The following is a 57,671-nucleotide window of genomic DNA, read 5'->3' on the forward strand; positions in this document are numbered from 1 at the left end:
GTATTTCCTTCCATATATCCTTTTAAATCTTTAGTCTCCGTTTCAAATAACACTGTCTTTGTATCCCCAACAAATTGTAGGTAGTACTCTTTTCGTAGCTCTTCTCCTAGGGAAATAAGCTTTTCACTTCTTGTATGCTTTGTTTTACCATCCACCTGTTCTTTAAAGGTGGCAGCAGGAGTTCCTTTTCTTGGGGAGTATTTAAAAACATGAATACTGCTAAATCCTATTTCCTTTACAAAGTCATAGGTAGCTTCAAAATCCGATGGTGTCTCCCCTGGAAATCCCACAATGATATCAGTTGTTAAGGCTATTTTGGGATAAACTCTTCGTATTCGCTGGACAATTTTTCTGTATTCTCCAGTGGTATATTTTCTATTCATCTTTTTCAGGATTTTATCACAGCCGCTTTGTAGTGATAAATGAAAATGTTCACATAGCTTATGTAGTTTTGACAGCTCTTGTAAAAAATCCTCTGTAAAAAGAGTAGGTTCTAGAGAGCTTAATCTAATGCGTTCAAGCCCCTCAATAGCATTGACTTCTTTTAATACCTCTATCAATGTGTCTTCTCCGTCTAAATCTTTACCATAGGAGGCAACATGTATACCTGTTAATACCACCTCTTTAAAACCACTACTTACAAGACTTTTAACCTCTTTCACAATGTCTGCTTTTTTACGACTTCTTATTGGTCCCCTAGCATAAGGAATAATACAATAAGCACAATATTGGTTACAGCCCTCTTGAATTTTTAAAAAAGCTCTTGTTTGCTCCTTAACATCTTTTATGGTCATCTCTTCAAATTCTTTTACCTTCATAATGTCATCAACCAAATTTACCTTTTCATTAATCTTAGAATCTTCAACAAGTTGTACAATTCGATTTCTATCGTTTGTGCCAATTACAATATTTACCCCTTCAATCTCCAGCACTTCTTCTGGAGCTGTTTGAGCATAACAGCCAACAACAGCTATAATGGCATCAGGATTATTTCTTTTTACTCTCCGGATAAATTGTCGTGACTTTTTATCCCCTATATTGGTTACAGTACATGTATTGATAACATATACATCAGCCACCTCAGTATCATCTACAAGAGTATATCCTTTATTTTCAAATAATTCCCCCATCGCCTGGGTTTCATATTGATTTACCTTGCAACCCAAAGTATGAAAAGCCACTGTTTTCACAGATTAACCCCCTAAATCTCCCAACGCATACATCAAAATACTTAATGCAGCTAAGCCAGCTGTTTCTGTTCTAAGTATCCTGGGACCTAAAGTAATAGATTTTATATTATTCTTTGTTGCTAAATGTATTTCTTCTTCTGTAAATCCACCTTCTGGACCTATCCATATGCCAATTCTCTTTATATGTTCAGTCTCTAAAGCAGCTATTATGTCTTTTAGTCCAGTAGCATCTTCTTTCTCATAAGCAATGATGTTTAAATCATTCTCTTTTGCATGTATTATGGTATTATGTAAGGGAATAGGTAGATGTATCGACGGAATTTTTCCTCTTTTACTTTGTTTCGCTGCCTCTGCAGAGATCTTTTGCCATCGATCTATCTTTTTTTCAACATCCTTCTTGTCCTTAAATTGAACAATAGTTCTCTCTGTCATCACTGGAACAACTTCTTTTATCCCCATTTCTGTAGTTTTTTGAATGATTAATTCCATTTTAGTACTTTTCGGTATGGATTGATAAAGAATTACATCTATAGGGGCCTCACGTTTTAATGACAATTGTTCTTGGATAGACAGGATTACTTGATTTTTTGATATATTTTTTATTTCTGCAATATACTCAAAGGCTTCTCCATCACAAACTTCTATCAAATCACCATTGGACAATCGAAGTACCTTGGTTATATGCTTAACATCTTCTCCAGAAATACTGATTTCTTTAGTTAATAAATCAATATCCGTAGGAGAAACAAAAAATCTATTCATGCCCTTCACCTTTTGCTGCAGAGACGATAACTGCCCATTCACCCATGGTCTCCACCTTAATGATTTCTAAACCTGCGTCAATTAAGTTTTCCTTAACAAAATCTATTTTATCTAATATAATTCCTGAGGCAATGAAAAATCCATCATCTACTAAAAAGGATTTTATGTTTTTGCTTAATAATACAATGATTTCAGCGATGATATTTGCCACAATTACATCGGCTCTTTCAGTGACAATTCCCATTAAATCCCCTTGATGTATATCTACTATATTCTCAACATTATTATGTTTTACGTTATTGGTAGTAGCACTAACTGCTACTTCATCAATATCAATGGCCATCACTTTTTTAGCTCCAAGCTTTGCAGCAGTGATTGCTAAAATACCGCTGCCACAGCCAACATCAAAAACAGCAACGTCGTTTTTTACATAATTTTCTAATTCCATGATACACATCATCGTAGTTTCATGGGTGCCTGTCCCAAAGGCCATCCCTGGATCCATTTCAATAATGATTTCATGATCCTTCTTTTGATAGTCCTCCCAGGTTGGCTTGATGACAATATTTTTTCCTATTGGTGTGGTTTTATAGTATTTTTTCCATGAGTGACTCCAGTCCTCTTCATGAACTTCAAGAGTAGTTACCTCGCCAATACCAATATTAAGGCCATATTCTGGAAGAATCTCCACTGATTGACGGATTAATTCTATTTTGTCTACTAAATCTGGAGCCTCTGGCAAATATCCTTTTACAATAGCGCCTTCATACTTGCCTTCAAAAATAGCTTCATCAATATAGTCCCAGGTATTTTCATCTTTTTCCCTTAATTTTAAGTCGTTGGGATCCTCAATCACTACGCCAGCAATCCCAGCATCATATAATATGTTTGCCACAGCTTCCACCGCTTCAGTAGTAGTTTTGATTGATACTTCAATCCATTCCATCACATCACATCCCTTAAATAATATCCCTAATTCCTAATGGTATTATACCCAGTATTCTAGTAAATACCAATATTTACTAGAATACCTTCTATCTTTTTATATATTTTTGTATTTATGATAGGAGTGAAAGGCACTTTTAAATAAAGATGACTAGCATAAAATCACTCTATAATAGAGTGATTTTATGCTAGATAACAGAGTGATTTGATTAAACTCCAAATACATCTTTTACTTTATCAAAGAATGTTTTTCTGTTTTGGTGAATCTCTTCTCCACTCTCAGAAGCAAATTGCTTCAGTATGTCTTTTTGACCTTCTGTCAAATTCTTTGGTACCTCTACCACTACCTTAACATACTGATCTCCTTTTCCATAGCCTTTAGGATTTTGTATGCCTTTGTTTTTCAATCGGAAGATAGTACCGCTTTGTGTTCCCTCTGGGATTTTATATTTAACTTTTCCTTCTATTGTAGGAACTTCTAGTTCTTCTCCTAATGCCGCCTGAACAAAGGTAATAGGTATTTCGCACAATATATCATAGCCATCTCTTTCAAAAATCTTATGTGGTTGAACCCTTAGCACTACATATAGATCACCATATGGGCCGCCTTTTGTTCCTGGTTCTCCTTCTCCTCTTAAAGGTATGATAGAACCGTGATCTACACCCGCCGGGATTTTCACTTTGACTTTTTTGCGCTTTCTTTCCTTGCCTTTTCCATTACAGGTTGAACAAGGTTTTTCTATAATTTGTCCTTCACCACCACATTGACTACAGGCCTTTACATTCACGATTTGCCCTAGTGGCGACCTTTGAACATACCTTACTTCGCCCGTTCCTTTACACTGATCACAGGTTTTCTTTGAAGTACCAGGTTTTGCACCACTGCCATTGCAAGTATGACAGTTTTCGTATTTATGGAACTCTATTGTTTTTTCTGTCCCAAAAACTGCTTCTTCAAAGGTAATACTGAGCTCATATTTTATATCAGCACCTTTTTGAGGACCACTTCTCCTTCTTGAAGAAAAACCTCCTCCGCCGCCGAACATGTCAAATATATCTCCAAAAATATCTTCAAAACCGCCGAATCCACCATAGTTTTCATAACCACCACCGCCGGCACCGTTTACACCTGCATGACCAAATTGATCATATCTTTGCTTTTTCTCAGGAGAGCTTAGTACTTCATAAGCTTCATTTAATTCCTTGAATTTTTCTTCAGCTTTTGTATCTCCCGGATTTTTGTCAGGATGATACTTCATAGCTAGCTTTCGGTAAGCTCGTTTCAAATCCTCTGCACTGGCGTTTTTATCTAAACCTAAAACTTCATAATAATCTCTTTTGCTCACCTTTTCACCGCCTTTCTCCTACATTGATTACGGTCGGTTGGGCTTTTTGCCTTTATCCATTATATTTCAGTTTCATAACTAAATCAACTTATTTCCTCCAGCTATGTAAGCATAAGGACACCCTAAGGTGTCCTTAGACTGTTGAAAAATCTCCATCTTCTTCCCTGACTTGATACTAACAGAGCTTTCCAACAGTCTAGATTTTGTTGATTTTCTCAGTAGCCTCTATTTATCTTCTTCATCCTTAACTTCTTCATACTCTGCATCTACTACATTGTCATCTTTTTGTTGTCCTGCTTCTCCTTCAGCTTGCTGCTGACCTTCCTGTGCTTGTTGATACATTTGCTGAGAAATGGCATGGAAAGCATTTGTTAAGTCTTCTATAGCTTTTTTCATTTCTTCAACATCATCAGCCTCTAGTGCTTTCTTAAGCTTTTCTACTTCAGCTTTAACTTTTTCTTCATCTTCCTTACTGACCTTGCCCTCAACCTCTTTTAATGTCTTTTCTGTTTGGTAGATTAAAGAATCTGCTTGATTCCTAACTTCTATTTTTTCCTTACGCTTTTTATCTTCTTCGGCATGCAACTCAGCTTCCTTTACCTTGGCCTCTATGTCCTCATCAGACAGCTTGGTAGAAGCAGAAATTGTTATTTTTTGATCCTTACCTGTCCCTAGATCCTTTGCAGATACGTTTACTATGCCATTGGCATCTATATCAAAGGTCACTTCTATTTGAGGCACTCCTCTTGGTGCTGGTGGAATTCCTGTCAACTCAAATCTGCCTAGGGTTGTATTGTCAGCCGCCATTTGTCTTTCTCCTTGGAGCACATGAATATCTACCGCTGGTTGATTATCAGCAGCCGTAGAAAAAGTCTGGCTTTTCTTTGTAGGTATGGTGGTATTTCTTTCAATCAATTTTGTAAATACGCCGCCTAAGGTTTCGATTCCTAAAGACAGTGGTGTTACATCTAGTAGTAGAACATCCTTTACCTCACCAGTTAATACGCCGGCTTGGATTGCTGCACCTAGGGCTACACATTCGTCTGGATTGATGCCCTTGTGAGGGTCTTTTCCTGTGATCTTTTTAACTGCTTCCTGAACAGCTGGTATACGGGTGGAACCCCCTACTAATATCACCTTATCAATATCCTGTGGAGAAAGCTTTGCATCTTCCAATGCCTTTCTCATAGGCTCTGTTGTTTTTTCTACTAAATGAGCAGAAATTTCCTCAAACTTTGCTCTGCTCAAGTCAATATTTAAATGCTTTGGTCCAGTATTGGTGGCTGTAATAAAAGGAAGATTAATATTGGTGCTCATGGTACTGGAAAGCTCTTTTTTGGCTTTTTCAGCAGCATCCTTTAATCGTTGTAAAGACATTTTATCTTGTCGTAAATCAATACCTTCTTGCTTTTTAAATTCTTCTGCAATATAGTCCATGACCACTTGATCAAAATCATCTCCACCTAAAAGGTTGTTACCATGAGTTGCCAACACTTCAAAAACGCCATCTCCTAGCTCTAGAATGGATACATCAAATGTACCACCGCCTAAGTCATAAACCAATATTTTTTGTTGTTGTTCAGTTTTGTCTAAACCATATGCTAGAGATGCTGCAGTTGGCTCATTAATAATTCTTTGTACGTTTAAGCCCGCAATTTTTCCTGCATCCTTTGTTGCTTGTTTTTGACTATCAGCAAAATATGCTGGTACTGTAATAACTACATCTGTTACTTTTTCTCCTAAGTATGCTTCTGCATCTGCTTTAAGTTTTTGTAGAATGATTGCAGAAATGTCCTGTGGTGTATAATCCTTCCCATCAATGTTTTCCTTATAATCAGTTCCCATATGTCTTTTTATAGATAGAATTGTTTTGTCTGGATTTGTTATAGCTTGTCTTTTTGCAGGCTCTCCTACAATTCTTTCCCCATCCTTACCAAAAGCAACAATAGAGGGTGTAGTTCTGTTTCCTTCAGAATTTGGTATTACAGTGGGTTCCCCTCCTTCTAATACTGCAACACATGAATTGGTTGTACCTAAGTCAATACCTATTACTTTACCCATTTCTATTTCCTCCTTCTATGTTTAAATTATTAAATAATATAGTTTTATTGTGCTACCTTCACCATCGCTGGCCTTAATACTTTCCCATAGATGGTATAGCCTTTTTGAAATACTTCTATAACCTCATTTGACTCTGCCTCTGCTTCTTCCTTCATAACAGCATGATGAAGATTCATATCAAAGGGTTTATTTAAAGCATCAATTTCCTCAATCCCATTTTTTTTCAGGATATCTTGCAACTGTTTATAGATGAGTTCAACACCTTCATAGATAGCTTTCTCTTCATTACCTTCTATAGGTACAGCTAAAGCCCTTTCCAGATTATCAATAATACTTAAAAGCTCTACAGCAAATTTTTCATTGGCATATAAATAAATATCACTTTTTTCCTTTTCTATTCTTTTTTTATAATTAGCAAAATCTGCTTGTGTTCTAGCTAATCTATTATGATAATCTAATGCCTCAGCCTCTTTTTCGATGATTTTTTTCTTCAAGGTATCTATATCCTCTTCTGTTTTTTGATTTTCCATTTCCTCCTGTACCGCCTCTTCATTACTATGTACTTCCTCTAGTTTCTCTTCCTTAAGATCTTCTTTATTTTTAGTTACTTCTTCTATTATCTCCTCTGGTGTTTCTTTGTTCTTTGCCATGCTTCTCCACCTACCCTTAATTATTGTTAATGCTAAAAAAACAAAGATAGAGTGCAAAATGCATCTGCACTTCGCACTAATATTTTTATCTATATCTTGTTCTTAACAATTCATTAATATACTGACTAATTTGGTTCATCACCCCAACTACGTTAGAATAATCCATTCGTGTAGGCCCAATAACACTTAGCTTTCCTATAACATTGTCATTGATTTTATAGGTTGCTGTAACTAGGCTGCATTCCTTTGCCTCTTGGTACAGATTTTCACTACCTATAGATATGCTGATACCCTCATCTGTTGAAGCAGAAATAAGATGACCCATTTTTTGTTTTTCTTCCAGCATCTTTAAGAAGGTTTTTGCTTTAAACACATCATTAAATTCTGGAAAATTAAAAATGTTTGTTGTGCCAGTTAAAAATAACTCCACATCCTCAATGCCTTCTAAAACATTAAATAGCTTTGGCATAACAGATCCAATTAAGCTGTTAAACTCATACAGCTCTTCTTCTAATTCTTTTAATAGCTCTCCCTCTATTTCTTTGATGGTTAAGCCTTGAAGTTTTTTGTTTAATAAATTAGAAACCTTCTCAACTTTGTCATAGGAGATACCTTCTGGGACATTTACCAAAGGATTTTTAATAATCCCTGTATCTGTAACCATTACTGTTATAATATTTTCTGTATCTATAGGCACCAATTGAATATGCTTTATTCTATTTTCTTTAATCTGAGGTGCTAGCACAGCTGATGTATAATTTGTAAGCTGTGATATGATTTTGGAGCTATATTGTAACAGCTGCTCCACTTCACCAAACTGTCTGACTAGATTGTTTTTGATATTTTTTCTTTGGAGATTTGCAATCATTTTTATCTCCATAAGATTATCCACATAAAGACGATATCCTTTATCAGAGGGAATACGTCCTGCGGAAGTGTGGGGCTGAATCAAATAACCCAAATCCTCTAAATCTGCCATTTCATTTCTAATGGTGGCGGCACTTACCCCTAGATTGTATTTCTTTGAAAGTGTCCTTGAACCTACAGGTTCTGCTGTTTCTATATAATCGCGGATGATAGTTTGTAGAATTTTTATTTTTCTGTCATCTAAATTCATATTATCACCTCTGTTATTAGCACTCTATGACATTGAGTGCTAACGATTCTGCTTTTAAAATATCATTTCATTATATTTTTGTCAAGACTTTTGCAAAAAAATATTTAGTCTAGCAGCATTTCTTGAAAAACAATGTTTGCTAAATCATTTCCTGTTTTGGTTAATCTAATCCTTTCTTTATCATAGGTTACCAATTTTCTTTCCTGTAGTTTTTGTAGTTTGTTTTCATAGATATCAAATGGTGAAAGCTTAAATCTTTTTTGAAACTCTTCTATAGAAACTCCCTCTATCATCCTTAATCCTAAGAACATTGTTTCGCTTATTTCTTCACGAAAGGAAAGGCTTATTCTATTTTCTACGGGCTTTTCTTCATTTTTAATACTTTCAATATATGTATCTAATAGTGGATAGTTATTAAACCTTTCATCTTGAAAATAAGAATGGGCAGCTGCGCCAAAGCCAATATAGGGTTTGTTTTTCCAATAGACAATATTATGCTTGCATTGATAATTTGTCTTTGCAAAGTTAGATATTTCATAATGCTGATAGCCTTTTTTCTTTAAATAGTCTATAGCATGATGATACATCTGAAGCTCTACCTCTTCCTTGGCTTTTTCAATCCTTCCCTCTGCCTCCCAGCTGTAGAAGAGGGTATCTTCTTCAATGATCAGGCTGTAGGCTGCAATATGGGGCACCTCTAAATCTACGATTTTTTCTATAGTATCCTGCCAATCCTTAAGGGTTTGTCCTGGTAATCCAAACATTAGATCTACATTTATATTTGTAAATCCAACAGCTCTTGCCTCCTGCAGATTTTTAAGAAAATCATCATACCGATGGATTCTGCCAATACAATTCAGCAGGTGATCTTGAGAGGCCTGCAGCCCTATACTTAAACGGTTGATTCCACTATTGAAATAGGCTTTTAGTTTATCATGATTCAATAATCCAGGGTTAGACTCCATAGAAATCTCTGCATCCTTTGCAATTCTATAGTTTTCATATAAAGAATTCATCATGCTGGCTACTTGTTCTTCACTCAGTATGGAAGGGGTACCTCCTCCAATAAATATGCTCTTGATTTCGCAGCTGGATAGCTCTTCTTTATAAAGAAGCATTTCTTTTTTTAAAGCATCAATATATTCTTGGATTTTATCTTCTTTATTACTGTAGGAGATAAAATCGCAATAATAGCATTTCTTTTTGCAGAAAGGAATATGGATATAAATACTCACTGGTTTCAAAGGATGACCTCCTTGATATTTCTATTGTTGTATATCTTCAACACTTAAATCTCAAGACCTCTGAGGGATTTAATAAAGCTAGTAACTCTAAAGTTACTAGCTTTATTGAATATGATTAACTATCTAACTTTAACACTGACATAAAAGCTTTTTGTGGTACCTCTACGCTACCCACCTGACGCATTCGCTTTTTACCCTCTTTTTGTTTCTCTAATAGCTTTTTCTTTCTGGTGATATCTCCACCATAGCATTTAGCAAGTACATCTTTTCTTAATGCTCTAATGGTTTCCCTTGCAATAACTTTTTGTCCGATGGTGGCTTGGATTGGTATAGCAAACTGATGTCTAGGAATTTCGTCCTTTAACCTTTCACACATACCTCTGCCTCTTGTGTAAGCTTTGCTTTCATGGACAATAAAGGATAAAGCATCTACCTGTTCTCCATTAATTAGTATATCTAGCTTTACTAGCTTTGATTCTCGATAACCAATAAATTCATAATCTAAAGATCCATAGCCTTTAGTTTTTGATTTTAATGCATCAAAGAAATCATAGATAACTTCATTTAATGGCAGCTCATAATGAAGAACCACTCTTGTCTCTTCCATATACTCCATGTTTTTCATTTCTCCACGACGTTCCTGACAAAGCTCCATCACTGTACCCACATAAGTATTGGGTACCATAATATTGGCCTTAACGATAGGCTCCTCCATCTTGATGATTTCTTGAGGCTTAGGTAAATTAGCTGGATTTTGTATCATAACAACTTCCTTATTGGTTTTTGTAATCTGATAGATAACGCTAGGAGCAGTTGTTACTAAGTCTAGGTCAAACTCTCTCTCTAGTCTTTCCTGTATAATCTCCATATGCAAAAGTCCTAGGAAGCCACATCTAAAGCCAAAGCCTAGAGCTGCAGAGGTTTCAGGCTCGTATACCAAAGCAGCATCATTTACCTGCAATTTTTCTAAGGCATCTCTTACATCCTCATATTTTTCCCCTTCTGCAGGATAGATACCACAATAAACCATAGGTGTTACTTTTCTATAGCCAGGCAATGGATTTTCTGTTGGAGTTGCAGCGTCTGTAATAGTATCCCCAACCCGACAGTTTCTGACATCCTTGATACTTGCAGCTACATATCCAACATCTCCTGCCTTTAATTCTGCCAGCTGAATAGGTCCTGGAGAATACACCCCTACTTCTGTTACTTCAAAGGTTTTATTGGTAGCCATCATCTTGATTTTCATACCTTTTTTTAAGGAACCTTCAACTACTCTGATGTATGCAATAACCCCTTTATAATTATCATAATAAGAGTCAAAGATTAATGCCTTTAGAGGAGCATCCTCCTCACCTGATGGTGCTGGTACTTTCTGTACGATAGCCTCTAAAACATCTACAATATTGATGCCGTCCTTAGCAGAGATTAAAGGTGCATCGTGAGCTTCTAAGCCAACAATATCTTCAATTTCTTTCTTAATCTCCTCTGGTCGAGCACTAGGCAAGTCAATTTTATTGATTACTGGAACAATTTCTAAGTCCTGTTCTAATGCTAAGTATACATTTGCTAATGTTTGTGCCTCGATTCCTTGAGCAGCATCAACAACTAGGATTGCCCCCTCGCAGGCTGCTAAACTTCTTGAAACCTCATAGGTAAAGTCCACATGTCCCGGTGTATCAATCAGGTTTAAATAGTATTCTTCTCCATCCTGAGCCTTATAGACTAATCTAATGGTTTGCAGCTTAATGGTGATACCTCTTTCTCTTTCTAAATCCATGTTGTCCAGAATTTGTTGCTGCATTTCCCTCACGCTTATTAGACCAGTATCCTCTATCAATCTATCAGCCAAGGTAGATTTTCCATGATCTATATGGGCAATGATGGAGAAATTTCTAATCTTCTTTTGTCTATCACTTGGCATAAAAATATTCCTCCTTCGAATATACCTATCCATAACTTTATAAATTATATCATACTATCATTATTGTTGGTAGATATTCTATCTCTTATTTCAAAAAAAATGTCGGTTTCTACCGACATTTTTTATACGCTCAAATAGATGATAAATTTCATCCATGATTCTACTGTACCCCGTTTCCAGCATTACATAGATTTCCTCAATTTTTTCATTTGCTATATATATTTTTTCTCCTATAACATACAACACCACATTCTCTTCTTCTAGTTCATAGCCTAATACTCTAGTATCCTCCAACGCCAACATTTCTCTAAGGGCATAGTCTACTGATAGAATTCCTATGATTAAAAATATCATAATAAATATAAGTATCATTCTTAATTGCTTTGCTTTCTTTTTATTCTCTATTTTCATTTGTCTTCTACTCATCCACATCACCATTGATATTGTGGACATTATTTTAGTATAATAAACCTATTTCTTTATTAAGTCCAATGAATCCGCCAATACCTCTGCTAAATATACTGCTGTTCTTCTGGCTTCCTGAATGGTGTTTGCATTACTGCCCACTTCAAGTAAGCCATAATGATCTGCAAGAAATTGGTTGAAGCTTCCATAGGGTTTTACTAAAACATGCTTACTGAAACCCGGATATTTACTATCACTAACAGCCTTAACAAAGGATGCAAAAGTCTCCACTTGTTTGCGATTTGGTGATGCAGGGCCAATGACAAATTGAAACCTAGTGCATGTTTCACCATGAATGGTTACTCTATTATTTGCTATAATATTTTCCCTATTGGGATTGGTCTCGATATGATCATAGCCATCTCTATGAACATCCAGCACCACCTTTATAGAAGGATTATCCTTTAATATTTTTTGTGCGGTTTCTAAGGATCTACTGTAGGACCCGCTATAGGATGGATAATCATGATAGGTGGTATCGTGAATGACGTTATATCCTCTCTTCTCTAGTTCAGCTTTCATTATTTCTGCGATTGTGATAACAGAGTATTCCTTCCTTAAGGTATGATAATTTCCTTCAGAGGCTGGTTTATAGGACTCTGTTCCGTGGGTATGATAAATCAATATATGTGGCTTTCCTTCTTCAAAATTGATAGTTCTAGGCTTTTGGACATTACCTAATGTCAGTCCGCTACCGCTGTTTAAGCTATCAACAATATTATCCTCCCCCACTAAATAAATCCCTTGCATCAATTCCCCTAGATCATCTTCGTTCTGTATTTCTTCAGGATCCACTTTTCCCTCCTGAGGAGATGTGCCGGTTGCAACGGCATCATCAAGCTCCACAAAAAAAATATCCCTTGATATTTCTTGTGGTGATTCCTGTGGATTTTCCTCAGTAGCATAGGTCATTTGCATATCCTGGGTTAAACTTGCTGGAAATTGAGATTGTACAAAAGTGACTGGATTTTTGAAATCCACTCGAAACATACTATAAATAAAAGAAGAATACATATTATGCATATACTCTTTTAAAGTAATACTTCTTTTCATTTTAGCTGACGGAAATACTTGTTCTATAGCCTGTACTAAAAATATATTTTGTGAAGATATCTGCTTTTTCTCTTCTATCTTTATTTCTTCAATAGCTGTATTTTCTGTTTCAGCAAAAGAGTTGGAAAGAGCACTTTTATTCAATATCATTCTTCCAAAGAAAAATAAGGTAGCCAATATAAGGACCAATATAATAATATTTTGGTAGTTTTTTAACAATGAAAATTTTTTTCTCATAAAAGAAAGCACCCACCTTTAATCAGTACTATATTGATTAATATGAAAGGTGGGTACTATTTATACCATTAATGGATTTAATGTATATATCTATTTACGTCTTTTAGGTCAATAGCTGGATGTAGAGCAATATTGATGGCATTAGCAATTATATGGGATAGGTTTAAAATAATCTCATCTACTTCCTTAGGTGTTACCATCACATTGGCACTATATGGTTCCAAAACCTCTTTGATCATATGGTACTTTTCTTCTTCTTTTAATTCTGCCAGCATATTATAAAATTGAGAGCCTACTTTAGCCTGCTTTGAAAAGGCTTTTATCACTAACTGAATGGTATCATTTGTCAATGTAGCTGCATCTACTACAGTAGGAACACCTATAGCTATTACTGGTATACCTAATGTTTTTTCATCCAGTGCTTGTCTTTTATTACCAACCCCTGAACCAGGATGAATGCCACTGGTGGATAATTGAATGGTGGTGTTAACTCTTTCCATCTTTCTAGATGCTAAAGCGTCCACCGCTAATACGATATCTGGCTTTACATTCTCCACAATCCCTTTTATAATCTCTCCGGTTTCTATCCCTGTAGTTCCCATAACTCCTGGTGAAATAGCACTCAGCTCTGCAAGTTCTTCATCATTTTCTTTATTATATAATTTGAATAGATGTCTTGTTACAAAAAGCTTTGAAATGACCTTGGGACCTAGAGCGTCAGGAGTGACATCATTATTGCCTAATCCTACAACCAAGACCTTTATGTATTTATCAATGTTCACAAGAGCTCTTATTTCTTTTGCTAATAGTTGGCTCACTTCATCCTTTAAATCAGCATCGGGTCTTCTAAGTCCTACGCACTCCAAGGTGATATATTTGCCAATTGCCTTTCCCATTACCTTTTCACCATGCTGATCCAGTATTTCTACCCTGGTAATTGTTACACCCTTTAGTTCATCCTGCTGTACCGCTACACCAGGAATCTCTTGTTGTTTTTCCTCTTGATATAATTCTCTAACCTCCATGGCTAAATCTGTTCTTATTTGAAACATAGCTTCACCTCTTATTTTTGTTTTGTCTTTAAACGAAGATAATACCATTTTACCTTGCTTGACACTGTCTTATTTTATTATTTGATATTTTTTGAAAAATTATCAATACTACATAGTAATTAATCATTTCTGTATAAGAAATACCTTTTAAGTCAATAAAATAATTATATTATTGATTTTGTTATTGCTTTTTATATTGTTTTTTGGTAAAATTACTGTGTTAACGACCACATAAGGGGGTGAAGATATTGGCAAATATTAAATCAGCAATGAAAAGAATCAAAGTAATCAAAAAGAAAACAGCTAGAAACAGAATGGTTAAATCTCAACTTAAGACAGCTATCAAAAGATTCGAAGAAGCATTAACACTTGGTAATCTTGAAGAAGCAAAAGCTAAGTTAAAATTTGTTGAGAAAAAACTTATGCAAGCTGCTGCAAAAAATGTTATTCATAAGTCTAAGGCTTCTAGAAAAGTATCTAGACTTGCAGCTAAGTTCAACAAGGCTGTTTAGTAGTAACCAAAATCCGTGTCTCGGGTTCCTAAAATAACAAGCGTACATTGTACGCTTTTTTGCTTTTCATTTATATAGCTTTATTTACACATTTCCATAATAAATAGCTCTAGAGCTATGCTATCTTTCATTTTTCCAGACTTTATAGCTAAATCCATGGCTAAAAATTGATTTAATAGTTTTTCTAAATCTATCATCGTGAACTGCCTGCATTGATTGGCACACTTCCCTGCTACAAAAGGATGAATGCTTAGTTTAGATGCTATCATTTTTGATGAATAGCCTTCTTCTAATAGCAACTTTGTTTTGTACAGATTTCGAACATGGTTTCCCAATGTAGCAGCAATTTTCATTATGGGCTCTCCCTGATGTAGCATAAGGTTTAAGCGTTTCATTGCTTCTTTGGGCTGTTTTTTTTCAATGTCATTCATAAGCTTAAAAATATCGTTTTGAAAGTTAGAGGTAAATATATTTTCTAAGTCATGCAACTCCAGTACTTCTTTTTCTCCTATGTATGCTGTTATTTTCTTTATTTCGTTTTCTATATCTAGTAGGCTTTGGCTGGCATTTTTCCCTACATAATCTATATTTTCCATAAAAAACTCTATTTCTTTTCTGGTAGTCTTTTTCCCTGCTTTTTCAATTCTTTTCTCTATCCATTCCTTTAATTCTTTGGGATTTAATTTTTGAAAATCAATAAGATTTCCATGTTTCTGTATTTCCTTAACGATTTTTTTTCTAGCATCTATGGTGGTAGAACCATAAAATATCAGACATGTGGTTTCAGGAATTTTTTCAAGATAAGCTATTATGCTTTTTTCTTCCTCTTCTGTCATACTTTTCTTTTTACTCTGAAACACCTCTAAATTTTGGATCAATACAAGCTTTTTCTCTGCCATAAAGGGTAAAGTTTCACAGGCATCTATGAATTTCTCCATGGTAAAATCTTTTGCATCCATCACATGAAAATTGAGGGTTTCAAAGCCTGGAGAAACAATTTGTTTTTTTATGTATCTTATAAATCCTTCTGCTAGGTATATTTCTTCTCCATAGAGAAGGTAGAGCTTTTCAATTTTGTTGGACTTAAGTTTCTGCATTGCTTCTTTATAGTTCATAAGATATTCCTTCCTTTTCTTTCATTAGCTTTTTTTGATGCTGCTGCCACAATATCAAGTATACAACAAACCCAGTAAGATAATAAACTAGGATGTGAAAAAATTTTATTTCTGCTACTTCTATACTTGCTAAGGACCATTGGCTTAGATTATTTACAATCCAATAGATATAGGTTAATAATAAATTGGTTAAATAGTTTATGGTTACAGCTAATTCTATAGCAAAAAGGCTAAAAAATATACTGGCAAAGGCCATAAATAGCAAGGGCACCAAAGTTGGAACAATCAAGATGTTGGCAATAAAGGCCACTAAAGACATCTGCTGAAAATGATAAATTAATATAGGTATGGTGCCTACCTGGGCTGAAATCGTTACTGCCAACAAGGATTGTAGTTGCTTTGGTATAAATATTAGTTTCTCCTTTATGATGGGATATAGTAGTAAAATACTTAGTGTGGCAGAAAATGACAGCTGAAAGGAAACAGAAAAAAGATTTAAAGGGTTATACAATAAAAGAATTAGAGCTATCATCATCAAACTGTTTATGGCGTCGTATCTTCTTTCTATAAAATAACTTAAAACATACAAATAATACATAGAGCTGGCCCTTACAATGGAGATAGGAAAATTGACAATAGCACTATAGAAAAATAACACCAGCATCGTTATCATCAGTATCTTCTTTTTACTTAGATTGAAAAATTTCAAGAGCTGATGCAGTAATAGGGCTATTACCCCTACATGTAGTCCTGACACAGCTATTATATGAGCAGTCCCACTTATAGAAAATAGCTTTAACATTTCAGAATCAAGATACCCTTGGTTTCCAAACATAATACTCTTTAACATACCACTATGCAAAGGAGATAAGGATTGGTCTAACACGCCTTCTATATACTTTCGTGTTGTATAACTGATTTTTAATAGTGAAAAACCGTTTCTTTCGTTGAAAGCACTTATATTTCTGCCTTCCACCTCCAGTATCCCTTTAAAGCCTTTACCTTTTAAGTAGAATTGATATCCATCTAAATGATTTCCCCGCAGGTCTTCTACAAGTGCTGTATGATTTAATACAACTATATCTCCTGGCGACAAGTGCTTATAGAGATCTCTAGAGTTTTTGACCTGTAGTTTGCACATTTCACTAACTGGAATAACTTCAGAATAAGAGAGCAACTTATGTATATAGACATCATATTCAAGGTATCTACCTCGATCAATGGCCTCAGATTTTATTTCTGCTTTGAGCTGAAGATTGGAGGATGAATGTGCAGTAATCAAAGTGCCTCCCTTCATATAGCTGTGAAATATAAAATTGCCTGCTAGTAAAAAGACCAAAGATATAAAAAGAAGGGCATATCTATTATAAAAAAAGATACACAATAATAATATTGCAAATATTCCTATAAGTACATAGCCTTCTATTGACACTGAGAATAAAAATCCTAATAGGATACCTAACATAACAGAAACACACAAGTAAATAAAGGGTCTGCCCAATTTTCTCCCTCCTTCCTATTGTGTATTTCTATGTATAAGTAAGATATCCTTTATGTTGCTTTAATAAAAAAATGTTTATTAAATAGATTGAATAGACGGTTATATATCATCTAAATAAACTATCTAACAATTTGTCATTGAAAAAGACGGCTTTGTCTTGGACATACCGTCTAAATATTTTTAATATTCTTTTTTACTTTCGTAGTGACGTAGATGATTGGGTAATATCCTTTCGGCTGTATGGTCATTTCCTTCATATCTTAATAGTGCTTTAATATTGATGGTATGATTATTTTTATCATAGTTTATTTCTACATAATCAGGTCTTCCTTCATCCTGATGCAATTGTAGAAACTGTTGTAGGATATCACTTGCAGCTTCATTATTAATCTCCTCATAAATTTGCAGATATTCTTTCTCAGGTATTTCTAGATAGAGGTCATATCCTGTCTCATGTCTTATCCTTCTATCAAAAACGCTCTCTAACATGGAGTTTCCACCTTTCCTTATTAAAATTGTGGAGATATTAATTATTTTTCGATATAGCTATAAAAAGCATCTTCGATGCCTTCGCTAGGAAACCCTAGGTTTCCTTCGACGGCTGCCCTGCAGCCTGAGCACCTTCCTAGATGCGGGCAGGGGATTTCATCCCCTACAACCCCTTTTTCTATATAATAGGCAAGTAGAGCTTGACTATTATATAAAATAATTAATATTATTTTTCCCTGTTTTTTTGAAGATATGAACAGTATATGCCGCTGCTTTTAATTGGATATTATATAAAGTAGCTTTTTCCTTCTTCAGCTATTTCTAATATATTTGGAAATACTTCCTTTGCTTCATTAAGTAAATCTGTTGGATTAATTTCTGGTAAAATATGTGTTAAAACAATTCTTTGCAGACCTGCTTTTAAAGCAATCTCTCCAGCCTGTTTTCCTGACATATGAGGAACTGTTTCGGTTAAATCTTTGTGCATGATATTGGCTTCGCATAAAAATAAATTGCTTTCTTCAATAAAATCAATGAATCCTTCAAAGTATCTTGTATCCCCAGAATATACAAATTTCTTTTTGTTTTTTTCGAAAGCCATTCCATAGCATTCGATTGGATGATCAGTTCTTTTAAAGGTAACTTTGATATCATTTATCATTACTTCAACACCTTCATGAATAATATTGCGATGAAAGGCCCCATTGTATTGTATCCTTTCATATTCCTCCTGAGGATTTGCTGGCAAGTAGATTGGTATAGGCTGTTTGAGTTTTCCTATCATCTGTTTAATGGCGATGGCGTATCTCAGCACCATTAAATCACTCATATGATCGGGATGCAGATGACTAATAAAAATAGCATCCAGCTTGTTTAAGTCACCACAATAATTGAACAATTTCCCTAACACTCCATTGCCACAATCAATAAGAATCTTTGTTTTTTCATCTTCTAATAAATATCCTGAGCAAGCTCCACCCGCTCTAGGATAAGGACCATGACAGCCTAATACAGTCAGCTTCAAATGCATTCCTCCTATCATCACATCTATATCAATTTTCCCCTAGTGTGTATTGCTTATTATTGACATATTTACAGTGAATTAGTATGCATGATATTTTTTGTTGTTTTTTTTCACTAAATTTATTGCATCGTGAATAGGTTTATAATATGGAATTATACTCCTTGCCCTATATAAGTGCCATATAGCTTTTTCTATATTTCCTAGATGAGAGTAAATTAAACCTAATTGATACTGACCATATCCATTTTCCGGCATGTTCTCTACAAGCAAGCTAGTGTATTTAAATGCTTTCTTTGTATCCTTTAACTTGAAAAAGTGAATCTGACCTAGGTTTAATAATAAATAAGGATCCTTAGGATTATAGTTTAAAGCTTTTCTATACTGAGTAACGGCTTCCGTATAATTTTCTTCCTCATAATGACAGTCGCCAATACCTGTGTGTATATCTAGCTTAAAATCATCTACTCCTGGATTTTTACCTATCTTTAATGCTTTTTGATAACAATCTATTGCACCTTTATTGTCTTCCATTTCATAAAGAATATCCCCCATCAGCTTCCAAAAATATGCGTTATTTGGATTTTTCTCAAGGACCTCTTCTAAGAAGTCAACAGCATATTCAAGGTTGCCAATATTGATTAATGCTATAATTAGGTTGCTAATTAAATATTGATTTTCTGGACTCTTTTTAAGGGCCTCCTGACAAATCTGATAGGCTTCCTCCTCCATGCCATTGATAATATAAAAGCTGCTAATATTTAAATAGGGTTCAATAGAATTAGGCTGTAAAACAGCTTGCATCTTTAGGCATTTTATAGCTTTTCCAACATTGCCGATATTTTCATAGAGGTAAGCCAAATCCTCTAGTATATAATATCTCTTATACTTTTTTAGAAAAAAAGGATTGTATTTTAAGAATAAGGTGAATCCTTTGTAGGCAATATCTATTCTATCGTACTTGATATGACTTTTAATCTCTTGATAAAATAACTTCCATATTTCCTCTTGGCTTTCTCTTTTAGTTAAATTGTATTTAGCACTCCACCCTGCCTCTAAATCCTTAAGGGGTAGATTTTCTTTGGGATAAAATACATTATCCCTCATCTGACTTGAATCGACACTATGACACAATAGATTGTATAATTTCTCTCCTTTTTCTGTCTCTAAAAAATTGAGCTCTAACCAGAAGCCTGGAATCGTATTTACTCTATTTTTAAGCTTTATGCTTTTCATCCCATCAATTTTTTCAAAAAATTCTTCACCTTTGTCTAATACTGCTGCCTCTATCTTTAAATGATTTTTCATGAATTGCATTCTATCTTCTCTGTTGGTGAAAAAAATAATTAATTCCATGATCAGTCCTCCTTTGGGAGCAAGCTACTACTTTATTTATACTTTATATATAATACTATACTATAACATAAAACATTTGTTAACAATGAAAAAAAGATTCCTTCCTACGCTTTTTTATTTAATTATCATACCACTAAACCATCAGGGAAATTGCTTTCTGTGCTTCATTTTATTTAGTTCCATAAACAAGCATAATATATTATAATGATGCTAGGAAAAAGGGGGAATAAACTGTGATCAGTAGAAAACAATTGTTGGCTTTATTCTTAGTATTGTTTATACTTATACCTATGCTTTCAGGCTGTTTTTTTGAGGAGGATACAGCTTTATCTATCCATGTCATTGACGTAGGCCAAGGAGACAGCATCTTAATAAAAACTCCCAATGGAAAGACGATGCTAATAGATGGTGGGGAACCTGCTGCTGGCAAAACTGTGGTTTCCTATTTAAAGAAGCGTAAAGTTAAAAAAATAGATCTATTAGTGGCCACCCATCCTCATGCTGATCATATCGGAGGCCTGATTGATGTAATCCATAGTATTCCAATAGATAAATTCTATATGCCCCATAAACTGCATACTAGTAAAACCTTCGAGAATTTATTGGATGCTGCCAAGGATAAGGATTTAAAAATCTCCGCTGCTACTGCTGGTATCATGATTGATTTTGATGAAGATATTACTTTATATTTTTTGGGTCCACTACGGGACTATGGAGATGATTTGAATTTATGGAGTGCAGTGGTGAAAATGGATTATAAAGAGAAGTCTTTTCTATTTACTGGAGATCTTGAAGCCTTAGGTGAAGAAGATATCCTCTCTGGCTTCCAAAAAGATTTTTTAAAATCACAATTTTTAAAGGTAGGTCATCATGGCAGCAGGACATCCACAACAGAAAACTTTCTTCAAGTCATTGAACCTACTGTAGCGGTTATTTCCTGCGGAAGAAATAATTCTTATGGTCATCCACATGAAGAAGTCATCAACAGACTTAACCTTTTCAATATAGCTGTATATCGTACGGATATGCAAGGTACTATCGTTATAAAAAGCGATGGTAATAGGATTTGGTCTCATCAAAAACCCTATTACCATTAAATCACTCAGTATCTTTTGCAGATTGCTAAAAGGTTGTTAATACGTCATCCATAGAGATATTTATTTTTTTCCATAAACCGTTAGCTTTGCCTACAGGACATCAGACAGATCTGTGATATTGCTATTTTTAAGTAGCATCCTATCTTTTTTGTTTTTTTATAAAATCTACTATCTCTGTTTCTTCTTGATACTTTAATTTATAAAGCTTGAAAACCAGTTTATCAATTTTGCTTTGGATTTTTTCACAGATTTCTTTATTTTGATAGTTCCTCATCATATCTTCTACTAGGTTTTCAAGAGCTTTCAGTTGCTCACTGTTATCAGGATAATAAATAGGTACTCCCTTTAAAGGCGTTGCATATAGCTCTAGCTGTTGCCCTTTTCTTTTACCCTTAAGATAAAGCCAGAAATACATTAAAGATGAATTTAAGATTCCTAATAAATACAATAAAGAGGTATTTACGTGCCTCTTGGTAATATAATAAACATCTGCACTAGCGTACCAAGGTCCTTGTATATAGGCAAATGTATTCTCTAAGGACCTTTGAGGAACTACTATTTTTTCTCCTTCAAATATTTCAGCCTTCCTTGGCCATTGAAGAGCATACCATTTCCGGACACCATTTTTTACTTCTCTTCTTTCTCCTAACAACACCTTATATTGATAAAAATGTTTATATAGATTGGGGTAGCTTCCAATGTCTCCTAGGTTTTCATTATCTATATATACTATGTATAATCCTTTATTTTCAAGGGTATGATATTTTTTTATATAACTGTTTTTATAAAAGGCTTTACAATAATTTTCTTTAACTTCCTCCTCTAAGGATAGTTTTTCAAGCTCTTCTTCATTTAACACAAAGATACCTGCACCAATCTTTTCTTCAATTCCTAACTTTGCTCCCCAGTTAGCTGTTAGCCTATCGGCACCACTAACAATTCCTTGATTAACATAACATAAATCATCTAATCTATAATTTGCTATTTTATCAATCTTGTTTAATACACCCATCTTCCCCTGATAGTTTTGGATGAATATATGTCCTTGATCATTAAAAATCTCCCCTTTTGCTACTTCAGTTCTTTTTAATCCCGGGATAGATTTAGGATGCATGAGCAATTGGTATAAGCTCTCTTTGGAGAATTTTTCACCTTGAAAATTGATTAGAGTAATAGGCTTTTCCACAGTAGTTTTTTCTAAGGAAAAAATCATATTATGCTGTCCTTTAGCATCTGGAAACAGGTTTAGTGTATTAAAATTAATGATGGTTTGAAAGCTAAAATTATTTTTTAAAAAACACCTTAAGTTTTTGGCACCATCTGCTGTCACAAAATAATTAGTGGTTATATAGCATAATAGTCCTCTTTCTTCCAACAACTCGTAGCCTTTGTATATGAAAAAATAGAAATAGTCCATTTTTCTCTCATAATATTTATTGCCAAATTCATAGCCTTTGATATCATCAAATAAAGCTTTATTTCCTCTCTCTCCAATATAAGGTGGATTCCCTATAACAATGTGGAATGACTTTTCAAATCCTGCTGTTTCATCAAATTCTAGTTTTAATGCATCTTCATGCAGCACATTCAGTTTTACCTCGCCAATAGGGCCCTCAGCCAATATTTGAGCTTCCATCAATATTAATAATTTACACATATCTCCAGTGGTCTTTTGTATATCTGTACCAAAAATATTTTTCTCAATTATTTGCTTAATTAATTCTTTATGGCAGATGCTTCTTCCTATCAGTTGATACAGGGTGCTGATTATATTATATAGGGTATGTAGTGTCTTTCTTAAAAACGCCCCGCTGCCGCAAGCAATATCTATGATCCTTATTTCTTCTATGATGCTTATGGCCTGTAAGATATAGTCTAGAGGAAAACCATCTGTTCTTTTTAATATATAGTTTTCCAGCTTTATATTCTTATGATCTATTTTATTATCTACATAGGTTAGGATAGAATTCATGGTCATATATTTACTAATAGCTTCTGGAGTATAATAGGAGCCTGTCTTTAATCTAAGCTGCTGTTGGATAATGCTTTCATATATTTCCTCTAGCCCTTGTATAGAAATCTTCACATCATCGCAATAGTATTTTTTTAAAATAGTACGATATAGCTGCGTATAGAATTCTTCATCAAGCATCTCATATTTTTTTGTATATGGATGGAAGATTTGATGTTTTTCAAGCTTTTGCAGGAATAATTTTTTATCATAGGTAGTTACCATCATACATGTCTCATTATAAAAGAATATATTGAAATAAATCCAAAACAACACTTCTATGCTTGATAAATTGTATCTTTCTTCTATCAGAGTAGATAGTTGTTTGCAATCATTTTTAAAAGCTTTTAGCATGATATTCACCTTATTTTCCTTGAACTCATTATAGATAAAAAAGAAAAGGTGGAATAGTTCCACCTTGGCCTATCAAATAAAGCCTTGATAGGAAAAACATGTTTGCGTTGTGTGTAGTAGATATATTCCACACAAAAAGAAAGATTCCTTCTTTTTTTATTAAATCATATATTGCTTCTTTTGGCATATGTTGGTGTATCTGAAAACCCAATAAACTTTGTTAAAATATACATAGTATATATTAATCTCTAAATAGTGCACATATAATTTATTGAGGTGATCAAAATGAGATATAAATTATTGAGGGTTTTATTTTTCTGTTTTATTCTTTTAACTTTTTTTTATACCTATCAATTTTTTCAAAGGCCTGAGTCAATAGCAACATTTCAATCCTATACTTCCCCTGCTTTAAAAATTAATAAAGAATTAATCAATGCTTATCATAGTGATGATTTAGATGTAAAAGCAGAGGCTGAAGGACAGATTATCAAAACTACTCTGTCGACGATATACTATGAAAAGTGGCAGGAGTTTATTGAATATATAGAGCTACAGCTTTATGAAGAAAATCTACTTCCTCAAGCATCTCAACAATTGGTAGTAGCTTTAAATCTCTCAAAGGATTTAGCAGTGGTAGTGGTATTTGATGCTGTTGCCGATGATTATATCTATCATAGTAAAATAGAAAATATTGTACCTGTCAATAAAATTGAGTTTATAACGAATCCATCACATTCTTATAAATCTATGCTAATTTATCAAACATTAGATGAAAAATTTGGTTCTTTCTTTTATGAAGAGTTCCTACAGGTCTATCTTTATCTTTCTAATGGCTTCAGAAACATCTGGCATAAAACCCTCTATTATGAGGAAATCTACAAAGAGATTTGGGTAGATCCTAAGGCTGATGAGAATCTATGGAATAAAGTCATCGAGGAAACCATCATTGATTTTATTCAAGATGATCCTCTTACAATCAAAACCTTTACAACTTTAGAGAAATATACCACTCGTTCTCCTCAATATCCTGATAAGGATAGCTTTACATTGCTTCATACTGATGATTATAAACGTTCTTATTATTGGAGTAACCAGTTCAATACCTTTATCTTAGGAGAGGTTAATAAGGATGTTTTTCTATCAGATGTTGCTTTGTTAGAAGATATGGAAAGTTCTAGGGAAGCTCTATTTGGTATAAGCAATAGTAATTATAAAATAATTACCTCTAAAGGAGAGGTACTCTATCTTTCTAAAAATAAATTTCAAGCAATGTTTCAAAGTTTTCTAGAAGAATGATATAATAATAGACAAAATTATAAGCTTAAGTGATGAGGTGAACAAAAGAAATGAAGACAGATAAACTGTTTTGGCAAGACCCTTATTTAAAAGCCTTTACCACCAACATTGTCTCTATCGAGGTATATGAAATGGATCCGTCAAAATCTCTTGTTGTACTAAAGGAAACCGCTTTTTATCCAGAAGGGGGAGGTCAGCCTTGGGATGAAGGAACTATAGGTGAAGCAAATGTTCATTATGTTTATGAAGAAGAGGATATTATCTATCATGTTGTAGACGCGGTACCCAGCCAAAGAGAAAATGTAGTCTGCAAAGTTAACTGGGAAAGACGCTTTGATATTATGCAGCAGCATCTAGGTCAACATATATTATCCAGTGTTTTTGAAAAACTATACGATGCCACAACTGTAGGCTTTCACTTAGGGAAGGAATACGTAACCATTGATATTGATAAGCCTACCTTAGAAAATGTGGAAGTTGAAGCCATAGAAAGGAAAGCTAATGAGATTATTTATCAAAACATAGAGGTGAAAACATTATTTCCTACCAAGGAAGAGGTTAAGCAGCTGCCTTTGAGAAAAGCATCTACAGTTACAGAGGGTATACGAATTGTAGAGATTGATTCTTATGATTTTTCTCCCTGTGGAGGTACTCATCCTAGTAGAACTGGCGCTGTAGGAATTATAAAAATCCGAAAATGGGAAAAAAATAAGGGGAATACAAGAGTAGAATTCCTATGTGGCAAAAGAGCTTCCGAGGATTTTTATTGGAAAAATCAACAGGTCAATGATATAGCCTCGCTATTATCTGTAAAGGATCGCGAAGTCTTTGAGGCTGTTTCGAGGATCAATCAAGAGAATAGAGAACTTACCAAAAGCATAAGATCCTTTAAAAAGGCCGTTATGGATTATCAGGTAAAGGAACTATATATGGAAGCAAAACAAATTAAAGATTATTCTCTCATAATAAAAATGTTTGAAGGAGAAGATTTTAAGGATATTAAGTTTATTGCCTCCTCCTTAAGCCAGTATCCTAATACCATATGCTTATTGGCAACTAAAACAGATAAAGCCCAGGTAGTTTTTTCCTGTTCTAAGGATGTGCCGGTTAACATGAATCAGTTATTTAAAGAGGTTATCTCCCTAATTGATGGTAAAGGCGGCGGGAATGCCACCAGTGCTCAAGGTGGGGGAAGTGATATCAATAATCTAGAAGGATTGCTTCAGGCAGCAGAAAAAAAAGTAATGATGGAATACATATAAAGTAGATGCTCATGGATTAAAGGTATCCTTATGACTTCTATAAAAATTTGGTGATAAAAAAAGGAGAGCATTCTATGAAAAATATTGTTATTGAAATGCTAGAGGAAAGAGGCGTTACCCTAGAAGATATGGCGGAGCTGGTTTTAGATTTACAGAAGGACTATCTACCTTTAACAATGGAAACTGCCTTAGAAAATGTAGCCAAGGTGTTGCAGAAAAGAGAGGTTCAAAATGCTATTCTTACAGGAATTCAGTTGGATAAACTGGCGGAAAGCAACTTGCTAGAAGAGCCGCTTTTATCTATTATCAAAAGAGATGATTCTCTATATGGTATTGATGAAATCATGGCATTAAGCATTACTAATATCTATGGATCTATTGGTTTTACAAATTTCGGATACTTGGATAAGTTAAAGCCTGGTATTATAGGTAAAATAAATACCCACGAGAATGGGCAGGTAAATACTTTTTTAGATGATTTAGTTTCTGGCATTATCGCTGCTGCTTGTTCAAGAATAGCTCACGCTGCTGATGATGCTCAAGAAGATGATTAATTAATAGTAAAAATACAGTGAGCTATAATTCAGAGAGAGTTGTACTTCCTCTAAGTTATAGCTCTTTTTTATCTATTTTTTTTCTTAAGATAAAAGCCCTTCACCTCTATTGATTACTTCGGTGAGACTTTTGTAATCAGATGGAGTAACGCCTCCATCCAATTCTCCCATATTGCAGCTTGCAAGAACCAAACTATAGCTTTATTTTTTGTTAGCCGGCTCCATATTTATTTTTCTTCCTTTGATTCGGTTCTTGTTCATGGCCTGTAACACTTTGTTAGCAAATTTTTGCGGCACTTCAACAAAGGTAAATTTGTCAAACATATCAATAAGCCCCACCATGTTGCCATCTATTCCAGCCTCACCGGTGATAGCACCTAATATATGGCCAGGGTTAACACCATGTTTTTTACCTATGTTTAAGAACATTCTAACCATACCAGCTTCTGCTCCTGTATCTTTAGAAGCAACATCTTCAGCAGCTTCAATAGCCTCTGCTTCATTTTTGTTGATCATCAATTTCATTAAAGCGGCTGCTATATCTATGGAGCTATAATCCTCTGATAGCTTTTCCACAAAAGTGGTATATTCAGCTATTCCACCCTTTTCTATGGTAGTTACAATATTACTTGCAATTGTTTCTCTTTGTTTTTCAGCAATATCATTTACTGTTGGTAAATTCTTTCTTTTAATTTTAGTTTTTGCATAAACCTCTAACGCCTTTAGTGTTCTAATCTGTCTTCCAGCTACAAAAGTATAGGCTAACCCTAACTTTCCAGCTCTACCAGTTCTACCAATTCTGTGAACATAGTATTCGAAATCCTCTGGGATATCATAATTGATTACCAGCTCAACATCATCTACATCAATACCTCTAGCTGCTACATCTGTGGCTACCAATAAATCAATGGTTCCATCTCTAAACTTCCTCATTACTCTATCTCTCTGACTTTGTTTAAGATCTCCATGTAGTCCTTCCACTGAATATCCACGGCTTTGAAGATTTTCAACCAATTCATCTACACCTTTTTTAGTTCGACAGAATATAATCCCTAGATCACTTTCCTCCATATCTAAAACCCTGCAAAGTGCATCTAGCTTTTCGTGATTTCTTACTTCAAAATAGTATTGGGCAATTTGAGGAACAGTTAATTCCTTATGTACTACTTTTATTTTCTCAGGCTTTTTCATGTATTTCCTTGCTATGCTTTCAATTTCTCTAGGCATAGTGGCTGAGAACATAGCTGTTTGACGTTCATTAGGAGTATTCTCTAAAATGGTTTCAATGTCCTCCAAAAATCCCATGTCCAGCATTTGATCTGCTTCATCCAATACAACACCTATCACCTTATCAAGTTTAAGGGTCTTTCTTCGGATGTGATCAAGAAGTCTGCCAGGTGTTCCTACAACAATCTGTACTCCTTGCTTTAAAGCTTTTATTTGTCTATCGATAGGTTGTCCTCCATAGATGGCTAATGATTTCATGCCATGTACATAGGTGGAAAACTTCCTAAGCTCATCTGCTACCTGCATTGACAGCTCTCTAGTAGGAGCAAGTATTAATACTTGAACTGCCTTATTTTTTGCGTCAACCTTTTCAATCATTGGTATGCCAAAAGCTGCAGTTTTTCCTGTTCCTGTTTGAGCTTGACCTATAATGTCCTTGCCTAAGTATAATTTAGGAAGGGCCTGAGCTTGAATAGGTGTAGGAGCTTCAAAGCCTAATTCCTCAATTGTCTTAAGAATGTCTGGGTTAATGTTTAAATCTTTAAATGTAATAGTTTTCATTTCATCTCTCCTGATTTTGTTTTTTACTGATACATTATATCCTTTTTACCTGATTATGTAAATAACAAATTCACTACTTATTTTTCTATGATTCTGCAAACATTATACGTAAAAGTTATCATTTACTTAATGTATGTAAGCTTTGTATAGTACATTATAAATTTTTAACATGCTGTATTAAAAAGCACTCCCTATTAAGATTTAGGGATTTGTAACTGTTCTTTATTTTGTTAACCCCATTAATCGAATGTTTGCTTCTGCTTTAACTTCTACCTCAATATTAGGAAAGATATCATGCCAATTCTCTTGTATTTCTTCCCATAATCTCGGTTCATATCTCTGCAGTGCCACATTGAAATGAAATATATCCGCTCCAAATGTCTCTTGCACATGGTGGATCGTATCGTAAATCTCCTTTTCCAGCTTCCTAGCAATTTTTTCTTCTACCTTTTTTTTGAAGCTTCTATCAAAAATATTATGAAACTGTCCTCGATACTCTTCCACCAGATTAAAGGTTCCTTCAACCTCAATCTCCATAACGATGCTGCCCTCAGTCACTCTTGGTATTACATTTGTCTTTCCCTCCGTGATTTCCACCACCACTAATTCATCTGGATTATGGGGGGACGACACTACCTCTATCCCCCCAAGCACTGCATCCCTGACCCATTTTGTATAGTTAGTATCCAGTTCCCCCAGCCACCCTATCATTTCATCTCCTTTAAATACTGCGGCACCAGCATACTTTATCTCGTCCTTTGTTGCAATAATTCTTGGAAGTACAAAATCCAGCTCATTATGAAGACTTTTTGATACTTCCCCCAAGTCTGTCTTGTGAGGCATTCTTGAGGTTTTAGATGCATTTAAGGGTAATTTATCAAGATACAGGCTTGTATAATCATCTATTCTAGGGCTGACATCTAATATGCTTTTAGCATCAAGGGGTGTAACAAATACCTTTGTTCTTCTTCTCATTTCATGATCTCTTAGAAACATATCTAGCACCTCAATAATTCCATCTCTAGCTACTTCCTCACTGATGACTATGACCTTCAAATGCTCATAAAAAGGTGGGTAGTTCAGTCTCGTAGAAAACTGCCTATTGACTTCAAAAAAATTATTTCCTTCTATCGTTAAATCCCAGGTTCTATCTACAGCGCCTGGGGCCCCTCCTCCTGCTTCGGGTCTTGCAATAGCCTCTGGTATAACAGGAATCTGGATGGTATAAGCATATTTAGGTTGCCCTTCATGCAGTTTCATCCTCTCTAAATCTCTTTCGCTGAGGTACTCCTCCAGATCCTCTTGTCCCCTAGGTAATGGATTGGTTTTATCAATGGCAACTCCTAGTACATATCCTCTTCGTTCTACCTCCATATAATCCCAGCAGGCTGTGACAAAAACCAATGTTATAAGGGATAGGACTAAAAGTATAAGGATGGTTTTTATTCCTTTCATGAAGGGCGTCTTCTCCTTTCCTTGATAAAAGTTGCAATGACAATCAAAGGCAGCGCTGCAAAGCTTAGTATTTTAGCCAGCTCATTTGTAAGCATTAAATAGTAATGAACCTCCACTGTGTTTTGAGGAATCAGTGCTGCTATAAAAAGGATTGGTAAATGACCATAAAGCACCATCTTTTCCCTTTTAGTATTCAATAATGCTTTCATATTTAAAAATGAAGAAAAGAAATAGGTGACTATGGTGGTGAAAGTAATGGGAATCCATACTGCCATAAAAAGACTTTCTGCCCGCTCAAACATCTCAACCTGTAGTTGAATGGTCTTGGATAGACTTAAGGTGGGAAACAAAAGCTCTTGGATTTCTCTACTACCAAAAACCATGATACACATTAGAACAATAGCCATATAGACGACTCCAACAATTAAGATGCCAATAGTAATCCATTTTTTCACCGCCTTTTTTATTTGAAAATATGGCATAATATAACCGATTGTTCCTACCCCTAAAAAAGGATGTACAATTTCTAAAAACCCCCGAAATACAGGCTTTGGCCCTCCATAGAAAACCGGCATCAAATTCTTTGTATCTGCATTGGTTAGAGCCAATAAAATCAATAATGCAACAAAAACCAATGTAAAAGGGAGAATGATATCAAGAACAATAGCGATAGCTTTTACCCCTTGGCTTACACAATAGAAGGAAATGAGAAGCATTAGGGTAATAATAACCCATAATGGCGTGGTGTCCAATAAAAATAATTTGATGTTATCAGCAAAGGACCTTAAAGACATGCTTATGGATAGGCCCACATAAAGGGCTATACCCATCATAATCATTTTTCCAAACACCTTCCCTAGAACCACCTCAGCAATCTGAGATATGTTTAGCTTAGGGTATATAGTCCCTAACCAATAAAAGGCAAAGCCAGTTAAAAAAGCTAGTATGGTTGCCAATATTACTGACATCCATCCATCATTTTCAGCGTATTGCACAATATCTCTAGGTAGTGTTAGGAGTCTGACCCCCACCATCCCATGTATTACAAAGGCTAACATATTTATACTGTCTAGCTGCTCTTTCATTTTATACATCTCGTATTTACTCTCCTTCATTTTCTGTATCTTCTTTCTCCTCCTTTAAGGATGGTGGTATTTCTTCCATCAGCCATACTGGTGCTTTAAATAGGGTATCCTTAAGATTGCCTAAACGATAAGGAGAGAAATCAGCCAAGTAGCGAACACTGAAGCTATCAATGGAAGCTAAATGGATCACGACAATGATCCAAAAGGTTACGATGCCATACAATCCCCATACAGCTCCTCCTACGATAAAATACAGCCTTAAAAATCTATTGGTTAAAGAAAATGTGTAGTTAGGCAGTACAAAGGAGGTGATGGCAGTGAGGGCTACAATAATTACTACAATTGGACTGACTAGTCCCGCCTGCACCACCGCCTGACCAATAACCAAACCTCCAACGATGCCTATGGTTTGTCCTACTGGTTTAGGTAATCTTACGGACGCCTCCAATAAAGCCTCAAGTGTAAACTCCATAAAAAGTATTTCAACTAAAAATGGAAAGGGTAATCCCACCCGTGTACCTGTAATATACAATACTAACGGTGTAGGCAGCATCCCAGGATGATAGGCCGTCAGAGCAATATACAGCCCCGGCAGAGTGGTAGCGAAGAAATAACTGATGTAGCGCATCATCCTTATGAAGGAGGTAATAATAGCTCTTTCAAAATAATCATCTGCACTATTTAAGAACATAGCGAAGGTTGCAGGAGCTACCAAAACAAAAGGGGTACCGTCTACTATAATGGCTACCCGCCCCTCTAGTATGCTTCCCACCACTTTATCTGGTCTTTCTGTAGCCAACATTTGAGGAAAGATGGTCCATTTGTAATTTTCTATCAGTTGCTCTACATTTGCACTGGAGGTGATTCTATCTACCTTTATCTTTTTTATCCGATTTTTAATTTCATCAACAATTGTAGACTCTGCTGTACCCCTTAGATAAACAACGGCTACATCTGTTGCTGTTGTTTTTCCTAGTTGATAAAATTCTACAGAGAGATTTTGATCCCTGATCCTTTTTCTTATCAAAGAGATATTGCCCTTCAGTCCTTCAATAAAGCTTTCCCTTGGGCCCCTCAAGGTTTGTTCTGTATTAGCTTCTTCTACTTCCCTTGCTTCTACACCCTTACTGTTTATGATTAATGCTTCCTTACTACCCTCTACTAATAATAATGTATCTCCTGTCAATAATGCATGAATCACCGTTTCAAAGTTGTCTGTCTTTTCTATATCGGAAACCGTCAAAATCTTTTCTTCCAAAACTGTCACTATTTCTTCTTCTTTAGAGTATAAAAACCTTTCTCTCATTAAAGACTTTAGCACTTGATTATTGACGATTTCTTCGTTAATCATGCCATCAACATAAATAATTGTCATTCTAGTAGACCTCTGTCCTACTAGGATTTTTTTATAAATAATATCTTGACTATGTTTTAGTGTGAATTGTAAATATTCAAGATTTCTCTCCAAGCTTTCATTTAAATAAACCTCTGTAGTATTGCCCGGTTCTTCTACAGGTTGGATTGTATTTTCATTGATATTGATTATTTTTTTAGGCTTCTTTATTGGTTTTTTAGGTGGCTTCATGATAATCCTTTCGCCCATCATTTTTACTTTATTATGTGCAAAATCCTATGAAAAATAACTAGATAACCATATAAACTATTTAAATGGTCAATACTATAGTTAGGAGACTAACTATATGAAGTCAAGTATCTTTTTATGATTTTTAGAAGTTCTGAAGAAAATAATTTACGAGACAATCTAACTCAAAAAAGCGCATGACAAATAGAGCAACCCAGTTGCTCTGAAAAAAATACGAGGTTACATTAGATTTGTGGAACAAATGCAGTATTATTTTTTAGGAGGTAGTAAATTACCCTAATTAGCTTTTTACCGACATGGCATCTTGCAACATTGAAGTGCTTACCTTCAGAACGCTTTTTAGCCATATAGTCAGCAAATGTTTTATCACGCATTGCAACTAGCCTAGATGCTTGCATAATAGCCCATCTAAGGTAAGTAGAGCCTCTTTTAACCATTGGAGTTTTAGATGCATTGTAAGTTCCAGATTGGTAAGTAGAAGGATCCATACCAGCAAATGCAAGAAGTTTAGCAGGGTTTGAAAAACGCTTAACATCACCAATTTCAGCCAATATAATGGCAGCTAATGTATACCCAATGCCTGGAATGGTAATGAGTGGAGTATCTAGTTCGTCCACAACTATTTTAATTTGCTTGTCTAATGCATCTATTTCCATCTGAATTGATTGGATGAGGCGAATAGTTTGTTGTAACTCGAAAGCTGTAGAGCGATTGCTTGATCCAATAGAATTAGTAGCAAGCTCTTTTAAAGCAATAGCTTTCTCCTTGCTATATTTACCTTTAGAAGCTGTTCTTATGAGGCTTGTTAGCTTAGTAAGATGGCAGTTGCAGATACTGTTAGGTGTTGGTAATTCAAGCAATAGTGCATAACTGGAGTTTTGGTGTATAGACCAGAGTAAGCTTGGCAATTCAGGAAAAATGATATCGATTAAACGGGTAACAGAAAGTTTAAGCCTAGAACGATAACTAATCATCCTATGACGATGTCTTGTTAGTGACTTTAACTCCTGAATCTGATATGATACTGGTGAATAGGATTTTGATTCATCAGTAAAGAGCATAGTCGCAATGACCTTTGCGTCGGTCTTATCTGTTTTAGTTTTCCTAAGGGTTTGAGCCTTACGGAAAAGATTAGTAGCCAATGGATTTAGGATGGTGACCTGGAATCCTTTGGAATACAGATAATTTGTGATATTTGTGCTGTAATGACCTGTTGATTCGAGTCCTATTTTTACATTTTGAATACTTTTAGAACCAAGAGCAGAAAGGATAGAAGAGTAGAGGGTTTCAAAGCCTTTCTTAGAATTGGAAATACGTAAAGAATCGGTATGAATAACACCATCAGAATCAATAATACAGCAATCGTGCTTAGCTTTGGCAACATCAATACCAACGAATAGCATAGAAAACAACTCCTTAAGTGTAGTACGCTATGTTTCCACTAACTCTATGTTAAATGTATCCTTGCTATATATAAAACGTCTAAGCGTTATCTAACTAATTAACAAATAAACATAGAGCTGTGGTTAGAGCCTCGAAAAAAACAGTCGGCTGTATAGGGACAGCTGCTGTAGGTGAGATAACTAATCCACAGCGCCTAATACAGATTATATAGAAAATAATCTAGAAAGGAAAATGTATAATGGATTTCCCTATGTTTTCATTATATAAGGTAAGTAGATGCAAAAAGAAAGTTTTCGTTTCAAAAGTCTCAACAACACAAAGCTTCCACCAAATAATATAGAGATCATTTTAAGTGCCCTTAATGGTGTTAATACTGTCATGGTGGATATGATGGATAACACAGTCACAGTTGATTATGATGATTTGAAAACTACTTCAGCTGAGATTCGATCTAAGCTGGAGGAAAATAAGCTTGTATAACTGTTTTTAGTCCGCAAATTATTTTTCCCACAAAAAAAACCTAGGTAGGTTATCTCCTCCTAGGATTTTTTCAATATTTTTATCTATTTTCTTATTACCTTCATCCAACCTTTGGTGCCACAACTAGGACATGTCAGATACTTTGTTTTTATCTTATGGGGACTGATAAAATCTCTATAGGGTGAAATAGTAAACCTATGATTACAATTGTAGCAAATATATGCAGAGACCTTAGCATGCCATCTTACTCCCAGTATTAAAACCATAATTGCCAGTAAAATATAGATGTATTCCATTTCTCTTCCTCCTCTTGGTAAACCAATTATTTATTAATATAGCCCTTCTCCACAGATTCCTTGATAACATCCTCAACAAATTTTGCTAATTCCTCTGAGCCTTCTTTTATGCATTCAAATCTCTTTAGTACTCTATCAAGGGTTACATGATGTCTTTTCCAGGTTCCTCCCTTAGTATAATAATTATGTAATAAAGGTTGAATCCTATCTAATGCTGCAGCAAATTTAGCCTCAGGTGTAAGTCTGTCTTCAAACTCTCTCCAAATGCCATATACTTCATCCCTTTGGTCCTCCGGCAATATGCCAAAAATTCTTTCTGCTGCGGCTTCCTCTCTCTCTTCTTTATCTTTGTTCCCCTCATAATCAAAGGCAAAGGTATCACCAGCATCTATCTCAACTAAATCATGTATGATGACCATCTTCATAACATGCATAACATTTATTTCCTTCTTATTGGCATACTCCGATAATAGCATTGCCAGTACTGCTAAATGCCACGAATGTTCTGCGTCGTTTTCATGTCTTGTTTCATCCATAAGGGTGGTTTGTCTATATATACTTTTCAGTTTATCAATTTCTACAATAAATTCTATTTGTTTCATCAATCTTTCGTTATTTAGCAATAGAATTCCTCCTCATAGTACTTATTCTAGATAGATTTAAAAGAATAATTTTAGCAAACAGCTTTTCTTCTATTTATGTTATCATACTTGAATTTATTATATTATAAAATATCGATATACAACAGGTGAAAAATAATAAATCTTATTCTCTCAAAAAAAGAATAAAGCCCTGTTGATTTATAACAGCATCCAACAAGGCTATTGAAATCTATCGGTAGGTTAATATTTCTTCTATCAGCTGCTCCCTTAAAATATCTATTTCTTCAAACCTTAGATTCGGCACATAATAGTCTTCAATATAATCATGGTTCTTCTTGGTTCTTTTAAGATTATAGGCTACATCATCAATTAACTGTTTAAATAATGCTTCGCTGTATTCTAATTCATCTTTATATTTGTTTAGTTTTTCATAAGAAATGAATTGATTTAAATTAAAGGTTTCCTTCCCTTTGAATTTTGAGTTTGTGGTAAAGGCCAGCTCAAGCTCTGGGATAACCACAGACTCTATTTTGTCTGGCTCTAGCGGTTCATGATAAATCTCTATGTCATATCCATTTTCAGTTGCTTTCCTAGCAATTTTATCAAGCAAGGTTGATTTACCTGTACCTGGTGCCCCTTTGATATAGTAAATATTCTTAATATCTCCTATATATGTTTCAGCAAAGTCTATATGGCCTAGATGGGTATAGGCACTGCCAAACAGATGCCTCTCAGCGGCGATTTTATCCTGCTCCTTAATATCTCTAAAGAATCTTTCTATTACTTTTTTTGTTAATTGGTTTACCTTTAAAAAGTCCATTGCTTGGTTGTAGGTCCATTCCATATCGTCATGGATGAGCTTTGCAGCAGCTAGATATTTATAAACTCTTTTGTATATCTTGCCGTTTTCATCTATAGATTCAATAATTTCTTTTCGCTTTTCCCTAAGCCCCTCTTCTTGCCAATACTCACCTAAATGAATAATCGTGTCAATGGCTCCAGGGTATTTAGGGTCCATAACATGTGGCGCAGTGCCATCAATCATTACAATTTTTAGCTTTGGAATTACTACAGCATCTATAGAGTCTGGATCTGCTGAGCAATGATGGAATTCTATATCATATCCTTTTTCTTCCATAACATGACCGATTTTTTTCATCATACTGGATTTTCCTGTTCCAGGGCCGCCCTTGAAAAAAAATACTTTATTCGCCTTCTTTAGGTCTATAATGTTCTGAAAGTATGAATAAAACCCTATGGAGGTATTTCCCCCCGGCAAAAGCCTCTTTATACTTCCTCTATGTGGCATAATTTCCCTCCTTATGCTCATATTTATCTCTCTTTACTATATTATCCATTTCATAAAATTTTGTGCCTAAATCATAAAATTAAATTAAAATATATATATTCCATTAAATGAATTATATGTTTGTAGGGGCAGGTTTCCAAGGCTGTCGGGGTTGCATAGAGACAACACCTACGATGTAAGATATTTCAAGTTAGCATAAGTATGTTAACTTCTACAAACAATATATTTGATGAATAGAAGGAGGGATATTATGGCTAATTTAAAGAGAGATGAAAATAGAGATCAATGGAGCTCCAAGGTTGGCTTTGTTTTAGCGGCAGCTGGTTCTGCCGTTGGTTTGGGAAATCTATGGAGATTTCCTTATACTGCTGGTCAAAATGGTGGTGGTGCCTTTGTACTTGTATATTTTGCTATTTTAATTTTGGTTGGATTTACTTTAATGCTTGGTGAATTGGTTATTGGAAGACATACTCAACTTAATGCAGTTGGTGCCTATCGTAAAATACGTAAAAATTGGGGTTGGGTTGGTGGCATTGGTGTACTGGCTTCTTTTTTGATTTTATCCTTCTATAGTGTAATCGGGGGATGGGTCATCAATTATGTAATAAAATCTATTACTGGAGCCTTTACTACTGGGGATGTTAACATGGGAGAATTATTTGTTTCTTTTATTAGCAGTCCTGGAGAGCCTATTTTATATCATGCAATCTTTACCCTTCTTACCTTGGGCATTGTTATGGGGGGCATCAGTGGGGGTATTGAAAAATATAGTAAGATTCTAATGCCTAGCTTATTTGTCATGATGATTCTAATCATGCTTCGTTCTGTCACTTTGCCTGGAGCCAGCGAAGGTATTCTCTTTTTCCTAAGACCTGATTTTTCAATGATCACTGGCGAGGTTATGTTGGCGGCTTTAGGGCAAGTATTTTTTTCCTTAAGCTTAGGAATGGGGGTCATCATTACCTATGGTAGTTATTTGAGCAAAGCAGAAAACATTCCTCAAAACTCTTTTATTATCCCATTGGTTGATACTGGGATTGCTTTACTGGCAGGTCTAGCAATCTTACCGGCGGTATTTGCCTTAGGGTTTAGCCCTGATGAGGGACCTGCATTACTTTTTATTATCCTGCCTGCAGTGTTTGCAGAGATGCCTTTAGGTTCATTTTTTGCATTGCTCTTTTTCCTTTTAGTTCTGTTTGCAGCTTTGACTTCATCTATATCTCTATTGGAAGCTTCTGTCTCTTATGTAGTCGATGAGTTTCATTTAGGACGTACCCAGACTGCTTTACTGTTAGGGTTCATTGTGTTTTTACTGGGGATTCCGTCTTCCTTATCCCAGGGTATATGGGGAAACCTTACTTTTATAAGAGGTCTTGACTTTTTAGATTCTATAGATTTTATTGCAAGTAATATTATGCTGCCACTAAGTGGTCTTTTCCTATGTATTTTTATCGGATGGATCTGGGGTGTAGATATGGCTGTTGAAGAGGCTACTAATCATGGTAGAATTTCTTTTAAACTAGCACCTTTTTGGGGATTTTTAATCAAATGGGTAGCACCAATAGCTATATTAGTTGTGTTTATTCGAGGCTTGGCTTAAACTAGATCCATAAATTAAATATTTTTTCTATAAAAAATCACTATATTAGTGATTTTTTGTTTGGTATTTATAAACATGTTATAGCATGAATGAAAATATAAAAGTATCTTTAAATTTTTTAATATCTATTAAGAAATTAATTACTTATGGTATAATGATATTTGTCAATATTTAATCTAAATGCTGAGGGAATATATGAAAAAAATAATTCTAAGAATTTTTATGCTAATCATTGTGCTTCTAGCTGTTATACAAATCAACATAATAACAGCGCCCCGTAAACAAACACCTAAACAATCAGATGCTATTATTGTTTTAGGATGCAGTCTATGGGGAGATCAACCTAGCCCACTTTTGGTTTATCGTTTAGAGAGGGCTTTGGATTTATACCGACAGGGTTATGGAAGCAAAATCATTGTTAGTGGATCTCAAGGTCCTGATGAATGGGTAACAGAAGCATTTGCTATGAAAAAATATTTAGTGGAAAATGGTGTTCCAGCAGAAATAGTACTGAAGGAGGAAAATTCTTTTAGTACCTATGAGAACTTGCTTTTCAGTAAAGAGATCATGGATCAAGAAGGCTTGGAAAGTGCAGTGGTAGTAACAAACAATTTCCATCTCCATCGTTCTTTAATGATTGCTGATCGATTAAATATTACTATTTCTGGAGGAGCAGCAAAAAATTATCCCAATCTTGCCTTAAACATAAAGTATCATTTGCGAGAGGTAGTGGCTTATATCAAAGACTTTATTTTTTCCTATTAATCTTAGGTTCTTCTTTATTGAAATAGGTTAGCAGCTACATATTTTAATAAAGACACCAAGATATATATTGTGTATTTTTTAGATTTATGTTCTGTAGCACAGCAATTGAATCATCTATTTTATCTAAATAAAAAGCAAGGAGGAGAATGAATGTCGAGACAGAATTTTCATCGAGGTTGGTTGGTAACAGCAGCAGGATTAGGTGTCAATCTAATGCTAGGGGTGCTATATGCTTGGGGTGTTATTTCAGCAGCCTTGATTGATCAGTTAGGATGGGGTGCTACCATGACTCAGATTCCCTATATGGTTGCCTGTGCATTATTTGCTTTTTCTATGGTTCCAGGAGGAAGACTGCAAGATAAGCTAGGTCCTAAACCTATTATCATGGCATCAGCGGTACTGGCAGGTATAGGGTTTATTCTCTCAGGTATTTTCTTAACTACCATTGGTTTGACCATCTTCTTTGGTATCGTTTTTGGAGCAGGGATGGGTATAGGCTATGCAGCTCCTACTCCAGCAGCCGTTAAGTGGTTTGAACCAAAGAAAAGAGGATTAATTTCTGGTATTGTTGTCAGTGGCTTTGGATTGGCCCCTGTCTACATTGCCCCACTAACCACTAGACTTTTAGCTACCCATGGTTTACGTACCACTTTTTTCTTCTTGGGAGTTGGATTTTTTCTTGGGATTATGCTTTTAGCCCAATTTATCTCAAATCCGCCTAAAGATTATGTGCCTAAAGGAGCGGCGCCTGTCCCTACCGAAAAAAAATCTAAGGATCATGATTTAAAGGTGGATTATGATTGGCGAGAGGTATTAAAAACCAAAGAATTTTATAAGCTATGGACTATGTTTTGCTTTGGAACCTTTGCTGGACTGCTGATTATTGGTCAGCTTTCAAAAATTGGTCTTGAGCAGGCAGGGATGCGCAATTCATATTTGTTAATTGCTCTATATGCCTTTTTTAATTTCGCTGGTCGCATTGGTTGTGGTGTGATTTCAGACAAGTTAGGAAGAATGAGAACACTATTTATTATGTTCCTTCTACAAGTGGCTGCCTATAGCTTTTTCCCTAGCTTTAATTCTCCATTAACCTTGATGTTTGGTATTGCCATTGTAGGCTTTACCTTTGGTGGTATGCTAACCATCTTCCCTTCAGCCACTGCTGATTATTTTGGTTTGAAAAATTTTGGTGTCAACTACGGTATGGTCATCACTGCTTGGGGAATAGGTGGAGTCTTTGGTCCTCTTCTTGGGGGAATCGTTAGGGACTTAACGGGTGCCTATACACTAAGTTATATTGTATCTGGTGTCCTGAGCGCCGTTGGCGCTGTTATGACCCTTTATACAAAATCCCCTAATCCAGTTGTGACAAAGAAAATAGATGGCCCCTCACCAGCAACATCAAAAATCTAGTAGTCTTTTTTATATAATCTATACTGCTGAAATCCTTTTTAGGTTCCATGCATCAGAAAACCCAGCTGAAAATGCTGGGTTTTTTCATCCTCTACTTATTCTTTGTATTTATTAATATGCACCTTATCATAAAGCAAATCCGCTTCCTGATAAGGAGGTTTTGCTTCATCGGGATAGCCCACTGCAATAATAGCTTCTACCCGCACCTTCTCTGGAATGTCCAGTAGTTTTTTTACATATTCCTCAGCAGTTACCTCACTGTTATGACCTCTCTGTCGTATTTGAATCCAACAGCTTCCTAAGCCGATACTTTCTGCCATTAGATGAATCACCACAGATGCAATGGAAGTATCTTCTATCCACACATCACTTTTGGCTTCTAGCCCTAAAACAACAATAGCCATTGGGGCCTCCTTTAAAAAGCCTGAGCCGTGTTCCTTCGCTTTTGCAAGCTGTTGAATTAATTGTCCATCCTCCACCACAATAAACTCCCATGGTCGGATTCCTCTTGAAGAGGGAGACAATAGTGCCGCCTTTACCAATAAATCAATTTTGTCCTTTTCTACTTGTTTCTGTTGAAATTTACGAATGCTTCTTCTTTTTTTTAGCATATCCAGCATGAGAATACCTCCTTTTGTCATTAAACTATTTGTACCCATCTATATTGATTTTTAGCACTAACCGTTACTGGTGTCTTGTAAAAATCAGAAAGGTTCCTACTGGTTAATACTTCTTCTGTGTTTCCAAGTGAATGAATCTTTCCTTTCTTTAGCAGCATAGTTTTTGAAAAAACTGGTGATATCTCTTCTGTTCTATGGGTCACATAGATTAAGGTAGTAGAGGAATTTTCTAATCCTATTTTCTCTATTACTGAAAGCAACTGTTGTCTAGCAAACATATCTAGGCCCGTACAGGGTTCATCTAGTATCAATAATTTAGGTGATGCCATTAAGGCTCTTGCGATTAATACCTTTTGCTTTTCTCCTTGGGACAATATCTTATACGGTTTATGCATGATTTCCATACAATCTAGCTGTTCCATCAGCATAACTGCCTTTTGGATATCAGCTTCATCCACCTCATCGTATAAACCTATTGTAGCAAATTTGCCGCTTAAGACTATTTCCTTAGCTGTTTCTCTTACATATAGCCTTTCCTGCAAGGAAGAGCTTACCCATCCTATTGATTTTCTCAATTGTCGTAAATCGAATTTGCCGAATTCTTTATCTAATATACGCACCTCTCCACGGGATGGTAGCAGATAACCATTGATGATGTTTAATAGAGTGGTTTTTCCTGAACCATTTAATCCAAGGATTCCCCAATGCTCTCCCGGCTTAACCCTCCAATTGATTCCCTGCAAAATATACTCATCCTCACGAATAAAGGCTACTTCTTTCATATCAATAATCATCCTGCTTTTCTCCTACCTTTCCTATGTAATATTACTAAATTTTTAAAGCTTTTCTAAAAAAACCTTTATCCTATCAATAGGACAAAGGTGTATTTGCTATTTTTCTATATTGAAGGAATAAACCCACTACATTTCCTACAGGCTTTATTGATTCCTACGATTACCAACATTAAAGTTATTTTAATACTTTTGTATATAGCTGTCAATAGATATTTTCAAAATTTTCTAATAACATAAAGATAGGCAAAACTCCCATTATCAAGAGCTTATACATTAAAAACACCAAAAACAATCAGTCTTTGGTGTTAGTTGTGTTTCACTTTTCTTTCTTTGAAAGGATGATCTTGTTCTTATTTTTTACTTCTATAAGTATCCCTTTAAGGAGTTGTGTTCCCAATTCCTTTTCCTATGGCTTGAATTTTTTCTTCTATCATACTATAGACTACTGGAATAAGCACCAGGGTAAGGAAGGTTGATATAACTAATCCGCTTACGATAGCAATGGCCATAGGTGTAAAAAGATCACTTCCTAAAAAAATCAGGGGCATCAACCCAATTCCTGTTGTGGTGGTTGTAAGCATAATAGGTCTAAATCGTTGATCCACAGCATCGATACATGCATTTACCACTGTCTTACCCTTTACTCTCTCTCGGTTAATAAAATCGATTAAGACAATAGCATTATTAACAACAATGCCAAATAAGCTGACAATCCCCAGCAAGCCTGTGAAGGAAAGAGGCTGTCTCGATAGGAATAGTCCCAAGATTGCCCCCACTGCTGACAGGGGTATGGTTAGAAGAATAATGAACGGTTGTATGAAAGATTTAAACTGGATCAGCAATATAATAAATATAGCCATCACTGCAAATATAGATAAAATGCCAACCTCTCCAAAGTTTCTGTTAATGCTTTCCTGCTCACCATCAAAGATAATCTCCACATCATCCAGCTGTAAATGCATCATTCGATTACGGAGTTCATTTTCTATTACAGCAGAATTTCCTCCCGGTCTAAGATCACTTAGAACGGTAACAGTGAATTCTCTATCATATTTTGTAATAATAGGAACCTGATGCTGCAATTCTACCCTAGCCACTTGTTTCAGCAATACTTTTTGATCTGTAAGAAGGGACTTAATCGCCAGGTTTTCAAGCTCCTCCTTTGTTGTAATATTGCTTTTAACCACGATATCATATTCTATACCCAGCTGTCTAAAGACTGTTGCTCTTTCACCCCTAAGGGCAATACTGACCTCTTTTAATATATCATAATGGGATATCCCCAAGCTGCTTCCTTTATCAGAATCTACTACTATAGAAAACTCATACATCCTATTGGGAAAATTATCCCTCACATTCATAGTACCATGAATATCGCTTAATTCCTCTGATAGGAGATCGGCAGCAGCACCTAGTCTTTCAAAATTATCTCCTGACACTCTAATGGTGATGGGTGCACCAACAGGCTCCCCCTGCTCAAGCTCAAAGGCGGTTGCTGTCCCTGCAGCAATGGTTCCATCAAAGAGCTCCTGTATATGATTGACAAATTCCGTATTGGACCTAAACCTCTTTCCATTTTTTAAGTCCAGTTTAACCAGCATCTGTGCAAAATCTGGCGATTGTGTGCTAATCATCATAGTATCCCAAAATTTAGGTAGTCCATTACCGATGGCAGTTGTATATTGGAGAACCTCCGGCTGATGGCTTAAAATATTTGACACCTCATCTACGATGGCTTCTGTCCGTGATAAATCCGAGCTTTGCTCAGCAGTGATATTGATATAGATAATATCCTTATCAGCCTTTGGAAAGAATTGTAGTCCTAGCCGTGATGCGATAAAGAAAGAAAATAGTACGAATATAAAGGTAAAAGCCAATGTCCTCTTTCTATGAGTTAATCCAAATTCCAGCAGCCCCTGAAAAACCTTTTTTACTGATGGAATCTGTTTTGTGTTTTTGCTTTCCTTTAAGAACACAAAGGCAAGGGTTGGTGTTACTAAAAGTGCAACCAAATAGGAAAAGGTCAGTGACAGCATAATGATTTGAGGCAGGCTAATGATGTATTCTCCTACAGGAGATTTAATTAGAGCTAGAGGTATAAAGGCCCCCACAGTGGTTAGTGTGGATGTTAAGACCGGTGCCGCCACCTCTTTGGCTCCCTCTACACATGCTGTCATTCTTTCTAACCCCTCATCCAGCCTCGTTTGAATGGAATCAATGATTACAATTGCATTGTCTACAAGCATTCCTAAAGCAATGATTAATGCCGTAATGGAGACCTGATGAAGCTTAATCCCTAGAAGATTCATTGATGAGAAGGTCAATAAGATCGTCAGAGGAATAGCTGTGGATACAATAACTGCATTTCTTATTCCTAAGCTGAGAAATATAATCACTACAACTAACAACATACCAAAGAGAAGATTTCCTATAAAATTGTTGATGGAAGCTCTAACATCTCGTGGCTGATACAATACTTCGTTAAAGAATAAATCCTCTGGCATTTCCTTCTTTATTGCTTCGATTCTCCTTTCGACCTCTCTACCAATTAAGACAATATTTTCATCTTCTTTAAAGTATCCAGCCAGCAATACAGCATTTCTCCCGTTGTGCTTGATCTTAAAATTAGCCTCTTCCATTCCTTCATAGACTGCTGCTATATCCTTTAACCGCAAAACCTCTCCTGTCTCTCTTGAAAGACTTATGATTGTATTTTCAATATCCTTTATGGAATGATAGCTCCCTTCCACATTGACATTGATCTTCATACTGCCATCATCTATACTGCCTACAGGTATCTCTAGATTTTGCCCTCTAATCATATTGGTAATATCCTCTAAGGACAGACCATGATGGTTTAGCCTGTTAATATCCACCTCTACTTTTATTTCTTTTTTTTGCTCTCCTTCTATATCAAACCCTTCAATCCCTTCTATCCTAGAAAGCTTTCTTTCTACTTCTTCGGCATAGTATTCCAGCTCTTCGTAGGAATAATTATCCCCCGACATACTGATCATAATGCCTGCTGTTTTTAATAAATCCGTGTTGATATCCACAATCTCGCAGCCCTCTGGCAGTTCATTTTGAAGGTCATTCATTTTGTCTCTTAAATCTCTCCAGGCTTTATCCACATCAGCTCCATAGCTTAGCTCAAATATTACAGTGGAAATGCTGTTTTTTGAGAAGGATACTGAATAATCATAACCGTCCATTTCGGCGATTTTATCTTCAATTTTTTTTGTTACCATACTTTCCATGTTTTCTGGTGAAGCGCCAGGATAAACAGCTGTTACCATTGCAGCAGGCAGCTCAATCTTAGGTGCTTCTTCCTTCGGCATTACATAATAGTTGTATAGCCCTAAAAGCATTAGAACAACTGCCGCAAAAAGTGTCACTCTTCTTTCCTTAATAACGTGATAAATAATTCCCTTTTTCATTCTACATCACGATCCTTAAGTGTTACTTGATCTCCGTCCCTCAGATTCTTCATTCCCTCAATCACAACCATTTCTCCATGTTTTATTCCCTTCACTAATGCATTTGTTCCAACGACATCAATAATTTCTATTCTTCGTCTCTCTGCTTTATCCTCATGAACTGTAAATACAAAGTCCTCTCCCTGATAAAGAATTGAAGAAATAGGTATGCTGATAGCCTCTTGATATCCCAGCATTAGTTCTACATTGGCTGTTTCGCCTATAGGAAATATACCTTCTAAAATATTTATTTCAACAGCATAGGTTCTGGTGGTCTCATTCGGCATAGGATTGATATGGGACACTATTCCCTCACTCAGTTGATTGCCTACACTAACCAAAGCCCTCATTCCTGCTTCTATTTCCATTAAATCCTTCGACGTCACTCCAATCTTTAGGATTTGGCCTTCACCTCTGACAATAGCCAAGGGATAGCCCCCATTGTATAATTCACCCTCCTTGAAGAATACATCTACAATATAGCCATCTATATCTGCTATAAGCACAGCATCCTCCAAGAGATTTTTTCTATAGAGATAATCTGCCTTCGCCTGTTGATATTGATGAAATAATGCCTCCTTATCTTCCTCTCTAGCACCCCTTATAAGCTGGTTTAGAATTTCCTCAGCCTGACCCAAGTCCGCCTGACGAATATCCATTTCAAGCTTTGCCTGATCTAATTCCTGCTTTGATATAGCAGAAGCCTCATAAAGCACCTTCATTTTTTCATAGGTATCTTTATAGAATTCCGAAGCATCCCTTGCTTTTTTTGCATTAAGCTCAGCATTATTGATATCCTCTTGGCTGGCTCCATTCAAAGCCTTCATATATTGAGCATGTGCTGCTTCCATCTGTGCCTCTGAAGCCATCAAAGCATATCTTAAGTCCTCAGTATCCAGCTCAGCAATAACCTCTCCCCTTTCAATAAAGTCTCCCTTCTCTACAGGTATACTTCTAATTCTTCCTGATGATTTGAATGCCATCCTTCTTGTTTCCTCTGGTGCGATAGACCCTATATAGTCAAGCACAACAGGTATATCTTCCTCTACTGCTTCTATAACTGCCACCGGTTTGCTTGCACTGACCTCCTCTCCATTCTGCCTGTTATTGACACAGGACCATAGTATAGCCCCTATGATGATCATCATCAAAGCTGCCAAAATCATTCTTTTTTTACTCATTCCAATAACCCTCTTTCAACTTAATCTTCAAAACATATTTTTACAGGAAACAATTGTTCATATCCTCTAGGATAAAAACAATAATTATCACGTGTTCATTATTGACTCAAAAAAAATTAAGAGAATCGTTCTTCTAACTTGCTAAAACAATACTTCATCAAAATAACAACTAAGCTCTTGATTTCTTTTTCTTCTGTTGAGCTCTTTAAAATCCTAATCAAGCCTTCTATGAAACTATTTGACATAATATAGCATATGAAACTTCTCTCTGCATTATTTCTAAAAAGCACTTCTGGGTCTGTAGGAAATATACAGCCAATAGACTCGTGGTTATGTTTTTCAATCATTCTAATGATTTTACACTTTACTTTTTCATAGGAGGTTCCTTCTGAGCCATCTATTAAAATCAAAAGAGCCTCTCTATGCTTTACAAATATAGTTACAATAGAGTCCGCCATAAACTCCACAAAGGCATCCGTTTCTTCATTAAAGTCAGGATGATTATGCTCATTGATCAGATCAACAACCATATCAAAAGCAGGGGTAACAATAGTGGAAAAAAGTGCTTCTTTGTTTTCAAAATACCTGTACATATTTCCCACAGTCATTCCTGCATTTTTTGCCATACTTCTCATAGAAGCATTTTTAAAGCCTTTATCTTTGAATTCCTTTACAGCAGCTTCAAGTATCCTATCTCTCATTTCATCCTTTAGTACTTGCATTAATAAACACCTGCTTATTTTTATATTGATTGTTATTTTACTATTTTTTTCTTTTGATGTCAATATTTTCTTATAAATTAATTTTTAGCAATCAGCGGTTACAGGTTTTCTCCCAAAAAATCCACCACTTAACTCAAATCCTTTTTTTCTATATAGATTGATGGCACTTTCATTGTCAGTATTCACTACAAGTCTAAACTCAACAAAATCATATTTTTTTGTTAACTTAAAGGCTTCCTCCATTAGTTTTTCAGCAATACCTTTTCTTCTGTGTTCTGGTTCTACCCACAGGTCATCTATAAACATTGTTCCCTTTCTTTTATCCGGCTTAGGTATTAAGGCAATATGAATATACCCAACAGGCTCACTTCCAACCTCTGCAACATATATGAAAAAATAATCAGAATTTACTATTCCTAACTGGCCTTCGTCTTCACTTAAGTATTCCTGATACTCTTTAGGTGCTCTCTTTTTAATTAATTCATTTACTTTATATCGTTCTTTTTGACTTATTCTTCTAATAGAAACATTATTATTCATCATCTTATCTCCCTCTTGATTGAAATTAAAATATTCTTAACTATTTAACTATTGGAATCGCAGCCTTTACAGAGGCGAATTATTAAGGGCTGGACCATGCCTCACGAATCCAGATTACATATACTATGCTATTTGGATGAAGCGACGTAGAAACATAATAAAAAACCTTACTATTAAGTGAAGTTGAAAAACACCTCCTCACTTTATTAATGTACAAACTTCAATAAATCAAATATAAGGTTTTAAGCAACTCACTTTACTGCACTTGAAAGATTAGTTTTGCTATTATATTCAACAGGAATTCTATTGAGTTTTTTAGTGATCATGATTAGAACTGGAACAAGGATAAGTATTGTGGCTAGGAAAACAGACATGCGTATTGTCATGTCTACATTTAATTCTCCATTGATGCTTATATGGACTAGATTAAGGATTGAATTGATTATGAAATGTGATATCCAGGGTGTCCAAATGGAATTCGTATAATAATACATCACACCAAAAACAATACCTATTAGTATCATAGGTATAGAATTGAATACTAGTGCCATTATAAAACCATTTGAACCGCTGACCATTCCACTAATATACCATTTAAATGCCCAAGGAATATGCCATATTCCAAACAATAGTGCCTGCAAAAATATAGCCATTCTGACGGAATATTTTTTATTTAACATCGGAATCATAATCCCTCTGAATAATCCTTCTTCCATAAAACAATTAATTGCATTACCCAATAAAAGAAATAGTGCAAAACCTATTCCACCAGTTACACCTGCCTTAGGATCAATTGCTGCTATTATTAATTGCGGCGAATCAGAGGCAAATATTAAAAATTCTCCCACATATCCCAAAATCATCAAAGCACTTGTAATAACTATACCTAATATAAAAATAGACCACTTATTATTAACATTAAATCCAATACTACTTAGATTATCACCTGCTATTTTCACAAATAGAATTACAATAATAAAACCTATCATCTTCGACAATATGATCTCACCTAATAAATCATCCAACCTGAAAACAAAAATATCTAGCAGCCTAAAGATCATTGCTATACACATTAAGCATATGCTAAGGATTAGTGGTTTTGAAAATGAAATATCTTTTAATTTTTTTCTCATAATATCTAACTTTTACACTCCTATCTTCTCATTTTGTTATATAAACATAATTTAGTAACCTTTCATTACTCCAATTAAAATAATTCCTACTATTACAAGCATCAGTATATCTCTGCTAGAATTTGCCATGACATTGCTTTCAACTTCTTTTTCATTTGGATCAATAAAGTTTGATGTAGTGATATCTTCTTCAACTATATTCTCATTACTTTCTACATTTTCCTCATAGATTACCTTACCATTTGAATACACTTTACCCTTATTACCATCAAAGCTAAAAGCATTTTTTGTTCCATTACTATTAATAAAAGCTTTTATAGCAGCTGCATCCATTTTTATAGATCCTGATGCTTCTTTGGGGTAAAGTAAATTAAGGGTTCTATAATCCTTAGAGTCCACTTTAAAAATACCCCATTCGTTTATAAAACTATTCCCTTTTTTAATAACCGATACTAATACATAATCACCTTTTTGCGGACTGCTTTCTTTAGAATTGGTCCCATAGAAGAAAGCGTATTCTTTTATTCCTCCGATTGTTACTGTCCCTTTTATAGAAATTTGTTTTCTAGGTGAAGCTACATTTAAATCTTTTGAACTAATAATCTGATGCTCTACATCTATAGTAATTTCGTTTTCTGATACCTCTATTACTTCGCCTAAGACCAGTGCATCATGGTCATTATGCATTAGCCTATACATCGCATCTGCAGCAAATGCTGTATTGCAATTGAAAAATACAATGATTACTGAAATTATAATCCAATAAAATATGCTTCTTCTCATATTTTTATCAACACCTCCTATATATCATTAAAGCTTCTTGTCTTAATTTTAATGGCAATTGGAACCCTATTCACTATCTTTCTAGGGGCCTTTCAATTATACTTAGATTTATTTTTTATACATGTGTATATATTTATATTCTTTTTGAGCTTTTATCTCCTACTAGCTCTTGAATATATCTTTTGACTTGATCTATCCTTCCTGGGATCTGCAAACCTAGTATCAGCAGTCCTCAGATGCCGCTGTCCTAAATTATAGCCGCTGCAGAGGAATGATTCCTTGTTAAATCTCTACTTTCTATTGCAAACTGACTTTCCATGTCCAAAATGAATGTGTTTCACATTCATCTCGTTAATTCTTTTTACACTTTTCTTCATCGCTTCATAATTTTCATATAACATTGATTCAGTCTGATAAAATATATTCATCAATGCATCGCCAACAATAAGGTCATCCTCTCCAACAATGACTCCAATTGACCCTTTTGTATGGCCAGGTAATTCTAGTACCGTTGCATTGACTCCATAGTCTATTAAAGAATCTCCTTCTTGCAAAAATATTGATGGCTCAAATGATTCTATTTTTTCTTTTTCGATATTATTAACAGATATTTTTAATACCAGCTTTCCTAAAGGTGTATGGGCTGATAATGATTCTAACATATTATTTTTTGTCAATTCATAATCTTCCTTATGCATTGCAATTGGCACACATAACTCTTTAGCAAGAAATGCCGTGTTCTGAATATGGTCTACATGTCCATGCGTAAGGACAATCATAGTCAAGTTGAATTTTTTACATTCTTCTAAAATCTTTTCTCTATACTTTATCCTTGCTGTGTCCACTAAAATTGCTTTATCATTTTCGGAAATAATAAAACAGTTGTCATTACCACACTGTATCCTATGAATCTTTTGCACGATTCTTTCCTCCAAACTTATATAATAAGCATTTTACTATCTATACTACCCATGCCAAGGATGGCGCAGTGCATCCCGATGTCTGCTAATCCCCTATTAGCATATGCTGATAGCTTTATAGCTTCAAAATATACTCCTTACATTGAAATTCCATACTTCCACTAAATTTTGAATATTTTCCATCATTCTGATATATAAATCCCAGCTTTTCAAGAATACATCCAGATGCTATGTTATCCTTTGCGTACTTTCCATATAGTGTATTTATTCCCAATGTATCTTTAGCATAAGATATGATTTTTTCTGCTGCTTCTGATGTAATGCCTTGCCCCCAATATTGGCGCATAATTATATAGCCAATCTCAAACATCTTACATTCTGCGTTATAATAAAAACCCCCCGAACCAATTAAACAACCTGTCTTCTTTAAAACAAATCCCCAATTGTAATGATTATCACTGTCAATTGCTTTTTCTTCAGTAGTCAACCACTCTTTTGTAACATTTATACTTGTGTGTAAATCCCATTGCATATACTTTACTGCCTTAGGATCACTACTCCATTTCCTATAAACATCCTCTGCATCGTCTAATATTAAAGGTCTTAGTATCAATCTCTCAGTTTCTAATATTGGTGTTTCCATATTTTTTCTCAACTCGATTCTATAAAGTAAATATTTTTTTCAAAAAACTAATTGTTTGATCTACAGAATTCATTATATAAATAGTGCTATTTAACTATGCATATCTAGTATCCTCAACTTCTTTTAACTCAGATCGTAGACCATTAGATACTCATCTTTACTCTCTGAAACTATTTTGAAACCAACATTCTCATACATCTTAACTGCGTAATTTTCTTTTTGCACAGCCAAAGAAGTCCTCTTATAGCCACGAGTTTTTAAATGGCATATCATTTGTTTCATTAGATTAGTTCCAATACCTTGATTTCTGTACTCCTTATACAAAGAAATAGCAAATTCGGGTGTCTCATGGTCTATATTGCCAAACCCTTTAATATCTCCATCTAATATTCTTGTCCACACTGCACCAACAATCTTTCCATCTACCTCTGCAACCAAGCAATAATCGTCAGGTTGTCCCCAATTGTTAACATATATACTTACTTCTGGTTGCTCAACAACCTCTCGCGGCAAAAGCTTTGTTTCATCTGGTTGAAAAATAGCTTCATATAGCATATCTTTAAGAATGCCTTCTTCATCTGGTTTCATTTCTCTAATCAAGTAATTGTTCAATTTTTCATCCTCCATTTATTTTTACTTTGGCTTTATATAATCCTCCACACATGCTTTTACCTCCTGCATAAAGTAATATAAATTATCTTTTCAGCACACTTTCCTAGTAATGTGAGTTAGAAATTTCTTGAAATGTTCTTCTTCAATCTGCAGCAGGATGCTGCTACCTCTGCGTATGGTTGTGAGAATGGCTTATTAGATAATGGCTCATGTCCTACGAAGCTCAATCAGTACAGCCCGCATGTTTATACTGTGTCCCTATTCTATGATTTCATATCCTTCATTGTTCAACGCTTTTATTGCATTGTCAAAGTCTTTACTCTTTAGAAGAATATAGTCAGTATCGAAGGTAGAGATTGCAAATATACTTATTTTACTTTGCGCTAATACTGTACTAATTGAAGAAAGAATTCCAATCAGTGAAAAATCCAGTGGACCTTCTACTTTTAGCATCCTCCAATCCCTTTCACATTTCACGTCATCTGGAATACTTTCTTGAGAACATACTATTGACAGTTCCTCAAAGGTTCTTGTTATTGAATAAAATCTGCTATCTTTAACCCAATCAGGTACTGGTTGATTATTATCCAATCTGCAAACCCCATATATTTCATCGATTGCTTTCATTACCAATTTTTTCCCCAACATCCTCACTTCCATTCTCTCATATTTTTAATAATAGTTACATTAAGAAAACAATAATAAATCTACTACAAAGTTCTTCACATATCTATGACGTGTCAGTCATTGCATGAGTTGCATATAACGTTTCTGTAATTCTCGACATTCACCATTCCTTAAAGTTTTACCCTATAGTATATTTATAATTATGTGACTTAAATATTGGCTATATTGTTTTACAAAATTCATCATAAAGTTGAGGCATATATACGAGAACTATCTCCCCATGGATGATACCCTATGCCAATATATTCAAATCCATATCTTTCATAATATCCAATATGATTTGTACATAGATATAGATGCGAAAACCCGCTCTCCTTTGCATCAATTTTTGCCTGATTTAACAAAATAGAACCATAGGCATTTCCCCTGTATTCTTCCTCAATGTAGATAGCGCAAACCCAAGGGTATAAATCCATACGACTAATAAAATCATTTGTAATAAGACCTGCACAACCAATTATTTTATCATTATCAATCAATAGGTACCATTGTGGTAATGAATTAGAAGTAGTAATGCAATTTGTTATACAGTCATCATATACTTTCATGCTATTTTTGTTTGCCCACTTGCTTTGCAAATACTTAATTGCTCGATCCTTATATTCAGGGTGTTTTTTTACAGATATAACTTTCATTTCTTTACGTTCCCTGATAAACTCGTAATTTTATTGTTGGTTTTTTTGAAAGATTTAAATTATATTCCGCTACTGCTCCATTCTTCAAAGGAATCCTCAACTCCATTCCCTTGTCATGCCTAAACACCCATATTTCTGCTACATCATTGTTCAAAGAGTGATTAATATAATCATCATAAAATTTCTCAACAGCTGTGATAAATTCTCTTGAATAGGTTGTTTTTATCTCCCATTCATAAGAATACTCAGAGGTTTTTCCCTTTCTGTTATAACTTTCTCCAAGGATTGCTGCCGGTTCTCCAAGATTATTGATTATTTCTTGGAGAGAATCACATTCAAACAGGAATTTTAATTCTTTTTCATCAATCTTTATCTTATTTGGAACATCAAATTGAACTATCTTATCCAATATTCTTGGTTCTTCCTCTCTACTAACAAATACACTAATATCACCATAAGGAAAGTGCCAAAAATAAATAGTTCCAGCAAAGTTTGTACTTTTCTTATTTAATATACCATCAATTTCCTCTATGTTGGTATTCGTAGTTATTCCCCTATAGGTTTGATAAATGTTTGAGTTCTCCATCTCCTCTAAAGTAAGCTCCTGTCTTAGCAATGATTTTATACTTAATTTGAATTCATGCATCTCATAATTCACGCTTTTGAGTACCATAAGTAAATATATAGATATTGACAAACCCAAAAATATTAGTATATATCTTTTTCTCAATAGCTCCCCCCCCTTTTTGTACAACGCTACAACTAATTAATGTCCAATTTTAATAATATTGCCAGGTATTTTTCTAAAGATTATGCTCATTTTGTTCATACCATTACTTTTTTCAAGATTTTCCCATAAGGATGTGACATATCCTTATTCTCAACAATAATCAGCTTATTTTCCTCAATCATCTTATCTATACGCAAAGCATACCAACTATCACTAACACCCAACTGGTAATTTCCTATAATCTCACCAATTAAACGAGCCATAAGAAAATCATCGTCAGGAATATTTTTTGTAATAATATAATCATAAAAATCTTCGGGAACAGAAATCAACTTTCCGTTTACAACAGCTCTTAATGAAGCGTTTTCTCTTACCAGTTCACACCAACGATTACTAAACATTCGTTTTTCAAATTGAGATAATTGTCTTTCCAAAGGCAAGAATTGATAAAATTTCCCTGGCTTCATTTGTCCCCATTCACTATAAGTAACAATTTCATTCTCAGATACTAGCTCATACTCCGGTAATGAAACAACGGTTATTTCACAATCAATATCTCTTAATACATTGCAAATAAAGTACAATCCGCAAGTTGAATAAGGGGTGTTACTCTTCCAAATCCGTATTGCGGTGCCGTTGATTGCAGCAGACAAAAGTTTTTCCATATCTTTGCGTTGATTATGGAAAAACTGTTCCTGTTCATTATCGTCAAAATTAAATCTTCCCCATACTTTTTGAAAAACATTTTGACGCTCAATGCCATCAAATTCACCAGATATATCACCAATATCCAATGCAAATCCTATATAAACTACATCTTGTGAATCTCCACCAATAGCCTGTCCTTCAAAGTTTTTCTTTAATTCAGCTTTGGATGGTTTTTTCCCAAAATATCCGATAGCTCCACCATGCATACTTTTTTCATCATAATTTTTTGCTATTTTCATAGAACCTTTCGTGCTATCACTAAATACAACTTCAAGCATTGTTCTACCCCCTATTATATATAACTTGTCTAAACTCTTGAGAATTTGAATCATTAATACAAATAAATGCTCTTTCAGTATGTTTTGCAACTTCTCTTGGGCCACAGGTTTTAAGATGCTGTAAAATAAATTTATATATTTCCTGAGTACCATTAGGCTTAGTTTTTACTAATTCTGCAAAAACACTAATGCTATTATCCATGGTAATTACACTACTTTTCTTATATGCTGCAATTATGCTATCGATACAGAGAGACCTTCCCTACGATGGTAAATAATAATTTTTCTGTACCCTTTCCATCTAGAGTATCAGTCCATACTACGGTGATTTTTTCATTTATTCTAATAAAGATTCCCGAAATGGTTCCAATATCCTCCAAAATTTATTCGATTAATTTCGACTTTATTAGATTAGGAGATCAAAGTATCGTCTATAATTTCAAAGCTTATATAGAAATCATAAACTGTTGGTGGGCAGGCTCCCCTCTTGAGGAATTCTGCTACAGTGTGGTACAATACTTTTAAACTATACATAATGGAGGAATTTAGCTGTGAAATATATGATATTAGGTACAGGAGGTACAGGGGGCTGTATTGGAGGATACTTAGCTGCTAGTGGAAAAGATGTCACGTTTATTGCAAGAGGTCAGCATTTAAAAGCTATGAAGGAAAATGGTCTTCTTATTCACTCTTCCCTTAGAGGAAAAATACATTTGAAAAAGGTGAAGGCATTTGATAGTCAGGAGACACTTGAGAAATATGACGTAATTTTTGTATGTGTAAAGGGCTACTCATTACATGAAATTGTTCCCTTGATTGCCAAGACTTCTCATAAAAAAACCGTTGTAATTCCAATACTAAATACCTTAAATGCTAGTGAAAAGCTGCAAAAAGCTTTGCCTGGTATAAATGTCCTTGATGGCTGTATTTATGTTAGTGCATTCATCTCCACTCCTGGAGAAATAACTCAGGGAATTAAAATCTTTAGAGTTGTTTTCGGTCCTAAAGAAGATACTGATATAGATAATAATCTATTGCTGCAGATTCAAGAAGATCTTCTTGAATCTGGCATCGAAGGTATTCTTTCAAATAACATGAGACGTGATATATTTAAAAAGTTTGCTTTTACATCTGCTTGTGCCGCTACAGGGGCGTATTATGATGTTAAGGCAGGAGAAATGCAAAAAGAAGGAAAATATAACAACACCTTTTTGGCTCTTCTAAAAGAGCTTCAACTTATAGCAAATGCTTTAAATATTCAACTGGATTGTGATCTAATAGAGGAGAGTCTCCAAATCTTAGCTGGTCTAGCTTCAGATACCACATCTTCCTTGCAAAAGGATATGAAGCTAGGTGGAAATAATGAAAAGAGTGAGCTTATCTTTGATATAGTACGTATAGCTGAGAAGTATGGAGTAGATGTTCCCTATTATCAAAAAATAGCAATGCATTTTGGATATAAAAATTAGGTAAGTCCTATCCCCTTGTCTAACATCGTTTATTTAGTTATACCAATGCCGCAGGGTAAAAATATCCTGATTATGAATACACCCTAACTTAAGATAAAGATAAAACCATTATTTACCATTATAAGGAAGGTCCCCCTGTGGTCTTCCGCATTAGGGTTTGTATTTGTCAGCATGGAACGACATAGAGGTCGTTCCCTACAAAATCATTGCTGCGCCTTTTTTATCTAGTTCGTCTTTAAAAGATCATCCGTAATATATTACATATTCGGGCGACCGCAGGTCGCCCCTACATGGTGCGTGGTGCCCCTATCTGTTGTGTGGTATCGTATATTGTAGGGGCGGTCTTTGACCGCCTGATTAATGACACATCATCTTTTTTATACGCATTTATAAGATAAGGCGATTTATTGGCTATGTCTAAAGTGATGTGAAAGCCCCTGAGAAGACTAAGTCATCACGAACGTCAGCTTCCCAAATCATATTGAAACCTACCAATGCATTAATTATTACACCTCATATATTTATAAAATACATTTTTCTATCTTCATTATGAATGTAGCTCATTGGATATTAAATTCTATACTCCTCCAGTTAACATAGACTTTTCCCAGTCATTTCGATTATTTCTAGCTGCACATTCTGCTGCAGTATTCCAATCGTACGCTAATGCAATATTTTCAATTTTAAATTCTAAATCTTCCTTTGAAATAATACAATACCTTGCATGAGGGCTTCCTGATTCCATAATATGATAATAAGGGAACTCATCTTCATATGCAGGCAATCCAACACTTCCTGGATTTATTACTGTCTTATTATTTTCTAGATGAACTATCCTTGCAATATGGCTATGTCCACACAATATAATCTCTTGACTTATATCATATAATTCATCTGTTAATTCTTTGGGAGATTTAATAAAATAACCTTGTTCCGTAATACTTTCTATTAGATATTGATTATCTTCTTTGGGTTTGCCATGGCAAGAAAAAAACTTATCAAATAGTATATGCGTCCTATTTAAAGATTTTAGCCATTCAATTGTTTGGCTATTTATACTGTTTATTACATAATTCATTGTAGGATGCATATCTATTTTATTTAATGATTCAATAATATTTCTATCTTGATTGCCAGAAATACTTATAATATTTTCTTTGATTAACATCTCCGCTGTACCTGCCGGATCTAATGGGCCATATATACTATCACCTAAATTTATAATATTGCTTATGCCTCTGGACTTTATATCCTTTAATACAGATTCTAAAGCCCAACGATTTCCATGTATATCTGAGACTACAGCTAATTTAATTTTCATATAAC

General features: G+C 34.9%; 53 protein-coding genes (1 of these 53 only partly in view). 10 read left to right on the top strand and 43 right to left on the bottom strand.

Annotation, left to right across the window (positions count from 1 at the left end):
• The 12 genes from mtaB to gpr form a co-directional block, all read right to left on the bottom strand.
• Positions 1-1,190: the 5' portion of a tRNA (N(6)-L-threonylcarbamoyladenosine(37)-C(2))-methylthiotransferase MtaB gene (gene mtaB, locus BMX10_RS11370; RefSeq protein WP_090444056.1), read on the bottom strand. The gene continues 121 nt to the left of window position 1, outside the view; 1,190 of the gene's 1,311 nt are visible here — the first part of the coding sequence; its start codon is at positions 1,188-1,190; the stop codon falls past the left edge of the window.
• Positions 1,191-1,193: 3 nt separating this feature from the next.
• A complete protein-coding gene (locus BMX10_RS11375) occupies positions 1,194-1,952 on the bottom strand; it encodes a 16S rRNA (uracil(1498)-N(3))-methyltransferase (RefSeq protein ID WP_090444058.1) in 759 nt (252 codons plus the stop codon).
• A complete protein-coding gene (gene prmA / locus BMX10_RS11380; RefSeq protein ID WP_090444061.1) occupies positions 1,945-2,898 on the bottom strand; it encodes a 50S ribosomal protein L11 methyltransferase in 954 nt (317 codons plus the stop codon). The genes BMX10_RS11375 and prmA overlap by 8 nt, the downstream gene beginning before the upstream one ends.
• A 208-nt stretch (positions 2,899-3,106) precedes the next feature.
• A complete protein-coding gene (gene dnaJ, locus BMX10_RS11385; RefSeq protein ID WP_090444064.1) occupies positions 3,107-4,243 on the bottom strand; it encodes a molecular chaperone DnaJ in 1,137 nt (378 codons plus the stop codon).
• A 225-nt stretch (positions 4,244-4,468) separates the two neighbouring features.
• A complete protein-coding gene (gene dnaK / locus BMX10_RS11390) occupies positions 4,469-6,304 on the bottom strand; it encodes a molecular chaperone DnaK (protein ID WP_090444066.1) in 1,836 nt (611 codons plus the stop codon).
• Between the two features lie 44 nt (positions 6,305-6,348).
• A complete protein-coding gene (gene grpE / locus BMX10_RS11395) occupies positions 6,349-6,954 on the bottom strand; it encodes a nucleotide exchange factor GrpE (RefSeq protein ID WP_090444069.1) in 606 nt (201 codons plus the stop codon).
• Between the two features lie 85 nt (positions 6,955-7,039).
• Positions 7,040-8,071 carry a heat-inducible transcriptional repressor HrcA gene (gene hrcA / locus BMX10_RS11400; RefSeq protein ID WP_090444072.1) on the bottom strand — a complete coding sequence of 344 codons (1,032 nt, stop codon included), beginning with the start codon at positions 8,069-8,071 and terminating at the stop codon, positions 7,040-7,042.
• Positions 8,072-8,175: 104 nt separating this feature from the next.
• Complete coding sequence (hemW, locus tag BMX10_RS11405) at positions 8,176-9,306, bottom strand: radical SAM family heme chaperone HemW (protein ID WP_244272705.1); 1,131 nt, start codon at positions 9,304-9,306, stop codon at positions 8,176-8,178.
• Positions 9,307-9,430: 124 nt separating this feature from the next.
• Positions 9,431-11,239: a translation elongation factor 4 gene (lepA, locus tag BMX10_RS11410; RefSeq protein ID WP_090444078.1), complete on the bottom strand. Its 1,809-nt coding sequence runs from the start codon at positions 11,237-11,239 to the stop codon at positions 9,431-9,433.
• A 90-nt stretch (positions 11,240-11,329) separates the two neighbouring features.
• Positions 11,330-11,665 carry a hypothetical protein gene (locus BMX10_RS11415; protein ID WP_090444081.1) on the bottom strand — a complete coding sequence of 112 codons (336 nt, stop codon included), beginning with the start codon at positions 11,663-11,665 and terminating at the stop codon, positions 11,330-11,332.
• 45 nt (positions 11,666-11,710) lie between these two features.
• Positions 11,711-12,994, bottom strand: coding sequence for a stage II sporulation protein P (gene spoIIP / locus BMX10_RS11420; protein ID WP_090444084.1), 1,284 nt, complete (start codon positions 12,992-12,994; stop codon positions 11,711-11,713).
• 77 nt (positions 12,995-13,071) lie between these two features.
• Positions 13,072-14,046 (bottom strand): GPR endopeptidase, encoded by a 975-nt coding sequence (gene gpr, locus BMX10_RS11425; RefSeq protein WP_090444087.1) that lies wholly within the window; start codon positions 14,044-14,046, stop codon positions 13,072-13,074.
• 248 nt (positions 14,047-14,294) lie between these two features.
• On the opposite strand from gpr, the gene rpsT reads away from it, so the two are divergent.
• Positions 14,295-14,558, top strand: coding sequence for a 30S ribosomal protein S20 (rpsT, locus tag BMX10_RS11430; protein ID WP_090444090.1), 264 nt, complete (start codon positions 14,295-14,297; stop codon positions 14,556-14,558).
• Between the two features lie 80 nt (positions 14,559-14,638).
• On the opposite strand, the gene holA is transcribed toward rpsT, so the two are convergent.
• The 5 genes from holA to BMX10_RS11455 all read right to left on the bottom strand — a co-directional run bounded on the left by holA (position 14,639) and on the right by BMX10_RS11455 (position 20,040).
• The gene (gene holA / locus BMX10_RS11435) at positions 14,639-15,673 is read right to left on the bottom strand and encodes a DNA polymerase III subunit delta (protein ID WP_090444093.1); all 1,035 of its coding nucleotides are present in this window, start codon (positions 15,671-15,673) and stop codon (positions 14,639-14,641) included.
• Positions 15,663-16,955: a ComEC/Rec2 family competence protein gene (locus BMX10_RS11440; protein WP_170834792.1), complete on the bottom strand. Its 1,293-nt coding sequence runs from the start codon at positions 16,953-16,955 to the stop codon at positions 15,663-15,665. Before BMX10_RS11440 ends, holA begins: the two co-directional genes overlap by 11 nt.
• A 399-nt stretch (positions 16,956-17,354) precedes the next feature.
• Positions 17,355-17,663 carry a hypothetical protein gene (locus tag BMX10_RS11445; protein ID WP_090444100.1) on the bottom strand — a complete coding sequence of 103 codons (309 nt, stop codon included), beginning with the start codon at positions 17,661-17,663 and terminating at the stop codon, positions 17,355-17,357.
• A 286-nt stretch (positions 17,664-17,949) separates the two neighbouring features.
• Positions 17,950-18,687, bottom strand: coding sequence for an MBL fold metallo-hydrolase (locus BMX10_RS11450; protein WP_090444102.1), 738 nt, complete (start codon positions 18,685-18,687; stop codon positions 17,950-17,952).
• Between the two features lie 78 nt (positions 18,688-18,765).
• The gene (locus BMX10_RS11455; RefSeq protein WP_090444104.1) at positions 18,766-20,040 is read right to left on the bottom strand and encodes a tetratricopeptide repeat protein; all 1,275 of its coding nucleotides are present in this window, start codon (positions 20,038-20,040) and stop codon (positions 18,766-18,768) included.
• A 233-nt stretch (positions 20,041-20,273) separates the two neighbouring features.
• Here BMX10_RS11455 and BMX10_RS11460 point away from each other — a divergent pair, with 233 nt between their 5' ends.
• Positions 20,274-21,137: a ComEC/Rec2 family competence protein gene (locus BMX10_RS11460; RefSeq protein ID WP_208976142.1), complete on the top strand. Its 864-nt coding sequence runs from the start codon at positions 20,274-20,276 to the stop codon at positions 21,135-21,137.
• 139 nt (positions 21,138-21,276) lie between these two features.
• On the opposite strand, the gene BMX10_RS11465 is transcribed toward BMX10_RS11460, so the two are convergent.
• Entirely contained in the window at positions 21,277-23,502 is a 2,226-nt protein-coding gene (locus BMX10_RS11465) for an Eco57I restriction-modification methylase domain-containing protein (RefSeq protein WP_090444107.1), read from the bottom strand.
• A gap of 285 nt (positions 23,503-23,787) precedes the next feature.
• Here BMX10_RS11465 and BMX10_RS11470 point away from each other — a divergent pair, with 285 nt between their 5' ends.
• The 3 genes from BMX10_RS11470 to BMX10_RS11480 all read left to right on the top strand — a co-directional run bounded on the left by BMX10_RS11470 (position 23,788) and on the right by BMX10_RS11480 (position 26,614).
• On the top strand, positions 23,788-24,798 hold the full coding sequence (locus BMX10_RS11470; protein ID WP_090444110.1) for a hypothetical protein: 1,011 nt from the start codon (positions 23,788-23,790) through the stop codon (positions 24,796-24,798).
• 50 nt (positions 24,799-24,848) lie between these two features.
• A complete protein-coding gene (locus BMX10_RS11475) occupies positions 24,849-26,060 on the top strand; it encodes an alanyl-tRNA editing protein (protein ID WP_090444112.1) in 1,212 nt (403 codons plus the stop codon).
• A gap of 74 nt (positions 26,061-26,134) precedes the next feature.
• On the top strand, positions 26,135-26,614 hold the full coding sequence (locus BMX10_RS11480; RefSeq protein ID WP_090444115.1) for a phosphatidylglycerophosphatase A family protein: 480 nt from the start codon (positions 26,135-26,137) through the stop codon (positions 26,612-26,614).
• Between the two features lie 201 nt (positions 26,615-26,815).
• On the opposite strand, the gene BMX10_RS11485 is transcribed toward BMX10_RS11480, so the two are convergent.
• From BMX10_RS11485 to BMX10_RS11505, 5 genes are all read right to left on the bottom strand, one after another.
• Complete coding sequence (locus tag BMX10_RS11485) at positions 26,816-28,402, bottom strand: DEAD/DEAH box helicase (RefSeq protein ID WP_090444118.1); 1,587 nt, start codon at positions 28,400-28,402, stop codon at positions 26,816-26,818.
• A 222-nt stretch (positions 28,403-28,624) separates the two neighbouring features.
• On the bottom strand, positions 28,625-29,857 hold the full coding sequence (locus BMX10_RS11490) for a Ger(x)C family spore germination protein (RefSeq protein WP_090444122.1): 1,233 nt from the start codon (positions 29,855-29,857) through the stop codon (positions 28,625-28,627).
• Positions 29,854-30,951 (bottom strand): GerAB/ArcD/ProY family transporter, encoded by a 1,098-nt coding sequence (locus tag BMX10_RS11495; protein WP_170834793.1) that lies wholly within the window; start codon positions 30,949-30,951, stop codon positions 29,854-29,856. Before BMX10_RS11495 ends, BMX10_RS11490 begins: the two co-directional genes overlap by 4 nt.
• Positions 30,952-30,958: 7 nt before the next feature.
• Positions 30,959-32,527: a spore germination protein gene (locus BMX10_RS11500; RefSeq protein WP_170834794.1), complete on the bottom strand. Its 1,569-nt coding sequence runs from the start codon at positions 32,525-32,527 to the stop codon at positions 30,959-30,961.
• A 242-nt stretch (positions 32,528-32,769) separates the two neighbouring features.
• Positions 32,770-33,948 carry an IS110 family RNA-guided transposase gene (locus BMX10_RS11505; protein ID WP_090444130.1) on the bottom strand — a complete coding sequence of 393 codons (1,179 nt, stop codon included), beginning with the start codon at positions 33,946-33,948 and terminating at the stop codon, positions 32,770-32,772.
• A gap of 277 nt (positions 33,949-34,225) precedes the next feature.
• On the opposite strand from BMX10_RS11505, the gene BMX10_RS11510 reads away from it, so the two are divergent.
• Positions 34,226-34,429, top strand: a complete 204-nt coding sequence (locus BMX10_RS11510) for a heavy-metal-associated domain-containing protein (RefSeq protein WP_090444132.1) — start codon at positions 34,226-34,228, stop codon at positions 34,427-34,429.
• 83 nt (positions 34,430-34,512) lie between these two features.
• Here BMX10_RS11510 and BMX10_RS11515 read toward each other — a convergent pair whose 3' ends face one another.
• From BMX10_RS11515 to BMX10_RS11525, 3 genes are all read right to left on the bottom strand, one after another.
• A complete protein-coding gene (locus BMX10_RS11515; protein WP_090444135.1) occupies positions 34,513-34,725 on the bottom strand; it encodes a hypothetical protein in 213 nt (70 codons plus the stop codon).
• Positions 34,726-34,751: 26 nt separating this feature from the next.
• Positions 34,752-35,348 (bottom strand): HD domain-containing protein, encoded by a 597-nt coding sequence (locus BMX10_RS11520; protein WP_330387896.1) that lies wholly within the window; start codon positions 35,346-35,348, stop codon positions 34,752-34,754.
• Between the two features lie 208 nt (positions 35,349-35,556).
• Positions 35,557-36,636 carry a PRK06851 family protein gene (locus BMX10_RS11525; protein ID WP_090444137.1) on the bottom strand — a complete coding sequence of 360 codons (1,080 nt, stop codon included), beginning with the start codon at positions 36,634-36,636 and terminating at the stop codon, positions 35,557-35,559.
• Between the two features lie 250 nt (positions 36,637-36,886).
• Here BMX10_RS11525 and BMX10_RS11530 point away from each other — a divergent pair, with 250 nt between their 5' ends.
• The 3 genes from BMX10_RS11530 (at position 36,887) to BMX10_RS11540 (ending at position 40,414) form a co-directional block, all read left to right on the top strand.
• Positions 36,887-38,236: a sodium-dependent transporter gene (locus tag BMX10_RS11530; protein ID WP_090444139.1), complete on the top strand. Its 1,350-nt coding sequence runs from the start codon at positions 36,887-36,889 to the stop codon at positions 38,234-38,236.
• Between the two features lie 195 nt (positions 38,237-38,431).
• Entirely contained in the window at positions 38,432-39,001 is a 570-nt protein-coding gene (locus BMX10_RS11535) for a YdcF family protein (RefSeq protein WP_170834795.1), read from the top strand.
• A 150-nt stretch (positions 39,002-39,151) separates the two neighbouring features.
• The gene (locus BMX10_RS11540; protein WP_090444145.1) at positions 39,152-40,414 is read left to right on the top strand and encodes an L-lactate MFS transporter; all 1,263 of its coding nucleotides are present in this window, start codon (positions 39,152-39,154) and stop codon (positions 40,412-40,414) included.
• A 95-nt stretch (positions 40,415-40,509) separates the two neighbouring features.
• On the opposite strand, the gene BMX10_RS11545 is transcribed toward BMX10_RS11540, so the two are convergent.
• The 16 genes from BMX10_RS11545 to BMX10_RS18030 form a co-directional block, all read right to left on the bottom strand.
• Positions 40,510-41,034: a nitroreductase family protein gene (locus BMX10_RS11545; RefSeq protein ID WP_090444148.1), complete on the bottom strand. Its 525-nt coding sequence runs from the start codon at positions 41,032-41,034 to the stop codon at positions 40,510-40,512.
• Positions 41,035-41,054: 20 nt separating this feature from the next.
• On the bottom strand, positions 41,055-41,828 hold the full coding sequence (locus BMX10_RS11550; protein ID WP_090444150.1) for an ABC transporter ATP-binding protein: 774 nt from the start codon (positions 41,826-41,828) through the stop codon (positions 41,055-41,057).
• Between the two features lie 377 nt (positions 41,829-42,205).
• Positions 42,206-45,265, bottom strand: coding sequence for an efflux RND transporter permease subunit (locus tag BMX10_RS11555; RefSeq protein ID WP_090444154.1), 3,060 nt, complete (start codon positions 45,263-45,265; stop codon positions 42,206-42,208).
• A complete protein-coding gene (locus BMX10_RS11560) occupies positions 45,262-46,485 on the bottom strand; it encodes an efflux RND transporter periplasmic adaptor subunit (protein WP_090444157.1) in 1,224 nt (407 codons plus the stop codon). Before BMX10_RS11560 ends, BMX10_RS11555 begins: the two co-directional genes overlap by 4 nt.
• 116 nt (positions 46,486-46,601) lie before the next feature.
• A complete protein-coding gene (locus BMX10_RS11565) occupies positions 46,602-47,207 on the bottom strand; it encodes a TetR/AcrR family transcriptional regulator (RefSeq protein WP_090444160.1) in 606 nt (201 codons plus the stop codon).
• 84 nt (positions 47,208-47,291) lie between these two features.
• Positions 47,292-47,747 carry a GNAT family N-acetyltransferase gene (locus tag BMX10_RS11570; RefSeq protein ID WP_170834796.1) on the bottom strand — a complete coding sequence of 152 codons (456 nt, stop codon included), beginning with the start codon at positions 47,745-47,747 and terminating at the stop codon, positions 47,292-47,294.
• 251 nt (positions 47,748-47,998) lie between these two features.
• Complete coding sequence (locus BMX10_RS11575; RefSeq protein WP_244272707.1) at positions 47,999-48,736, bottom strand: CPBP family intramembrane glutamic endopeptidase; 738 nt, start codon at positions 48,734-48,736, stop codon at positions 47,999-48,001.
• A 195-nt stretch (positions 48,737-48,931) separates the two neighbouring features.
• Positions 48,932-49,663, bottom strand: a complete 732-nt coding sequence (locus BMX10_RS11580) for a hypothetical protein (RefSeq protein WP_090444169.1) — start codon at positions 49,661-49,663, stop codon at positions 48,932-48,934.
• A 290-nt stretch (positions 49,664-49,953) separates the two neighbouring features.
• A complete protein-coding gene (locus BMX10_RS11585) occupies positions 49,954-50,583 on the bottom strand; it encodes an MBL fold metallo-hydrolase (RefSeq protein ID WP_090444172.1) in 630 nt (209 codons plus the stop codon).
• Positions 50,584-50,698: 115 nt separating this feature from the next.
• On the bottom strand, positions 50,699-51,226 hold the full coding sequence (locus BMX10_RS11590; RefSeq protein ID WP_090444175.1) for a GNAT family N-acetyltransferase: 528 nt from the start codon (positions 51,224-51,226) through the stop codon (positions 50,699-50,701).
• 123 nt (positions 51,227-51,349) lie between these two features.
• Positions 51,350-51,838 (bottom strand): GNAT family N-acetyltransferase, encoded by a 489-nt coding sequence (locus tag BMX10_RS11595; protein ID WP_244272703.1) that lies wholly within the window; start codon positions 51,836-51,838, stop codon positions 51,350-51,352.
• Between the two features lie 258 nt (positions 51,839-52,096).
• Positions 52,097-52,465: an ACT domain-containing protein gene (locus BMX10_RS11600; protein WP_330387898.1), complete on the bottom strand. Its 369-nt coding sequence runs from the start codon at positions 52,463-52,465 to the stop codon at positions 52,097-52,099.
• 242 nt (positions 52,466-52,707) lie between these two features.
• Positions 52,708-53,160, bottom strand: coding sequence for a GNAT family N-acetyltransferase (locus BMX10_RS11605; protein ID WP_090444182.1), 453 nt, complete (start codon positions 53,158-53,160; stop codon positions 52,708-52,710).
• Positions 53,161-53,164: 4 nt separating this feature from the next.
• Positions 53,165-53,890 (bottom strand): hypothetical protein, encoded by a 726-nt coding sequence (locus tag BMX10_RS11610; protein ID WP_090444185.1) that lies wholly within the window; start codon positions 53,888-53,890, stop codon positions 53,165-53,167.
• Between the two features lie 95 nt (positions 53,891-53,985).
• The gene (locus BMX10_RS11615) at positions 53,986-54,876 is read right to left on the bottom strand and encodes a DUF3658 domain-containing protein (RefSeq protein WP_170834797.1); all 891 of its coding nucleotides are present in this window, start codon (positions 54,874-54,876) and stop codon (positions 53,986-53,988) included.
• A gap of 4 nt (positions 54,877-54,880) precedes the next feature.
• Entirely contained in the window at positions 54,881-55,078 is a 198-nt protein-coding gene (locus tag BMX10_RS18030) for a hypothetical protein (RefSeq protein ID WP_170834798.1), read from the bottom strand.
• A gap of 358 nt (positions 55,079-55,436) precedes the next feature.
• On the opposite strand from BMX10_RS18030, the gene BMX10_RS11620 reads away from it, so the two are divergent.
• The gene (locus BMX10_RS11620) at positions 55,437-56,345 is read left to right on the top strand and encodes a ketopantoate reductase family protein (protein WP_244272708.1); all 909 of its coding nucleotides are present in this window, start codon (positions 55,437-55,439) and stop codon (positions 56,343-56,345) included.
• Between the two features lie 577 nt (positions 56,346-56,922).
• Here the strand turns inward: BMX10_RS11620 and BMX10_RS11625 are convergent.
• Positions 56,923-57,666 (bottom strand): metallophosphoesterase family protein, encoded by a 744-nt coding sequence (locus BMX10_RS11625; RefSeq protein WP_090444194.1) that lies wholly within the window; start codon positions 57,664-57,666, stop codon positions 56,923-56,925.
• Positions 57,667-57,671: the final 5 nt, after the last annotated feature.

Origin of the sequence: Natronincola peptidivorans (genome assembly GCF_900111615.1) — a bacterium.
Taxonomy (GTDB): Bacteria; Bacillota; Clostridia; order Peptostreptococcales; family Natronincolaceae; genus Natronincola_A; species Natronincola_A peptidivorans.

What these genes read in the sequence shown, in the direction of transcription:
- BMX10_RS11375 (WP_090444058.1), bottom strand. Translation starts at nt 1,952, where the DNA reads ATGAATAGATTTTTTGTTTCTCCTACGGATATTGATTTATTAACTAAA.
- prmA (WP_090444061.1), bottom strand. Translation starts at nt 2,898, where the DNA reads ATGGAATGGATTGAAGTATCAATCAAAACTACTACTGAAGCGGTGGAA.
- dnaK (WP_090444066.1), bottom strand. Translation starts at nt 6,304, where the DNA reads ATGGGTAAAGTAATAGGTATTGACTTAGGTACAACCAATTCATGTGTT.
- grpE (WP_090444069.1), bottom strand. Translation starts at nt 6,954, where the DNA reads ATGGCAAAGAACAAAGAAACACCAGAGGAGATAATAGAAGAAGTAACT.
- hrcA (WP_090444072.1), bottom strand. Translation starts at nt 8,071, where the DNA reads ATGAATTTAGATGACAGAAAAATAAAAATTCTACAAACTATCATCCGC.
- lepA (WP_090444078.1), bottom strand. Translation starts at nt 11,239, where the DNA reads ATGCCAAGTGATAGACAAAAGAAGATTAGAAATTTCTCCATCATTGCC.
- BMX10_RS11415 (WP_090444081.1), bottom strand. Translation starts at nt 11,665, where the DNA reads ATGAGTAGAAGACAAATGAAAATAGAGAATAAAAAGAAAGCAAAGCAA.
- spoIIP (WP_090444084.1), bottom strand. Translation starts at nt 12,994, where the DNA reads ATGAGAAAAAAATTTTCATTGTTAAAAAACTACCAAAATATTATTATA.
- gpr (WP_090444087.1), bottom strand. Translation starts at nt 14,046, where the DNA reads ATGTTTCAAATAAGAACAGATTTAGCCATGGAGGTTAGAGAATTATAT.
- holA (WP_090444093.1), bottom strand. Translation starts at nt 15,673, where the DNA reads ATGAACTATAAAGAAGCAATGCAGAAACTTAAGTCCAACAAAATTGAA.
- BMX10_RS11445 (WP_090444100.1), bottom strand. Translation starts at nt 17,663, where the DNA reads ATGTTAGAGAGCGTTTTTGATAGAAGGATAAGACATGAGACAGGATAT.
- BMX10_RS11455 (WP_090444104.1), bottom strand. Translation starts at nt 20,040, where the DNA reads ATGGAATTAATTATTTTTTTCACCAACAGAGAAGATAGAATGCAATTC.
- BMX10_RS11465 (WP_090444107.1), bottom strand. Translation starts at nt 23,502, where the DNA reads ATGCTAAAAGCTTTTAAAAATGATTGCAAACAACTATCTACTCTGATA.
- BMX10_RS11470 (WP_090444110.1), top strand. Translation starts at nt 23,788, where the DNA reads ATGAGATATAAATTATTGAGGGTTTTATTTTTCTGTTTTATTCTTTTA.
- BMX10_RS11475 (WP_090444112.1), top strand. Translation starts at nt 24,849, where the DNA reads ATGAAGACAGATAAACTGTTTTGGCAAGACCCTTATTTAAAAGCCTTT.
- BMX10_RS11480 (WP_090444115.1), top strand. Translation starts at nt 26,135, where the DNA reads ATGAAAAATATTGTTATTGAAATGCTAGAGGAAAGAGGCGTTACCCTA.
- BMX10_RS11485 (WP_090444118.1), bottom strand. Translation starts at nt 28,402, where the DNA reads ATGAAAACTATTACATTTAAAGATTTAAACATTAACCCAGACATTCTT.
- BMX10_RS11490 (WP_090444122.1), bottom strand. Translation starts at nt 29,857, where the DNA reads ATGAAAGGAATAAAAACCATCCTTATACTTTTAGTCCTATCCCTTATA.
- BMX10_RS11495 (WP_170834793.1), bottom strand. Translation starts at nt 30,951, where the DNA reads ATGTATAAAATGAAAGAGCAGCTAGACAGTATAAATATGTTAGCCTTT.
- BMX10_RS11500 (WP_170834794.1), bottom strand. Translation starts at nt 32,527, where the DNA reads ATGAAGCCACCTAAAAAACCAATAAAGAAGCCTAAAAAAATAATCAAT.
- BMX10_RS11505 (WP_090444130.1), bottom strand. Translation starts at nt 33,948, where the DNA reads ATGCTATTCGTTGGTATTGATGTTGCCAAAGCTAAGCACGATTGCTGT.
- BMX10_RS11510 (WP_090444132.1), top strand. Translation starts at nt 34,226, where the DNA reads ATGCAAAAAGAAAGTTTTCGTTTCAAAAGTCTCAACAACACAAAGCTT.
- BMX10_RS11515 (WP_090444135.1), bottom strand. Translation starts at nt 34,725, where the DNA reads ATGGAATACATCTATATTTTACTGGCAATTATGGTTTTAATACTGGGA.
- BMX10_RS11525 (WP_090444137.1), bottom strand. Translation starts at nt 36,636, where the DNA reads ATGCCACATAGAGGAAGTATAAAGAGGCTTTTGCCGGGGGGAAATACC.
- BMX10_RS11530 (WP_090444139.1), top strand. Translation starts at nt 36,887, where the DNA reads ATGGCTAATTTAAAGAGAGATGAAAATAGAGATCAATGGAGCTCCAAG.
- BMX10_RS11535 (WP_170834795.1), top strand. Translation starts at nt 38,432, where the DNA reads ATGAAAAAAATAATTCTAAGAATTTTTATGCTAATCATTGTGCTTCTA.
- BMX10_RS11540 (WP_090444145.1), top strand. Translation starts at nt 39,152, where the DNA reads ATGTCGAGACAGAATTTTCATCGAGGTTGGTTGGTAACAGCAGCAGGA.
- BMX10_RS11545 (WP_090444148.1), bottom strand. Translation starts at nt 41,034, where the DNA reads ATGCTGGATATGCTAAAAAAAAGAAGAAGCATTCGTAAATTTCAACAG.
- BMX10_RS11550 (WP_090444150.1), bottom strand. Translation starts at nt 41,828, where the DNA reads ATGATTATTGATATGAAAGAAGTAGCCTTTATTCGTGAGGATGAGTAT.
- BMX10_RS11555 (WP_090444154.1), bottom strand. Translation starts at nt 45,265, where the DNA reads ATGAAAAAGGGAATTATTTATCACGTTATTAAGGAAAGAAGAGTGACA.
- BMX10_RS11560 (WP_090444157.1), bottom strand. Translation starts at nt 46,485, where the DNA reads ATGAGTAAAAAAAGAATGATTTTGGCAGCTTTGATGATGATCATCATA.
- BMX10_RS11565 (WP_090444160.1), bottom strand. Translation starts at nt 47,207, where the DNA reads ATGCAAGTACTAAAGGATGAAATGAGAGATAGGATACTTGAAGCTGCT.
- BMX10_RS11570 (WP_170834796.1), bottom strand. Translation starts at nt 47,747, where the DNA reads ATGAATAATAATGTTTCTATTAGAAGAATAAGTCAAAAAGAACGATAT.
- BMX10_RS11575 (WP_244272707.1), bottom strand. Translation starts at nt 48,736, where the DNA reads ATGATAGGTTTTATTATTGTAATTCTATTTGTGAAAATAGCAGGTGAT.
- BMX10_RS11580 (WP_090444169.1), bottom strand. Translation starts at nt 49,663, where the DNA reads ATGAGAAGAAGCATATTTTATTGGATTATAATTTCAGTAATCATTGTA.
- BMX10_RS11590 (WP_090444175.1), bottom strand. Translation starts at nt 51,226, where the DNA reads ATGGAAACACCAATATTAGAAACTGAGAGATTGATACTAAGACCTTTA.
- BMX10_RS11600 (WP_330387898.1), bottom strand. Translation starts at nt 52,465, where the DNA reads ATGAAAGCAATCGATGAAATATATGGGGTTTGCAGATTGGATAATAAT.
- BMX10_RS11605 (WP_090444182.1), bottom strand. Translation starts at nt 53,160, where the DNA reads ATGAAAGTTATATCTGTAAAAAAACACCCTGAATATAAGGATCGAGCA.
- BMX10_RS11615 (WP_170834797.1), bottom strand. Translation starts at nt 54,876, where the DNA reads ATGCTTGAAGTTGTATTTAGTGATAGCACGAAAGGTTCTATGAAAATA.
- BMX10_RS18030 (WP_170834798.1), bottom strand. Translation starts at nt 55,078, where the DNA reads ATGGATAATAGCATTAGTGTTTTTGCAGAATTAGTAAAAACTAAGCCT.
- BMX10_RS11620 (WP_244272708.1), top strand. Translation starts at nt 55,437, where the DNA reads ATGATATTAGGTACAGGAGGTACAGGGGGCTGTATTGGAGGATACTTA.
- BMX10_RS11625 (WP_090444194.1), bottom strand. Translation starts at nt 57,666, where the DNA reads ATGAAAATTAAATTAGCTGTAGTCTCAGATATACATGGAAATCGTTGG.